The 57,250-nt window shown below is 60.3% G+C and carries 49 protein-coding genes (1 of these 49 running past the window's edge); 26 read left to right on the top strand and 23 right to left on the bottom strand.

Features of this window, described 5'->3' with window-relative positions; genetic code table 11:
* The 4 genes from clsB to GZ093_RS02215 form a co-directional block, all read left to right on the top strand.
* Positions 1-141, top strand: the 3' end of a protein-coding gene (gene clsB / locus GZ093_RS02230; RefSeq protein WP_296481472.1) for a cardiolipin synthase ClsB. 1,095 nt of this gene lie to the left of the window's left edge; only the last 141 of its 1,236 coding nucleotides appear in the window; its start codon lies off the left edge, out of view; its stop codon occupies positions 139-141.
* Positions 142-219: 78 nt separating this feature from the next.
* Positions 220-948 (top strand): GTP cyclohydrolase I, encoded by a 729-nt coding sequence (folE, locus tag GZ093_RS02225; protein ID WP_296481469.1) that lies wholly within the window; start codon positions 220-222, stop codon positions 946-948.
* Positions 949-950: 2 nt separating this feature from the next.
* Positions 951-1,373, top strand: a complete 423-nt coding sequence (locus GZ093_RS02220; protein WP_296481466.1) for a BLUF domain-containing protein — start codon at positions 951-953, stop codon at positions 1,371-1,373.
* A 49-nt stretch (positions 1,374-1,422) separates the two neighbouring features.
* Positions 1,423-2,304, top strand: a complete 882-nt coding sequence (locus tag GZ093_RS02215) for a DUF429 domain-containing protein (protein ID WP_296481463.1) — start codon at positions 1,423-1,425, stop codon at positions 2,302-2,304.
* Here the strand turns inward: GZ093_RS02215 and GZ093_RS02210 are convergent.
* Both GZ093_RS02210 and GZ093_RS02205 read right to left on the bottom strand, forming a co-directional pair.
* Positions 2,288-3,124, bottom strand: coding sequence for a MinD/ParA family protein (locus GZ093_RS02210; RefSeq protein WP_296481460.1), 837 nt, complete (start codon positions 3,122-3,124; stop codon positions 2,288-2,290). The genes GZ093_RS02215 and GZ093_RS02210 overlap by 17 nt on opposite strands.
* A 2-nt stretch (positions 3,125-3,126) precedes the next feature.
* On the bottom strand, positions 3,127-3,897 hold the full coding sequence (locus GZ093_RS02205) for a GGDEF domain-containing protein (protein ID WP_296481584.1): 771 nt from the start codon (positions 3,895-3,897) through the stop codon (positions 3,127-3,129).
* Between the two features lie 180 nt (positions 3,898-4,077).
* Here GZ093_RS02205 and GZ093_RS02200 point away from each other — a divergent pair, with 180 nt between their 5' ends.
* Positions 4,078-4,608: a thermonuclease family protein gene (locus tag GZ093_RS02200; RefSeq protein WP_296481458.1), complete on the top strand. Its 531-nt coding sequence runs from the start codon at positions 4,078-4,080 to the stop codon at positions 4,606-4,608.
* Positions 4,609-4,618: 10 nt separating this feature from the next.
* Here GZ093_RS02200 and moeB read toward each other — a convergent pair whose 3' ends face one another.
* The 3 genes from moeB to gpmA all read right to left on the bottom strand — a co-directional run bounded on the left by moeB (position 4,619) and on the right by gpmA (position 7,726).
* Entirely contained in the window at positions 4,619-5,371 is a 753-nt protein-coding gene (gene moeB, locus GZ093_RS02195; protein ID WP_296481454.1) for a molybdopterin-synthase adenylyltransferase MoeB, read from the bottom strand.
* Between the two features lie 10 nt (positions 5,372-5,381).
* Complete coding sequence (locus tag GZ093_RS02190; RefSeq protein ID WP_296481452.1) at positions 5,382-6,854, bottom strand: S41 family peptidase; 1,473 nt, start codon at positions 6,852-6,854, stop codon at positions 5,382-5,384.
* A 128-nt stretch (positions 6,855-6,982) separates the two neighbouring features.
* Positions 6,983-7,726: a 2,3-diphosphoglycerate-dependent phosphoglycerate mutase gene (gene gpmA / locus GZ093_RS02185; RefSeq protein ID WP_296481449.1), complete on the bottom strand. Its 744-nt coding sequence runs from the start codon at positions 7,724-7,726 to the stop codon at positions 6,983-6,985.
* Between the two features lie 104 nt (positions 7,727-7,830).
* Here gpmA and GZ093_RS02180 point away from each other — a divergent pair, with 104 nt between their 5' ends.
* The 4 genes from GZ093_RS02180 to GZ093_RS02165 all read left to right on the top strand — a co-directional run bounded on the left by GZ093_RS02180 (position 7,831) and on the right by GZ093_RS02165 (position 10,310).
* The gene (locus tag GZ093_RS02180) at positions 7,831-8,238 is read left to right on the top strand and encodes a rhodanese-like domain-containing protein (protein WP_296481447.1); all 408 of its coding nucleotides are present in this window, start codon (positions 7,831-7,833) and stop codon (positions 8,236-8,238) included.
* Positions 8,239-8,278: 40 nt separating this feature from the next.
* Positions 8,279-8,539: a glutaredoxin 3 gene (gene grxC / locus GZ093_RS02175; RefSeq protein ID WP_296481444.1), complete on the top strand. Its 261-nt coding sequence runs from the start codon at positions 8,279-8,281 to the stop codon at positions 8,537-8,539.
* 181 nt (positions 8,540-8,720) lie between these two features.
* Positions 8,721-9,191 (top strand): protein-export chaperone SecB, encoded by a 471-nt coding sequence (gene secB, locus GZ093_RS02170; protein ID WP_296481441.1) that lies wholly within the window; start codon positions 8,721-8,723, stop codon positions 9,189-9,191.
* Positions 9,192-9,242: 51 nt separating this feature from the next.
* The gene (locus tag GZ093_RS02165) at positions 9,243-10,310 is read left to right on the top strand and encodes an NAD(P)H-dependent glycerol-3-phosphate dehydrogenase (protein WP_296481436.1); all 1,068 of its coding nucleotides are present in this window, start codon (positions 9,243-9,245) and stop codon (positions 10,308-10,310) included.
* A 39-nt stretch (positions 10,311-10,349) separates the two neighbouring features.
* Here the strand turns inward: GZ093_RS02165 and cphA (GZ093_RS02160) are convergent, their stop codons facing one another.
* Together cphA (GZ093_RS02160) and cphA (GZ093_RS02155) are read right to left on the bottom strand one after the other, a co-directional pair.
* Positions 10,350-12,926 (bottom strand): cyanophycin synthetase, encoded by a 2,577-nt coding sequence (gene cphA / locus GZ093_RS02160; protein ID WP_296481433.1) that lies wholly within the window; start codon positions 12,924-12,926, stop codon positions 10,350-10,352.
* A gap of 4 nt (positions 12,927-12,930) precedes the next feature.
* Entirely contained in the window at positions 12,931-15,096 is a 2,166-nt protein-coding gene (gene cphA / locus GZ093_RS02155) for a cyanophycin synthetase (RefSeq protein WP_296481430.1), read from the bottom strand.
* 147 nt (positions 15,097-15,243) lie between these two features.
* Between cphA (GZ093_RS02155) and GZ093_RS02150 the strand changes: the two genes are divergently transcribed.
* The 6 genes from GZ093_RS02150 (at position 15,244) to GZ093_RS02125 (ending at position 22,702) form a co-directional block, all read left to right on the top strand.
* Positions 15,244-17,544 (top strand): ABC transporter ATP-binding protein, encoded by a 2,301-nt coding sequence (locus GZ093_RS02150; protein ID WP_296481424.1) that lies wholly within the window; start codon positions 15,244-15,246, stop codon positions 17,542-17,544.
* A complete protein-coding gene (locus tag GZ093_RS02145) occupies positions 17,541-18,029 on the top strand; it encodes a DUF1854 domain-containing protein (protein WP_296481422.1) in 489 nt (162 codons plus the stop codon). The genes GZ093_RS02150 and GZ093_RS02145 overlap by 4 nt, the downstream gene beginning before the upstream one ends.
* A 129-nt stretch (positions 18,030-18,158) precedes the next feature.
* Complete coding sequence (nadC, locus tag GZ093_RS02140) at positions 18,159-19,037, top strand: carboxylating nicotinate-nucleotide diphosphorylase (protein ID WP_296481420.1); 879 nt, start codon at positions 18,159-18,161, stop codon at positions 19,035-19,037.
* 42 nt (positions 19,038-19,079) lie between these two features.
* On the top strand, positions 19,080-20,216 hold the full coding sequence (gene nadA, locus GZ093_RS02135) for a quinolinate synthase NadA (RefSeq protein WP_296481418.1): 1,137 nt from the start codon (positions 19,080-19,082) through the stop codon (positions 20,214-20,216).
* An 826-nt stretch (positions 20,217-21,042) separates the two neighbouring features.
* Positions 21,043-21,681, top strand: coding sequence for a hypothetical protein (locus tag GZ093_RS02130; protein ID WP_296481416.1), 639 nt, complete (start codon positions 21,043-21,045; stop codon positions 21,679-21,681).
* A 100-nt stretch (positions 21,682-21,781) separates the two neighbouring features.
* Entirely contained in the window at positions 21,782-22,702 is a 921-nt protein-coding gene (locus GZ093_RS02125; RefSeq protein WP_296481414.1) for a DUF4238 domain-containing protein, read from the top strand.
* A 234-nt stretch (positions 22,703-22,936) separates the two neighbouring features.
* Here the strand turns inward: GZ093_RS02125 and GZ093_RS02120 are convergent, their stop codons facing one another.
* The 3 genes from GZ093_RS02120 to GZ093_RS02110 are packed head-to-tail and all read right to left on the bottom strand — an operon-like array spanning position 22,937 to position 26,161.
* Entirely contained in the window at positions 22,937-23,944 is a 1,008-nt protein-coding gene (locus GZ093_RS02120; RefSeq protein ID WP_296481411.1) for a tyrosine-type recombinase/integrase, read from the bottom strand.
* A complete protein-coding gene (locus GZ093_RS02115; protein ID WP_296481408.1) occupies positions 23,937-24,911 on the bottom strand; it encodes a tyrosine-type recombinase/integrase in 975 nt (324 codons plus the stop codon). Before GZ093_RS02115 ends, GZ093_RS02120 begins: the two co-directional genes overlap by 8 nt.
* Positions 24,908-26,161 carry a site-specific integrase gene (locus GZ093_RS02110; RefSeq protein WP_296481406.1) on the bottom strand — a complete coding sequence of 418 codons (1,254 nt, stop codon included), beginning with the start codon at positions 26,159-26,161 and terminating at the stop codon, positions 24,908-24,910. Before GZ093_RS02110 ends, GZ093_RS02115 begins: the two co-directional genes overlap by 4 nt.
* Before the next feature lie 277 nt (positions 26,162-26,438).
* On the opposite strand from GZ093_RS02110, the gene GZ093_RS02105 reads away from it, so the two are divergent.
* Together GZ093_RS02105 and GZ093_RS02100 are read left to right on the top strand one after the other, a co-directional pair.
* Positions 26,439-26,777, top strand: a complete 339-nt coding sequence (locus GZ093_RS02105; RefSeq protein ID WP_296481403.1) for a thioredoxin family protein — start codon at positions 26,439-26,441, stop codon at positions 26,775-26,777.
* 610 nt (positions 26,778-27,387) lie between these two features.
* Entirely contained in the window at positions 27,388-29,112 is a 1,725-nt protein-coding gene (locus tag GZ093_RS02100; RefSeq protein ID WP_296481401.1) for an ABC transporter ATP-binding protein/permease, read from the top strand.
* Between the two features lie 99 nt (positions 29,113-29,211).
* Here GZ093_RS02100 and GZ093_RS02095 read toward each other — a convergent pair whose 3' ends face one another.
* The 3 genes from GZ093_RS02095 to GZ093_RS02085 are packed head-to-tail and all read right to left on the bottom strand — an operon-like array spanning position 29,212 to position 31,283.
* A complete protein-coding gene (locus GZ093_RS02095) occupies positions 29,212-29,991 on the bottom strand; it encodes a BPSS1780 family membrane protein (protein ID WP_296481398.1) in 780 nt (259 codons plus the stop codon).
* The gene (locus tag GZ093_RS02090) at positions 29,988-30,983 is read right to left on the bottom strand and encodes a homoserine kinase (protein WP_296481396.1); all 996 of its coding nucleotides are present in this window, start codon (positions 30,981-30,983) and stop codon (positions 29,988-29,990) included. The genes GZ093_RS02095 and GZ093_RS02090 overlap by 4 nt, the downstream gene beginning before the upstream one ends.
* A gap of 3 nt (positions 30,984-30,986) precedes the next feature.
* Positions 30,987-31,283 carry a hypothetical protein gene (locus tag GZ093_RS02085; protein WP_296481392.1) on the bottom strand — a complete coding sequence of 99 codons (297 nt, stop codon included), beginning with the start codon at positions 31,281-31,283 and terminating at the stop codon, positions 30,987-30,989.
* Positions 31,284-31,343: 60 nt separating this feature from the next.
* Between GZ093_RS02085 and polA the strand changes: the two genes are divergently transcribed.
* The gene (polA, locus tag GZ093_RS02080; protein ID WP_296481389.1) at positions 31,344-34,298 is read left to right on the top strand and encodes a DNA polymerase I; all 2,955 of its coding nucleotides are present in this window, start codon (positions 31,344-31,346) and stop codon (positions 34,296-34,298) included.
* Between the two features lie 4 nt (positions 34,299-34,302).
* On the opposite strand, the gene GZ093_RS02075 is transcribed toward polA, so the two are convergent.
* Positions 34,303-34,551 carry a hypothetical protein gene (locus tag GZ093_RS02075; RefSeq protein ID WP_296481384.1) on the bottom strand — a complete coding sequence of 83 codons (249 nt, stop codon included), beginning with the start codon at positions 34,549-34,551 and terminating at the stop codon, positions 34,303-34,305.
* A 50-nt stretch (positions 34,552-34,601) separates the two neighbouring features.
* On the opposite strand from GZ093_RS02075, the gene GZ093_RS02070 reads away from it, so the two are divergent.
* Positions 34,602-36,215, top strand: coding sequence for an alkaline phosphatase D family protein (locus tag GZ093_RS02070; protein ID WP_296481381.1), 1,614 nt, complete (start codon positions 34,602-34,604; stop codon positions 36,213-36,215).
* Positions 36,216-36,835: 620 nt separating this feature from the next.
* Here GZ093_RS02070 and GZ093_RS02060 read toward each other — a convergent pair.
* The 3 genes from GZ093_RS02060 to GZ093_RS02050 form a co-directional block, all read right to left on the bottom strand.
* Positions 36,836-37,438 carry a hypothetical protein gene (locus tag GZ093_RS02060; protein ID WP_296481379.1) on the bottom strand — a complete coding sequence of 201 codons (603 nt, stop codon included), beginning with the start codon at positions 37,436-37,438 and terminating at the stop codon, positions 36,836-36,838.
* The gene (locus GZ093_RS02055; RefSeq protein ID WP_296481377.1) at positions 37,435-38,586 is read right to left on the bottom strand and encodes an AAA family ATPase; all 1,152 of its coding nucleotides are present in this window, start codon (positions 38,584-38,586) and stop codon (positions 37,435-37,437) included. The genes GZ093_RS02060 and GZ093_RS02055 overlap by 4 nt, the downstream gene beginning before the upstream one ends.
* A gap of 986 nt (positions 38,587-39,572) precedes the next feature.
* On the bottom strand, positions 39,573-40,850 hold the full coding sequence (locus GZ093_RS02050; RefSeq protein ID WP_296481375.1) for an aminotransferase class I/II-fold pyridoxal phosphate-dependent enzyme: 1,278 nt from the start codon (positions 40,848-40,850) through the stop codon (positions 39,573-39,575).
* A gap of 214 nt (positions 40,851-41,064) precedes the next feature.
* On the opposite strand from GZ093_RS02050, the gene GZ093_RS02045 reads away from it, so the two are divergent.
* Positions 41,065-42,435, top strand: a complete 1,371-nt coding sequence (locus GZ093_RS02045; RefSeq protein WP_296481373.1) for a TrpB-like pyridoxal phosphate-dependent enzyme — start codon at positions 41,065-41,067, stop codon at positions 42,433-42,435.
* Between the two features lie 16 nt (positions 42,436-42,451).
* Here the strand turns inward: GZ093_RS02045 and serB are convergent, their stop codons facing one another.
* The 5 genes from serB to mfd form a co-directional block, all read right to left on the bottom strand.
* Positions 42,452-43,165 (bottom strand): phosphoserine phosphatase SerB, encoded by a 714-nt coding sequence (gene serB / locus GZ093_RS02040; RefSeq protein WP_296481371.1) that lies wholly within the window; start codon positions 43,163-43,165, stop codon positions 42,452-42,454.
* A gap of 68 nt (positions 43,166-43,233) precedes the next feature.
* Entirely contained in the window at positions 43,234-43,659 is a 426-nt protein-coding gene (locus tag GZ093_RS02035; protein ID WP_296481367.1) for a type II toxin-antitoxin system VapC family toxin, read from the bottom strand.
* Positions 43,656-43,964: a virulence-associated protein VapB gene (locus GZ093_RS02030; protein WP_296481364.1), complete on the bottom strand. Its 309-nt coding sequence runs from the start codon at positions 43,962-43,964 to the stop codon at positions 43,656-43,658. Before GZ093_RS02030 ends, GZ093_RS02035 begins: the two co-directional genes overlap by 4 nt.
* Before the next feature lie 73 nt (positions 43,965-44,037).
* Positions 44,038-44,805: an NRDE family protein gene (locus tag GZ093_RS02025; RefSeq protein ID WP_296481360.1), complete on the bottom strand. Its 768-nt coding sequence runs from the start codon at positions 44,803-44,805 to the stop codon at positions 44,038-44,040.
* A 58-nt stretch (positions 44,806-44,863) separates the two neighbouring features.
* Positions 44,864-48,349, bottom strand: a complete 3,486-nt coding sequence (gene mfd / locus GZ093_RS02020; RefSeq protein ID WP_296481357.1) for a transcription-repair coupling factor — start codon at positions 48,347-48,349, stop codon at positions 44,864-44,866.
* Positions 48,350-48,459: 110 nt separating this feature from the next.
* On the opposite strand from mfd, the gene ispD reads away from it, so the two are divergent.
* Complete coding sequence (gene ispD, locus GZ093_RS02015) at positions 48,460-49,710, top strand: 2-C-methyl-D-erythritol 4-phosphate cytidylyltransferase (RefSeq protein WP_296481354.1); 1,251 nt, start codon at positions 48,460-48,462, stop codon at positions 49,708-49,710.
* 46 nt (positions 49,711-49,756) lie between these two features.
* Here the strand turns inward: ispD and GZ093_RS02010 are convergent, their stop codons facing one another.
* Positions 49,757-50,665 (bottom strand): CoA transferase, encoded by a 909-nt coding sequence (locus GZ093_RS02010; RefSeq protein ID WP_296481350.1) that lies wholly within the window; start codon positions 50,663-50,665, stop codon positions 49,757-49,759.
* A gap of 313 nt (positions 50,666-50,978) precedes the next feature.
* Here GZ093_RS02010 and GZ093_RS02005 point away from each other — a divergent pair, with 313 nt between their 5' ends.
* From GZ093_RS02005 to rpmI, 5 genes are all read left to right on the top strand, one after another.
* Positions 50,979-52,223, top strand: a complete 1,245-nt coding sequence (locus GZ093_RS02005; RefSeq protein WP_296481347.1) for a nitronate monooxygenase — start codon at positions 50,979-50,981, stop codon at positions 52,221-52,223.
* Positions 52,224-52,600: 377 nt separating this feature from the next.
* On the top strand, positions 52,601-53,920 hold the full coding sequence (gene aceA / locus GZ093_RS02000) for an isocitrate lyase (RefSeq protein ID WP_296481343.1): 1,320 nt from the start codon (positions 52,601-52,603) through the stop codon (positions 53,918-53,920).
* A 274-nt stretch (positions 53,921-54,194) separates the two neighbouring features.
* Positions 54,195-56,120, top strand: coding sequence for a threonine--tRNA ligase (thrS, locus tag GZ093_RS01995; RefSeq protein ID WP_296481341.1), 1,926 nt, complete (start codon positions 54,195-54,197; stop codon positions 56,118-56,120).
* Between the two features lie 89 nt (positions 56,121-56,209).
* Positions 56,210-56,791, top strand: a complete 582-nt coding sequence (infC, locus tag GZ093_RS01990) for a translation initiation factor IF-3 (protein ID WP_296481581.1) — start codon at positions 56,210-56,212, stop codon at positions 56,789-56,791.
* 196 nt (positions 56,792-56,987) lie between these two features.
* Positions 56,988-57,191, top strand: coding sequence for a 50S ribosomal protein L35 (rpmI, locus tag GZ093_RS01985; RefSeq protein WP_041791621.1), 204 nt, complete (start codon positions 56,988-56,990; stop codon positions 57,189-57,191).
* Positions 57,192-57,250 lie beyond the last annotated feature (59 nt).

Genomic DNA, 57,250 nt, shown 5'->3' with positions numbered 1-57,250 from the left:
CTTGAGCATGCCATGGTCCAGGATGGCGTACGCGTGGACCCTGGCGCCTATGCCAACCGGCCGTGGCGCCAGCGCTTTCTGGACCGCGTGGCATTGGGCATCATGCGCATCCTGCTGTTCCTGAATGGGAAACGCTATTAAAAAAATAGCATGTTACGCTGAGTGGATGAGGTCTACCGGCCAAAAACTCTCTAAGTAAAACGCTGCTACCATTCTTCCATGTTAATGAAAAGCCAAATCACCATGAATCCAAGCGATGTCGATGAGGGTACGCCCGTCTCCGTCAAAATTCGGGAACGACTGCTGGCGGCGCGCAAGCGCTTCCATGCCAACGACAACATTGCCGATTTCATCGAGCCCGGTGAGATGGAGCAGTTGCTCGACGAGGTAGAAGACAAGATGAAAGGCGTGCTGAGCAGCCTGGTGATTGACACGGAGCATGATCACAACACTGACAAGACGGCGCGTCGGGTCGCCAAGATGTATCTGAAAGAGGTGTTCAATGGACGCTACGTCAGCGCGCCCACCATCACCGAGTTTCCCAACGCCGAGCACCTCAACGAGTTGATGATTGTGGGCCCGATCACGGTGCGCAGTGCCTGCAGTCACCACTTGTGTCCGATCATCGGCCAGATCTGGATTGGCGTACTGCCGAATGAACATACCAATGTGATTGGCTTGTCCAAGTACGCGCGCCTGGCCGAGTGGGTCATGGGCCGACCGCAGATTCAGGAGGAAGCAGTGGTCCAGTTGGCCGACCTGATTCAGCAAAAAACCCAGCCTGACGGTCTGGCTATCGTGATGGAGGCCAGCCACTTCTGCATGGGCTGGCGTGGCGTCAAGGACATGGACAGCAAGATGATCAATTCAGTCATGCGCGGCAGCTTTCTCAAGGATCCCAATCTGCGCCGTGAATTCCTGTCGCTTATTCCCAAGAAAGAAGGCTGATCATGTTGGTTCGTTTGCTTTACGCCAGCCGCGCCGTTGACACCAGTCCGGATGCCATTGAGGCCATTCTGCTGAAATCGCGCCAGCACAACCCGGAGTGCGGCATCACCGGCATCCTTTGCTACGGCGGCGGCATCTTTCTGCAGGCGATTGAAGGTGGGCGCATGGCCGTGAGCGAGCTGTATGGCCACATTCAGAAAGACACCCGACATCACGATGTGGTTCTGCTGCACTACGAAGAAATACCCGAGCGCCGCTTTGGCGGCTGGACCATGGGGCAGGTCAACATGTCCAAGATCAACGCCTCCATTTTGTTGAAGTATGCTGAAAAGCCGGAGTTGAATCCGTATTCAGTGTCGGGCACGGTGTCGCTGGCACTGTTGGAAGAATTAATGGCCACCGCCTGCATCATCGGGCGTGCTTGAGTTTTTTGACGAGTCCTTGGTTGCGCGCAACGCGTAACTTGGCTGTTTTGTGACGGGAACGGTGCTGTTAGGGTGCGACTTTTCAAGCCGTCCCTCTCGTAAAAAACCAATCATTCTGGCCTTTGGGGCCCTGCAATCCGGGCGCGTTCAGCTATTGAAACTAGAGCGACTGGAATCGCTGGATGCGTTCGCCTGCTGGTTGCAGCAACCCCTGAGTTGGGTCGGTGCGTTTGACCTGCCCTTTGGTCTGCCGCGTGAGCTGGTCCAGACCCTAGCCTGGCCGACGCAGTGGGAAGCGTGTATGCGCCACTACGCGACCTTGAGTCGAGGGCAAATCCGCGACACATTTGCTGCGTTCTGCGCTGCCCGCCCCGCAGGTGGCAAATTTGCCCACCGGGCGACCGACCTTCCGGCCGGCTCCAGTCCCTCCATGAAATGGGTCAACCCGCCAGTGGCCTACATGCTGCATGCCGGGGTCCCGCTATTCCTCGCGGCTGGCGTCCAGCTGCCGGGACTGCACGCGGGCGACCCCAACGATGTCGACGCGCATGGCCAAGCGCGCCGGGTGGCGTTGGAAGCCTATCCGGGTTTGCTGGCGCGCGAGGTTGTCGGCCGGCGCAGCTACAAGAGCGACGACAAGGCCCGGCAAACGCCAGAGCGCCTGATTGCCCGCAAAGACCTGATCACGGCGCTGGAGCATGGCCAGACCCGACTCGGATTGCGACTCAAACTGACCCACGCCCAGCGCGACGCGCTGGTGGATGATGCCAGTGGAGATACGCTGGATGCGGTGCTGTGCCTGACGCAGGCGGCTTGGGCGCAGGCGCGACATGCCCAAGGTGACGCCGGCTACGGCTTGCCGGCTGATCTGGACCCGCTGGAGGGGTGGATCGTCACCGTCAGTCGTGACGGTGCTATGCCTGCTGCTTGATGATGGTGTCTTCCAGCTTGGTGGCCAGCTGGGAAATTGCCATGGCAGCGGGGCAGCCAGGCGTCGATTGCATCAGCAATTGGCGACGCATCACCGCTTGGCGCACCGAGGGGTCGGACGGTATGTCGCCGAGATGAATCAGGCGAATCGGACGCCCTGGTTCGGTCACCACAAATCGGTCCAACACCTGCTGCAATTGGGTCGTGATGGCACGCCCGTCACCCAGACGCGCCGTCTGGTTGATGACCATGCGAATGGTCTGGCGTTTTTGTTGCCCAACAAGCACCTTGATGGTGGCATAGGCGTCGGTCAGCGAGGTCGGCTCGGGTGTGGCCACCACCAGCACCTCGGAGGCCAGGGAGACGGCAAACAGCACGACATCAGAGATGCCAGCACCGGTATCGAGCAGCACGATGTCGTAATGCGGTATCAGCCCGCTCATGATGCGCAGGAAGTCGTCGCGCACTTCTGGGGTCAGGCGTGAGTACTCCACCATGCCGGAGCCTGCCAGCAAGACCGAAAAACCGCCCGGCGCCCGCACGATGGCGTCTTCGAGCTTGGCCTTGCCGGTAAACACATCGTGCAGGGTGACTTTGGGGTACAGGTTCAGCACCACATCCAGATTGGCCAGACCCAGGTCAGCGTCGAGTACCAGCACCCGGTGGCCGCGCTTGGCCAGCGCTGCGGCGAGATTGGCCGAAACAAAGGTCTTGCCAACGCCGCCTTTGCCGCTGGTCACCGCCAGCACCTTGCCCAGGGGCTTCAGCGGCACGGTGGGCGCGGCCACATTGTCTTGTGGAGGATTCAGGACGTCGCTCATCATCAGTTCAACCTCTTCATTGCGCTGTCTGCTGCACCAACCGACGCGTCATTCGAAACACTCTGCAGCCAGGCCGGGTTTCCAATGGAAAGGTGGCCAAACAACATATTTTTCTCTTCCGCACTCACGGCGATCTCCGGCTGCTGGTCAATATAAACGCGGTCGCGCCCCTCCGATTTGGCTCGATAGAGCTGGATGTCAGCCCGATCGGTCCACAAGGCGGTGGTGGAGCGAACCCATTCGGGTGCATAGGCGCCCCCGATGCTGATCGTGACCTGCAGACTTATCAGTGGCGCCACCAACACATTGAGGGAACCGACAGTTGCCCGGATTCGTTCCGCCACGATTTTCCCAAACGACGGTGGGCAGTTGGGCAGAATCGCGGCGAACTCCTCGCCGCCGTAACGCGCCACGGTGTCCATCGGTCGCACGCAGGACGCCAGGGCTTTGGCAACGGCCTGCAGCACCCGGTCGCCCGCCAAATGGCCATAGGTGTCGTTGACGTTCTTGAAATGATCAATGTCCATCATCAACAGCAAGGCAGATTCTCCTGAACGGGCCACGGCGTCAATTTCGCGGGCCAGCACATTGCGGAAATGACGTCGGTTCGCCAATCCAGTCAGCGGGTCCTTCAGGGACAGTTCGCACAACTTGTCGATGACCCTCTGCAAATACTGGGTGCGGGATTCATCTGGCTCGGGCAGACTGTCCGACGCATCGTGCGCCAGCAGGGCGCGTGCATCATCCAGACGCAAGTCATGCAGATCGATCATGGCGGATACAGTTTCAGAAGTCACGGAACAATATGAATGTGATAGCAAACCAGTCTAACAGGAACATTTTTCAACCAATGACCAAAAGTTCACAGTCTTTACTGGCCAATAGCGGGGCTTCTTTGGTGGCGGCAGGGCCTGGTCGCGGCCTTTGAACCTGTTGCCTTGACAATCGACCGAATGCATCGAACATTCTTGCGCCAGGGACTGACAAGGCCTTTCCATTTTTTTTTGCTGGTGGCGATTTTTCTTGCAGCCAGTAGCGCCCAGGCGAAATCAGTCTTTGCTGGCAGAGTCTCCCATGTCTCGGACGGTGACACGCTCTGGGTTCGCCCGGGCGCAGGGGGCCCGCCACGCAAGCTGCGCATTGACGGCATCGACGCGCCTGAGATCTGCCAAACCGGTGGACAGGTCGCGCGCGAAGTGCTGGCGCAGCGGGTGCTGCACCGGCACGTCGAGGTAACGATTCGGCGCCATGATGACTACGGGCGAGGCCTGGCGCGCATTCAAATTGATGAGCATGACTTGGGTCGGCAGATGGTGCAGGCCGGCCAGGCCTGGTCCTATCGCTGGCGCCGCGACCTGGGGCCCTACGCCGCTGAAGAGGCCCTTGCAAGGCAATCGCGCTTGGGACTGTTTGCCGCGGACGCCGCCGAATTGCCGCGTGATTTCCGCCGGCGCCACGGTTCTTGTCATGCGGCGTCGCGCTAACCCCAGCGTGTCAGCGCATACCGCCGCAAACGGCGCAGCTGGCCTGGCGTGCCACACGGACTTCCGTGAACTCCATGGAGCGGCCATCGAGCATCAACAGACGCCCGGTGAGGGGGCGCCCGGCACCGCTGAGTAATTTGAGCGCTTCAGCCGCCTGCAAGGAGCCAATGATGCCCACCAGCGGGGCAAAAACGCCCATCGTCGCGCAGCGCGTTTCTTCCAAGCTGTTGTCCGGGGGAAAGACGCAGGCATAGCAGGGGGAATTCACGTCGCGCGGGTCATAGACACAGACCTGGCCGTCAAAGCGGATGGCCGCACCCGATGCCAGCGGTCTGCGGTGTTTCACGCAAGCCGCATTGATGGCGTGGCGCGTGGCAAAGTTGTCTGAACAGTCCAGTACGACATCGGCCTGCGCCACCAGGGTGTCCAGCAGTTCGGCATCGGCGCGTGCCACGACCGGCGTCACCTGCACGTCAGGATTGATGGCTGCGATGGCGGCCTGAATGGACAGCACCTTGGGCTGGCCGACACGCGCCAGGGTATGCGCGATTTGCCGCTGCAAATTGGTCATGTCCACGTTGTCGTGGTCAACCACCGTGATGTGGCCGACGCCCGCTGACCCCAGGTAGAGGGCAACCGGTGAGCCCAGACCACCCGCACCCACGATCAGGGCACGACTGGCCATAATCTGCGCCTGGCCCTCAATCCCGATTTCGTTCAGCAGGATGTGGCGCGAGTAGCGCAGCAGTTGCTCGTCCGTCATGCGCCGATTTTCATTCTTCTTTCTTTTCTTCCGGGCGCTCGACCAAGGTCTTGCTGACCAGCACCGGCTGACCTTTGAGCTGGTTGATGGCCTGCAGCAGTTGGAAATCCTTGTCGGTCCCGTACTCCGGCAACTTGCGCTCGGCCAGCGGTTTCTTGAGCTCCTCTTCCAGTTTTTTAACCGCCTCTTCCCGCTCCTTCTCGCTGAAGGCAGTTTTCTGTTCGTCGCTCTGGCCGTTGCTCAGGTGTTTTTCCAGATCCGCCTCGCGCGTGCGCAGCGCAGCAAACAGATTGCCTTCCTCGGTTTCATCGAGCATGACGTCGGGCACGATCCCCTTGGCTTGAATCGAGCTGCCGCTGGGCGTGTAGTAACGACTGGTGGTGAGCTTCAGGGCAGCCGATGGGCAGTTGTCCATGCGAAATCCGGAGTCCAGGCAGACTGCGGTTTGCACCGAGCCTTTGCCGAACGTTTGATTGCCCATCAGCTTGGCTCGCTTGTGATCTTGAAGCGCCCCGGCGACGATTTCACTGGCTGAGGCCGAGCCTTCATTGACCAGCACCACCAGCGGCACGCTTTTTAGTGCGCCCTTGGTTACGTCAGCCAGTCGCTTGAGCGGATCAGCACCACCACGGCGCTGGTAATACTCGGGCGCCGCCTTGTAGGTGAACTTGCTCTCGGCCAACTGGCCGTTGGCCGATACCACCGTCACATTGGCGGGTAAGAATGCCGCCGAAATGGCCACCGCGGCGTCCAGATAGCCGCCTGGATCATTGCGCAAGTCCAGCACCAAGCCCTTGAGATGGGGTTCCTGCTTGTAAATTTCTTCCACCTTGCGCGCGAAGTCGGCCACGGTGCGCTCCTGGAACTGGCTCAGGCGAATCCAGGCGTAACCCGGCTCAATCACCTTGCTGCGCACCGACTGGGTACGAATTTCCTCGCGCGTGATCGGGACCGTGAACGTTCGATTTTCAGACTTGCGCAAAATCGTCAATAGCACTTTGGTATTGGGCTCGCCGCGCATGCGCTTGACGCCTTCGCTCAGCGAGAGGCCCTTGACCAGGGTGTCGTTGATCTTGATGATCAAGTCGTTGGGTTTGATGCCCGCCCGAAACGCGGGCGAGCCTTCAATTGGCGACACCACCTTGATCACGCCATCTTCTTGCGAGATTTCGATGCCGACGCCGACAAACTTGCCGGTCGTGCCTTCGTTGAAGTCCTTCAGCGCCTTTTTGTCGAGATAGACCGAGTGCGGGTCCAGCCCTGCCACCATACCGGCGATGGCATCGGTGATGAGCTTCTTGTCGTCCACGGGTTCGACGTAATTGCTCTTCACCATGCCAAAAACGGCCGCCAATTGCTGCAGCTCCTCCAGCGGCAAGGGAGTGAGCGCGCCACGCGCCACCGTCTGCAACGACACGGTGGTCAATGCGCCCGCCATGACACCAATTGAAATCCAACCGGTGATTTTCAGTTTTTGACCCATATATTCCTCAATTCAGTTCGGGATAGAGCTTGCTCGCCCCGCGTGACCGCAGTCAGTGCCGCAAAAATTTCAAAATTTCCCAATGTACACGCTTTGACGAATCTCACAGTGTGAGGTTCCCCGTTTACTCAAGCTTTACCCTGCGAGGCCACGGCGGCAGCGGCTTTGGCCGCAGCCTCGGCGTCGCCCAGATAGTAGTGGCGAATCGGTTTGAGGTTCTCGTCGAGTTCATACACCAGCGGAATGCCGTTCGGAATGTTCAGGCCCACGATGTCGTCGTCGGAGATGTTGTCCAGGTACTTCACCAGCGCCCGGATCGAGTTGCCGTGCGCCGCCACCACGACGCGCTTGCCCGCTTTGATGGCGGGCGCCAGCGCCTCGTGCCAGAACGGCAGGACCCGCGCCACGGTGTCTTTCAGGCACTCGGTCAGGGGCACCTGGTCCTGCGGCAGCCGGGCGTAACGCGGGTCTGCGCGCTCGCTGCGCGGGTCGGTCGGTTCCAGTGCAGGTGGCGGGGTGTCGTAGCTGCGCCGCCATGCCAGGACCTGGGCGTCGCCATATTGTTTGGCGGTTTCCGCCTTGTTGAGCCCCTGCAAGGCGCCGTAGTGACGCTCGTTGAGTCGCCAGCTGTTGACCACCGGGATCCAGGTGCGGTCCATCTCGTCGAGCACATGCCACAGGGTGCGGGTAGAGCGTTTGAGGACGCTGGTGTAGGCAATGTCAAACTCATAGCCTTCGGCCTTGAGCAGCCGTCCGGCGTTCTTGGCCTGCTCGATGCCAGTGGTGGTTAAATCAACGTCGGTCCAGCCGGTGAAGCGGTTGTCAAGATTCCAGGTGGATTCGCCGTGGCGGATGAGAACGAGTTTGTACATGGTGTGGTTGGGGCTCAGACAAGGGCAAAACGCAGGGCAAATACCTTGCGCGCCCCGTCATTCTAAAATGCCGCCTTTACCCACGGCTCTCTACAAGGATTAAAGTGAAGTTTATTCTCGATAACTGGATGATTATGTCGGTCGCGCTGGCCTCGGGCGCCATGCTGTTTTGGCCGGTGCTCAAGGGCGCCAGCGGCGGCTCTTTGACTGCGACGGGTGCCGTGCAACTGATCAATCGCGAAAAGGCGGTGGTCATTGATGTCTGCGAGGGCAATGAGTTTGCCGCGGCGCATATCGTTGGCGCCAAGCATATTCCCTTGGGCCAGCTGGAAGAAAAATTGCCCGCTGCGGTGAAGAACAAGGCGCTGCCCTTGATTCTGGTGTGTCAGTCGGGCGCGCGTTCCAAGCGCGCCGTGGCGATCGCCCACAAGCTGGGCTATGCGCAGGCGCAGTCCTTGGCGGGCGGTCTGAGTGGCTGGCGCGCCGCCAATTTGCCACTTGAAAAATCCTGATCAACCAGAACGTGAACCTGATTTAAAGAAGATGAGTCCCATGCAAACCGTCAAGATGTACACCACCGCCGTCTGCCCTTACTGCACGCGTGCCAAGCAGATTCTCAAAGCCAAAGGGGTGGCCCAAATTGAAGAAATCCGCATCGACACCGATCCACAGGCGCGCGCCCAGATGATGGAAAGCACCGGCCGGCGCACCGTGCCGCAGATATTTATCGGTCAGACCCATGTGGGGGGGTGCGATGATCTGATGGCGCTGGACGCGCAGGGTGGCTTGCTGCCCTTGCTCAATGCTGCCTGACGTTTTGTGCAGCCGGTGCCCTGATCTTCACCTGAGATAATGGCTGCCGTTCCCCTTCGTTGGCCCGCTCAATCCGTCAGGCAGCGGGCTTTGTTTTAACTGAAATCTTGCGCAACAGACCGTCACCCGGCGGTCGCCGGGCCAGCGCTGTCCACCACCAACCATCAAGTAAGGAATTCCCATGACCGACCAGCAAGCTCCCGTTTTCCAGATCCAGCGCGTTTACCTCAAGGAAGCGTCGCTGGAACAACCCAATTCGCCCGGCATTCTGCTGGAGCAGGAGTCGCCCACGGTTGACATTCAGCTCGGCGTCAACGCCGGGCCCGTGGCGGACGGCGTGTATGAGGTCACCGTCACGGCCACGGTGCAAACCAAGATCAAGGACAAGACCGTGTTTCTGGTGGAAGCCACACAAGCCGGTATTTTTGAAATTCGCAACTTGCCGCAAGAGCAGATGAGCCAGATCATGGGCATTGCCTGCCCGCAAATCGTTTACCCCTATCTGCGCGGCAACGTGGCCGACCTGATCCAGCGCGGTGGCTTTCCGCCGGTGCACCTGTCTGAAATCAACTTCCAGGCCATGTTCGAGCAGCAACAGCAACAACAGGTGGCCGCCGCCGCTGAGGTTGAGACCCCTACCGTCATCCAGTAAAAATATATAGGTTTTAGGCCTCTAGCCCTCGTATTCATTGCGTAAGCAGCTATGAAAATAGTAGTTCTTGGCGCCGGTGCCTGGGGCACGGCGTTGGCGCTCAATGCCTGCGGCAACGCGGCGGCCCAGCACACCGTCACACTTTGGGCGCGCGACTCGGCGCAAGCCGACGTCATGCGGGCCCGCCGGGAGAATGTGCGCTACTTGCCGGGCATCAGCTTGCCAGCGGCGCTGGGCATCAGCTCAGCGCGTTTGCCTGACGCCTCCCACTTGGCGGCCCTCGATCCCGCGGCCCCGGACTCGTTTGGCGCATTGGTCAACGACGCTGATTTGGTCGTCCTGGCCACGCCAATGGCCGGTTTGCGCACCATGTTGACGCAGCTGCGCCACCGCCGTGTGCCGGTGGCCTGGCTCTGCAAAGGCTTTGAGGCTGCGCAGTCTTCAGGGACTTTTGGGCTGCTAGCCCACGAGATACAAGCGCAAGTAGCTCCTGATTTAGTAGCCGGAGGCTTAAGCGGCCCGAGCTTCGCGCTGGAAGTGGCGCGTGGCCAGCCGACCGCGCTAGTGGCCGCCAGTGCGCATGCCGTGGTGCGCGACACCTTGGTGGCGGCTTTTCACAGCCCGACGCTGCGGGTCTACGCCAATGACGACATCGTGGGCGTCGAAGTGGGCGGGGCGGTGAAGAACGTGCTGGCCATTGCGGTTGGCCTGTGCGATGGCTTGAGTCTGGGCTTGAATGCCCGGGCCGCCCTGATTACCCGTGGCCTGGCCGAGATGACGCGTCTGGGGGTGGCCTTGGGCGCGCAGGTCGAAACCTTCATGGGCCTCACCGGTCTGGGCGATCTGGTGCTGACGGCCACCGGCGATCTGTCACGCAACCGGCAGGTCGGTCTGGCGCTGGCGCAAGGCCAGTCTTTGTCGCAGGCGGTGGCGTCGCTGGGCCATGTGGCCGAAGGCGTCTATTCCGCCCGAACCGTGGTGCAACGCGCGGCCGGTCTGGGCGTGGAGATGCCGATTGCGCAGGCGGTGTTGGCTCTGCTCGACGGGCAGGTCAAGCCGGTGCAGGCTGTGGCCGCCCTCATGGGCCGTGATCCGGCCAGCGAACAAGCCTGGTGTTGATGGACCTGGCGTCAACTCAACGCTGACGCCACCTTCCGGTCAACGCTCGTCTTGGTTGATGCGCGCGGCAATATGCGCCAGCGCCTGCTCGACCTGATCCACCAGAATCAAACACAGATCGCCCTCGCGCAAGGTGTCCATCGCGGCATCGATGGCGCGAAACTCCCCTTGAATCTCCGCGATGTCTTGGGTGCGCGTCGCCTGCGCCAGGCCCGCCCGCAGCAGTGCCAGCACCTCGCCATCGGCGCGCCCGCGCTGACACTGGTCCTGGTACAGCACCACGTTGTCAAATGCACTACCAAGAATTTCTGTTTGCTGGCGGATGTCTTCGTCACGGCGGTCGCCGGCGCCGCTGATCACGACCGTGCGGCGTTTGGCCGGCATGCTTTCGACCGCCTGAACGAGCGCAGCAATGGCGTCCGGATTGTGGCCATAGTCGGCAATGACCGTCGCGCCGCGGTAGCTGAACAGATTGAAGCGGCCCAGGGCGTTGTCGCTGTCGTTGACGAAACTGGCCAAGCCTTGTTTGATCGCGTCCCACGTCACCCCAAGCGCCCATACCGCCGCGACCGCCGCCATGACGTTCTCGACCTGGAACCCGATGCTGCCCCGATGGGTGATGGGAATGTCTGACAGCGCCATCTGGTGCTGAACCTTGCCCTCGGCCGCCACCAGGCGGTCACCGTCCACGTAGATGGCGCGCCGCCCCTGTGCCAGGTGCGTGGCCATGACCGGCTGATGCCGGTCCATGGCAAAGAAGGTCACGGAACCGCGGCAGTACCTAGCCATGGCCACCACGACGGGGTCGGCGGCATTGAGCACCGCCACGCCGTTGGGGGCAATGTTTTGCACGATCACGCGCTTGAGCACGGCCAGATCTTCAACCGTGGTGATGTAGTTCAGGCCCAAGTGGTCACCGCTGCCGACATTGGTGACGACCGCCACATCGCAGCGGTCAAAGGCCAGCCCTTCGCGCAACATGCCGCCGCGGGCCGTCTCCAGCACGGCCGCATCCACGTCAGGGTGCTGCAACACGTTGCGCGCACTTTTGGGGCCGCTGCAGTCACCGGTGTCGATGCGCTGACCGGCGACGTAGACGCCGTCGGTGTTGGTCATCCCGACGCGCAGGCCGTTCTGCGTCAGCAGGTGGGAGATCACTCGCACGGTGGTGGTCTTGCCGTTGGTGCCGGTGACGGCCACCAGGGGAATACGACCGTTCTCCTGCGCGCCAAACATGCAGTCGATGATGGCCTCGCCCACGGGGCGGCCCTTGCCGTAGGACGGCGACAGGTGCATGCGCAGACCGGGCGCGGCATTGACCTCGACCACGCCACCGCCCTGTTCTTCGAGCGGGTGCAGGATGCTGCTGCAGACCACGTCCACGCCGCAGATGTCCAGGCCCACCATCTGCGCCGCAGCGACGGCGCGCGCGGCCACTTCCGGGTGGACGCTGTCGGTGACGTCGGTGGCGGAGCCGCCGGTGGAGAGGTTGGCGTTGTGGCGCAGCGGGACGCGCTGGCCCTTGGGCGGCACCGATTCGGCCCCTAAACCCTGGCCGGCCAGGCACGCCAACGCAATATCGTCAAAGCGGATCTTGGTCAGTGCGGTGGCATGGCCGGTGCCGCGGCGCGGGTCCTGGTTGACCTTTGCCACCAGTTCCTCAATGCTGTGCTGACCATCGCCCACCACGTTGGCGGGGTCGCGATGCGCGGCCGCCACCAGCTTGTTGCCCACCACCAGCAGGCGAAAGTCGTTACCCGGCAGGTAGCGCTCGACCAGGATGTCATCGTCGAACTCGGCGGCCGCTGTGTAGGCTGCCAGCAGCTGTTCGCGCGAGCTGATGTTGACGCTCACCCCTTTGCCCTGGTTGCCGCTCTTGGGCTTGAGGACCACCGGCAGACCGATGTCACAGGCGGCCGCCCAGGCATCCTCCGGTGTATCGACCTCGCGCCCCTGGGGGACCGGCACACCGGCGGCGGCGAGTATTTTTTTGGTCAGTTGTTTGTCCTGGGCGATTGCCTCCGCAATGGCACCGGTGCTGTCCATTTCAGCGGCCTGGATGCGGCGCTGCTTGCTGCCCCAGCCAAAACTGATCATGCTGCCGGTCGTCATGCGCCGGTAGGGGATGTTGCGGGCCAGCGCCGCCTGGACGATGGCGCCCGTGCTGGGCCCCAGGCGGACATCTTCGTCGAGCTCGCGCAGTTGCTGCAGCGCTTGTGGCAGGTCAAACGGGCGGTCGTCCTGCGCGGCCTGGCACAGGGCTTGCGCCAGCTCCAAGGCCAGCCGACCCACGGCTTCTTCTGAATACTCCACCACAATCTGGTAGACGCCGGGCTCGGTGGTGGCCGTGGTGCGGCCGAATGTCACGGGGCAGCCAGCCAGGGCCTGCAGATCCAGCGCGGCCACTTCGAGCGCATGGGCCATCGGCACGGCGACCTTGTGCCCCGTCGGCTGCAAGGTGCTGAGATCTGGAAAGCGTGCCCGCAGGCGCCTCTCAAAACCGTCGCAGTTGCCGATGTCGCACTCGGCCGGCGTGCAGGTCACCACCGCCTCGATGGCGGTGTGGCTGCTCCAGAGATTGGGGCCGCGCAGGGCGCGGATGCGTGAGACGTCCATAAAATCAGTGCTTCTTTTTTGGGTCAGATTCATAGGCGCGCAGGCCTGCTTCGATCAGTTCGGGGGCGACGCCTGCGGCCCAGGCCGCGGCCACCGCCGCCATCAGCATGTCGGGTTTCTCCGTCTTGGTCGGTTTCATGGCGGCCATGGACACGAGCGCCACCTGTTCCATGCCCTGGGCCAGAACAATCTGCCGGTTCTGCACAAAGACCACCCGCTTGCCATCAGCCCGATGTCGGCCGATGGCGTCGAGTTGTGGATCGACTCCGTAAAAAATGACTTCCCCATCACACAGCTCAGCCATCGCCACCACGCGGGCGTCGGCCGCATTCAGGACAGCCGTGCCGTGCGGCAGGATCACGTCGACCTGGGTGCGCACCACGTTGGAGAGCTTGTCCAGGTCATCAATGTAGAACTCGGTCAAAGTCTCAAAGCCATTGACATCGGTCACCACACCGACCGAGCACTTGTCATAGGCCAGGCCCTCGCTCAGGATCATGCGGCTGTCGTTCTCGAAAACGGCCACCTCCACCGCACGGTTGATGAGCAGGCGCTGCGCGTCCTCCCAGTGGGTGCTGTCATGGGCTTCAACCTGGCGCGCACCCAGATAAAAGCCATCCCGGCAGGCCAGTGCCACTTTGTTGCCGTTGATATGGAGCAGCCAGGCGATCAGGCGCGCAATGCGCGTGGTGTTTTGACTGCCAGTCACGCCCACCACGGGAATGCGGCCGTTCTTGTCAACGCCAAACAGGTGTTCGACGATGGCCTTGCCGACCGGGCGTGGCTGCCCGCTGGCAGGTTTCAGGTGGGCCAGCAAACCCGGGCTGGCATTGACCTCGATCACGGCACCACGCTGTTCGGTCATGGGGCGGGAGACGTCTTCAAGGACCAGGTCCACACCCGCCACATCCAACCCCACCACCCGTGCCGCCAGAGTGGCGGTAGCGGCCACGCTCGGATGGACGTCGTCGGTGACATCGAAGGCGACGTTGCCATTGCGCTGAATCAGGACTTTGTCACCCGCGGCAGGCACCGAGTACGCGGTGAAGCCCTGGCGTTCGAGCTCCAGAATGATCTCGGCGCCGTCCTGTGGCGCCAGCGCGTTGAGCGGGTCGTCTTCGCCGGTGCCGCGCCGGGGGTCGGTATTGATCTGGCGGTCGACCAGTTCAATGATGTTGGACCGTCCATCGCCCGTGACCCAGGCGGTTTCGCCACGGGCCGCCGCCACCACGCGCTTGCCAACCACGAGCAGGCGATGCTCGTTGCCCGAAATAAATTGCTCGACGATCACGCTGCCGCCGCCTTTGCGCTGCGCCAGCAGAAAGGCCGCTTCGATGTCTTTCTGGTTGTTCAGGTCCAGCGACACGCCGCGCCCGTGGTTGCCGTCATAGGGTTTGAGGGCGACCGGCAGCCCGATGTCCTGCGCGGCCTCCCACGCCTCTTCGGCGCTGTTGACCACCTGCCCTTGCGGCACCGGCACGCCACATGACTGCAGCAGGGACTTGGTCAAATCCTTGTCACTGGCAATTTCTTCGGCGATGGCACTGGTCTGGTCGGTCTCTGCCGTCCAGATGCGGCGCTGGCCCGCGCCATGACCGAGTTGCACCAGATTGCCGTCCGACAGGCGCAGGTGGGGAATGCCGCGCTCGGTGGCCGCCTCCACGATGTGCGCGGTGCTGGGCCCTAAGCACAGCGAATCAACCAGCTCATGCAGCCTGGCCACGGCCGCCGCCATGTCATAGGGCTGGCCGTCGATGGCGGCCATGACGAGATCGCGGCCCGCCTCGAGCGCCGCACGGCCGACCTGTTCCTGGCGCGTGCGGAAAGCCATCTTGTACACGCCCCGCACCGACGTCTGCCGGGTCTTGCCGAAGCCGGTGCGCATGCCGGCCAGATTCTGGAGCTCGAGTACCACATGCTCCAGAATATGGGCGACCCAGGTGCCCTCGCGCAAGCGCTCCAAAAATCCGCCTGGCGCACCGATGCCGCAGCGATGCACTGCGAGGCCGGGCAGCATGGCGGTCAAACGCTCATAAAATCCGGGGATGGTGTTGGAGGGATAGTCTTCGAGTACGCCGATATCGACCCAGGCTTCGATGACCGGACGGTAAGTCCAGATATTGGGGCCGCGCAGATGAGTTACCCGCAGCAATTGAATGTTCTTCGTCATGAATCTAAATACTTTGGGTAAGCCCGTAGTCGGTATCAACCTTGATGTCCTCGAGTCTATTGCAATTCAATCCTGGCACCGCTTCGCCATGGGGCTGTCAACCGGACCGGCAAGCCGCCCGTTAACCTGCAGAATCCTGTGGCCCCAATGACAAAACAAATCCCCGCCTCTGAAACCTTGCTGAACGACCTCTCGGAGGATTGGCGGGCACAGGTTAAAACGCAACTCCAAGCTGGTGAGAACGTTTCAGCCCTGCTGCAGGTGGACCTGGACCACAAACTTTCTTTTGTTGATGGTCTGGTGCTGGTCACCAACCAGCGCATTCTGAGTCGCGCGCCGGATGGCAGCTGGCAGGTTTGGGTGTACCGGCCTGGGCTGCTGCTCACGCACCATGACCACGCAGGTGTCGGCCATCTGGCCCTGAATGACGCACAGGGCCGCCTGGCTGCCTGGTCTTTCACGCTGGGGCACAACCTGCAGGCGATCCGTTTGCTGGATCAATTTCAGATCAATGCCCAGAGTGCCGTGACCGGGCTGCCGCCAGCGCTGCTTGAGGGGCGTCGTTGCCCCAGCTGCAAGGCGCCGCTGGCGCCCGATCAGGACCAATGCCCGATCTGCACCAAAGTCATCCACACGCCGCCGTCGACCCGCACGCTGTTTCGGCTCTGGCGCTTTGCCAGGCCGTATCGCGGTCAGCTGTTCGCCGGTTTTGTATTGACGCTCTTGGGCACCGCGGCCAGCCTGGTGCCGCCTTACTTGGCCATGCCCTTGATGGACGAGGTGCTGATTCCGTTTCAAAACGGCCAGCACATCGACCCCATGCTGGTGGCGCTCTACCTGTCCGGGCTGTTCGGCTCGGCGCTGCTGGCCTGGGGGCTGTCCTGGGCCAAGTCCTACATCCTGGCGCTGGTGTCCGAGCGCATCGGGGCCGACCTGCGCACCACCACCTATGAGCACCTGCTGCGCATGTCGCTGGAGTATTTCGGCGGCAAGCGCACCGGTGATTTGATGTCGCGCATCGGCAGCGAGAGCGACCGCATTTGCGTCTTTTTGTCGCTGCACCTGCTCGACTTTGCTTCCGACATCCTGATGCTGATCATGACGGCAGTGATCCTGATCTCCATCAACCCCTGGCTGGCACTGGTCACGCTGGTGCCGCTGCCGTTCATCGTCTGGATGATCCGCTCGGTGCGTTTTCGGCTGCAAACCGGCTTCGAGAAGATTGATCGGGTCTGGTCCGAAGTCACCAGTGTGCTGGCTGACACCATTCCCGGCGTGCGCGTGGTGAAAGCCTTTGCCCAGGAAGACCGCGAGGCGGCGCGCTTTCGCGAAGCCAACAAGCACAACCTGGCGGTGAATGACCGCATCAACAAGATATGGTCCCTGTTTTCGCCCAGTGTCTCCTTGCTGACCGAGTGGGGGCTGCTGGTGGTGTGGGCGTTTGGCATCTGGCTGGTGTCCAAGGGTGACATCACGGTCGGTGTGCTGATGGCTTTCATTGCCTACATCAGCCGCTTCTATGGCCGGCTCGATTCGATGAGCCGCATCGTGTCGGTGACCGAAAAATCAGCGTCGGCGGCCAAGCGGATTTTTGATATTCTGGACCACGTTTCCAGCGTGCCCGAGCCGACCCAGCCCGTGAAGCTGGAGCGCGTTGAAGGGCGCATCGAGTTGCGCGACGTGAGTTTTCGCTATGGCAACCGCGAAGTCAACAAGGGCATCAATCTGGTCATTGAGCCGGGCGAGATGATCGGCCTGGTCGGTCACAGCGGCTCCGGTAAGAGCACGCTGGTGAACCTGATCTGCCGCTTTTACGATGTGTCGGAAGGCTCGATCCGGGTCGATGGTGTTGATGTCCGCTCCTTTCCCATCGCCGACTTTCGCCGCAATATCGGACTGGTGCTGCAGGAGCCGTTTCTCTTTTTCGGCACCATTGCCGACAACATTGCCTATGGCAAGCCGCACGCCACGCAGGCCGAGATCATTGCAGCGGCGCGTGCCGCGCACGCGCATGAATTCATATTGCGCCTGCCGCAGGGCTACGATTCGATGGTGGGGGAACGCGGCCAGGGCTTGTCCGGCGGCGAGCGCCAGCGCATCTCGATTGCGCGTGCCCTGTTGATTGACCCGCGCATCCTGATCCTGGACGAAGCGACCTCGTCGGTCGACTCCGAGACCGAGAAAGAAATCCAGAAGGCGCTGGAGAATCTGGTGCAAGGGCGCACCACCATCGCCATTGCCCACCGCCTGTCGACCCTGCACCGCGCCAACCGGCTGGTGGTGCTGGACCGGGGCGAAATCGTGGAAGTGGGCACGCACGACGACCTGATGGCGCGCGAAGGGGCGTATTTCAACCTGTATCAAGCGCAGGCGCGCAACATGGATGTGGACATGGACGATGATAGAAGACGCAATGTCAGGGTCGATAACGTGAAAGACGACAAATGAACGACACCCCAACCGTGACCAGCCTGAGTTTTCAGCTGAGCCGCAATGCGTTCGGACGGCTTGTTCTGACGACCGCCGCGGGTGAGGTGTTTGAAAACGTGGTGCCGGTGCGGGCATTCCCGATCCAGTCGCCCGACGACGGCATTGCCCTGGTGCACACCGATGGCCATGAGGTGGCGTGGATTGAGCGCCTGGCGAAGCTGCCCGAGCCGGCGCAGAGCCTGATCCGCGAAGAGCTGGCAACGCGCGAATTCATGCCGGAAATCTTAAACATTGACAGTGTCACCAGCTTTTCCACGCCATGCACCTGGCAGGTCCAGACCGACCGCGGCGACACGCGCTTTGTGCTGCGTGGCGATGAGGATATACGCCGCGTCGGTCCCACCATTTTGTTGGTGACCGACTCGCACGGCATCCAGTTTTTGATCCGTGACCGCGCCAACCTGACCAAGGACAGTCAGAAGATTTTGGACCGTTTTTTATAAGATATTGGCTTCTAGCCCCCGTGTTATATGGGTGAGTAGCTATTAATTTAATAATATGTTTTTAATGTTGAAGGAGCCCGCCTTGACCCTGAATGATCTCCGTGGATTGATGCTGCTGGGCTTTCTGCTATGACCCCCTATTTTGATTTTTCTGACCCGGCCGTGGCCGAACTGGCCCGCGCCGATGTCGCCCGAGCGTTGCAGGAAGATGTCGGCGCGGGCGATCTGACCGCCGGTCTGATCGACTCCAGCCGGCGCGCCCGGGCGCACATCCTGGCGCGTGAAGCGGCTGTGCTGTGTGGCGCGGCGTGGGCGCAAGCGGCGCTGCAGCAACTTGACCCGACGGTGCGTCTTGATTGGCGCGTGCAGGAGGGGCAAGCCTGCGTGGCCGACCAGGTGGTGCTGGAAATTGAAGGGTCGGCCCGTGCGCTGCTCACGGCCGAGCGTACCGCGCTCAATTTTTTGCAGTTGCTCAGCGCCGTGGCGAGCAAGACCGCAGAGTATGTGGCCGCGGTGCAGAGTGTGCCCGGTAGCCGGGCGCAGATTGTGGACACGCGCAAGACCCTGCCGGGCTTGCGGCTGGCGCAGAAGTATGCGGTGCGCGTCGGTGGCGGCACCAACCATCGGCTGGGTTTGTATGACGCCTTGCTGATCAAGGAGAACCACATTGCCGCCGCCGGCGGTGTCGCCAAGGTGCTGCGCCGCGCTGCCGTCTTGGCGCCCGAGGCCAAGTTTGTCGAGATTGAGGTGGAGACCCTGGCGCAACTCAAAGAGGCGCTCGACGCTGGCGCCGGTATGGTGCTGCTCGACAACATGAGCCTGGCGCAGTTGCAGGACGCGGTGCAGCTCAACGCCGGGCGGGCCGTGCTGGAGGTCTCGGGTGGCGTGACTATGTCGACCGTGCGCGCCATTGCATCCACCGGGGTGGACCGTATTTCCATCGGCGCCTTGACCAAGGACGTCAAGGCCATTGATTTTTCAATGCGTTTTGCTTCTAGCCCTCTCTGAGTCTGCGTAGGGTGCTATTAATTTTGATAAACAGGAGTTGCCATGACGAACGCCACGGACACGGTCAAAGAAGTTGACTACGAGCAGCCGCAGCGGGATGCCGCAGCTGGAGCCGCGGTATGTGCCACCAAACACGCCTGGGCACGGGTGCCGCTTGAACCCGGTCCGGTCGAGCGCGCCGCGCTGAAAAGCAAAATCCGCCGCCTGCTTAAGGAAAGGAACGCCGTGATGGTGTCGCACTATTACGTGCATCCTGATTTGCAGGACCTGGCCGAAGAAACCGGCGGCTTGGTCAGCGACTCGTTGGAGATGGCCCGTTTTGGCCGCGACCACACGGCGCAGACGCTGGTGGTGTCGGGCGTGCGCTTCATGGGTGAGACGGCCAAAATCCTGTCGCCCGAAAAGCGGGTCTTGATGCCCGACCTGGACGCCACCTGCTCGCTTGACCTCGGTTGCCCGGTGGATGAATTCAGCGCCTTTTGCGACGCGCATCCGGACCGCACGGTGGTGGTCTATGCCAACACCAGCGCCGCCGTCAAGGCGCGCTCCGACTGGCTGGTCACGTCGAGCTGCGCGCTGGAGATTGTGAGTGCGCTCAAAGACAAGGGCCACAAAATCCTGTGGGCGCCCGACCGCCATCTGGGGGGCTACATCCAGCGTGAAACCGGCGCCGACATGCTGATGTGGGGCGGCTCGTGCATCGTGCATGACGAGTTCAAGGCCTTTGAGCTCAAGGCACTGATGAAGGAGCACCCGGCTGCCCGCGTGCTGGTGCACCCCGAGTCACCGGCGGATGTGGTGGCGCTGGCCGACGCGGTGGGTTCCACATCGGCCATCCTCAGAGCGGCGCATGAGATGGAGGCCCAGGAATTCATCGTCGCCACCGACAGCGGCATGATGCACAAGCTGCGCACGCTCAATCCAGGCAAGCTGTTTCTGGAAGCGCCCACCGCCGGCAACAGCGCCACCTGCAAGAGCTGCGCCCATTGCCCCTGGATGGCGATGAACAGCCTGTTTGATGTGGCCCGCGTGCTGGAGACCGGCGCCAATGAGGTTCACGTCGACCCCGCATTGGGCCTGCGGGCTCGCATCCCGATTGACCGGATGTTGGCGTTTACGGCGGCGCTCAAAGGCGGGCGAGATGCTGGGAGTCTGGTGCCGCTGATTGGGGCGGCGTAGTCGGCGCTGTCCGCGAGGCCAGAGATTGGGGCATGGGCCCCGGCCTCACGCTGTCAAACGCCCAGAAATCGGCGGAGACACATACCCCAATCTCTGCGGGCGACTTCCTTGGTTAACGAAGCAAGTTTTTGATGCCCGCGAAGGACAGGTCTGCAGCGGGAGCCGACCACCACGAACGGCAGGTTGGTGGAAGTCAAATTCAACGAACTTATTTTGCGTTTTCTCACTTAGAAAGTTGAGTTTTCTGTCTGACGCGTCAAGTGATTCCGGTTCCGCGTTCTGTCTACATTTTGATCAAGATAAACTTGACAACCTACAACTCCAGGGAACCAGATGAATATAAAGTTGTCAGTCATTTGTTTTGGCACTCTTGCCATCACTGCTTGCTCCAATTCTTCGGGCGTGCTGAAGATGGGTCCAGATACGTTTTCGATCTCCACGGAAGCATCGTTTGGCAAGGGGGGCATTCCAGCCACTAAGAAAATTGCGTATCAAGAAGCCGGAGACGAGTGTTCAAAGCGTGGCACGGAGGTTTTTGTACTCAACGAGCGGAGTGCCGGAACTACGTTCTCAGACGGAATGGCAAAAACAGAACTAACATTCCGATGCTTACGGGCTGACGATCCGGAATTCAAAAGACAACGCTACGAAAAGACCCCAGACGTTGTAATAGAGAATCGCCAAAAAAGCTAATCTTACGGCAGTGCCAATTGCTATCAGGACTCAATCAGCTCTCGTGCTTCGCAAAATCATGGCACCAAAAGACGGTTTTATGGCACTCCCAGGCCATATCACCAAGTCGTTCAAAATGATCGGATAGCGCGTCATGCAGCCACCGAAGAGCTGCGTTTGCGTGATCTGTGGAGTCAGGCCCGCAGAGACGGTTGATCACGTTCCGCCCAAGTGTTTCTTCAAAGGTGTGGAAGACGCGCAGTTGCGCACAGTTCCGGCGTGCAGCATCTGCAACAACGGTGCGTCCTCTGATGACGAGGACGTTCGTTTCTACATCAGCGCCCAAATTGGCAAACAGAATCCCGCGTCGGCTGCGCTCTGGGACGGTGGCGCCTATCGCACGATCACCAGAAAGCTCAAGCTGCGCAAGTCCTTTCTTGCCAACACACGCGAAATCCAAGTTTGTGAAGAAGATGGGAGTACGACGAACCGGCTGTCTTTTCATGTCCCGTTTGGCACGTATCAGCGTGTCTTCGAACGAACAACACGCGGCCTGTACTTCTTTCACACTGGGCTCATTCTTCCCGCCGCGATTCCGGTCTCAGCGACTATGCTTGCCGGTACCCCTAATCTGGACACCGACGAAATTCGAATGCTGAACGTCGAAGCTATTGGGAAAGGAGCTTGTGTCTATCGTTACGGGGTAGCGGCCGAGGACGTGAACAGCAGCCTTTGGATCTATGAGTTTCACAAGGCGCACTGGGCTTTGGTAACAACAGGGAGCACGGAGTGACGACACCATATATCAAATACTTCGACGCGGACAAATACGTCCTTCCTCGCGAGGCGCGCACGCGTCTCCTGTGCGCCGGTCAAGTCCAACTTTAGACCTCATGGCCAAGTCCGTTGCGCGCAAGCACCATTACGTTCCGCAGGCCTATCTCGCCGCATTCACTACAACAGGCAGGAAAGACGGTCAATTCTTTGTCCTGGATGTGGAGAGTAGCCGTGCATTTCGTACCTCGCCGGGAAATGTTGCGGCCGAGCGGGACTTCAACCGCGTGGACATTGAAGGTCACTCGCCCGATGCAGTTGAGAACGGACTCGCACCCTTTGAAGGAAATGCGATCGATGCAATTCGTCGGGTCGTTGAAACTCAAAGCTTCCCGAGCGACAGTGACTGGAATCTCATCCTGAACTTGCTGGCCCTACTTGCAGTTCGCAATCCGCGACTTCGCGGGTCGTTCAATCGATCACGGGAGCAAACCTTCCGAATCATCGCCGACTTGCTCGCCTCGGACAAGAAGCTGTGGGACAGGCACATGCAAAAGGCCAAAGACGCGGGCGAGCAGTATCCTAATGTGTCGTTCCAGGAGTTCAAGTCCTTTGTGGAGCGAGGAAACTACAACTTTGTGTTTCACCCCGAAGGCAACTTACGCACGGAATTCAACGCGCTAGACAAGATTTTGCCGATTCTGGGTCAGAGAATTTGGTCGGTGCTTGTTGCGCCGCCAGAGGGTCCGGAGTTCATTTGCGCGGATCACCCGGTTACGTTGGTTTGGAAAGGTGATCGCGAAGGGCACGTCGGCTACGGGCTGCGCGAAACGGAAGTCTTCTTCCCCCTTGGAAGGCGAGTTGGCTTCTACGGTGTATATGAGACCCCGCTAAAGCCAGTTGTGACTTGCCGACCCTTAAACGTGGCAATCATGAACCAGCGCTTGGTGAATAGTGCCGAGCGTCAGGTGTACTCCGCAGTCGAAAGCTTCGCCGTTTGGCATAGGGGCAGCATCCGGGAGGTCCGCTGTGAGGGCTAACCCTGCAATGCACATGGACCTCGCGCGAAAAGCCGCGCGAGGCCGGTGATTTTGGACGTAATGCCCGCTATGGAGCGAGCAGATTGGAAAGCTCTACAGCAGTTTTGTGTCTTTATGTACATCTCTGCATAAGGGCCCTTATGCACAGAGTCCAGTTATGAACAGTTTTGTATTCGTTGGGTTGGCAGTCTCTTCTGTAAAGGGCAAAACACAATGGCTTTGCCCTTTACATAATTACAGGTTCTTCAAGAATTCCAGCAATGATTCGGTCGCCTTGAAACGCCGTGCGGGGATCTCAGGCTCTTGTAGGCGAGCCAACGCCTTCTCCTTCATGGCCAAATCGGCTTCGACGTATTGATGGGTTGTTGTCGGGCTTTCATGTCCCAGCCACAACGCGATGACACTGATTTCCACGCCCGACTGCAGCAAATGCATGGCCGTGGTGTGTCTGATGGTGTGGGGAGAAATCGCACGCTTCGCCAGACTCGGAATCGTTTTGACGGCAGCTTGCACGGCCAATGCCATACGCTGGGTTACGTTGGAGCGTGTCATCGCTTGACCACTGCGATTGGGCAACAAGGCCGAGGTTGGCCCTAAATCAGGATTGAGTTTTAGCCACTGACGAACTGACTTGACCGTCGATCGCCAGAGAGGGACAGAACGATCCTTGCGACCTTTGCCATGCAAGTGCACGCAAGCTGAGGCATCCAGCACGACATCAGACACCTGGACGCCAATCACCTCCGATACTCTGGCACCTGTGTTGTACATCAACGCCATCAGCAAGCAGTCACGTTGGCTGGTCCAACTCAGGCCAGGGCGGCCGATCACGGCAAGCATCTCGTCGCGGGAGAGAAATCCGAGCATCGGCCGCTCAAATCGCTTCATCGGAACCCCCAGCGCCTGCTCAACGACATGCAACCCGGCGACATCCCTGCGCCCAGCGAACTTCAGAAATGAGCGCAGTGCAGCCAATCTTGCATTGCGACTGCGCACTGCGTTGTGGCGGTCAACTTCAAGATGGTCAAGATAGGCCAGAATGAGTGCAGGCGTAATGTCGGCGAGCAAAAACATCGTGGGGGGCTTTTGCAGTCGCTTTTGCGCGAAGTCCAAAAACAAAACAAAGGCATCTCGATAGGCGGCCACGGTACGCGAACTCAAGGCGCGTTGTTTCGTCAGGTGTTCGGTAAAGAACGATTGCACCAGTGACGGGAAACTGGGTGAAACGGTGGTGTCATTCATGATCAAACTCCCCGGCACATGCAAAGCATTCAAACCTTGCACCGGCCAAAGCCATCAACTCAGGCACACCGGTGAGATACCAGTAAGTGTGTGAAATCCTGACATGCCCCATGTAGGTCGACAAAGCCAACATCCGTTGGTTTAGATCCACGTCTTGCTCATGCCACAACGTCAATCGTTTCACCGCAAAACTGTGGCGTAAATCATGGATGCGTGGCTGCCCATGACTGCCACGATCAATCCAGCCAAGCTGTGTACGCAACTGCGTGAAGATGCGATGAACTTGCCTGTCTCCCAGCGGCTTGCCAAGATGGGCCCCCCGCGAGCCCACAAAAAACAGTGACTGCGCCGCATCAGGCACTTGCTTCATACGTGTCGCGCGGTATGTAGCTAGAGGCGCGATCACACTTGGATGCACTGGCACCAATCGGGACTTGCCAAACTTGGCACCGCGCACCGTCAGTACGCCCGCCACCAAGTCCACATCAATATCAGCCAGCCCAAGGGCCTCGCCTATGCGCAACCCTGTCGCGGAAATCAGGCCAAACAGCGTCGCATAAGTGGCTGCACGCAGACCGTCGGAGGGACCGAGTTTGCCCGCTTCTTGCATGAGCGCCAATACCTCATCTGCACGGTAGATGTGCGGTGTCTTTCTTCCCGGAAGGGATCCAAATATTGAGTCGTCTGGCACTTCGGTGGCCGCTTCAAACTGCTGTAACCACCGTAAAAATGGTCGCAAGTTCACCAGCCGTCTGGCCGACGTTTCAGGACTGACGTTGCCTCCATGCGCCTCGCGTGCCCACTGCGAAGTCAATTCAACAGTAACCGCTCCAAGGTGCTTTGAATCCTCAACAAAGCTGGCAAAGTTCAGCAATTCCCGACCGCATGAAATGAGGCGATAGCCCAGATTGCGCTGCTCACGCAGGAATTCCTGCACTCTCGTGCGAAGACCAACGGCGGCGTTCATGCAGCACTCCCAGGCCAGGGCAATGCCACTTCGACCAAACTGTGTTGATCGAGTTTGGCGTAGATCACCGAGGTGTTCAAGGAACGGTGCCGGAGCATGTCGGCTACATCTTTGATGGAGCCCCCGCCATTGACAATCCGGCACGCCAAGGTGTGGCGCAAGGAATGGCTGCGACCGTGCACAATACCGGCGCAACGCAATGCCCTGCCGATAAAAGCGCGTATAGCGTCAACCCCGATGGGCTGATCATGGGGCGCTTTTAGCCGAAAAAAAATGGTCTTGATGGTGGTGGTCGGTCGCTCGTGACGCAGGTACTCGGCCAGAGCCTCCCCCGTGGCCGTTGGCAACGGCAGGATATCTTGGCGCATCGACTTCGTCTGCCTGAGTTTCACGGTGCCATTGCGCCAATCGATGTCACTGAGTTCGAGCTTGGCGATCTCCCCGCTGCGCAACCCGAGATCCAAAGCCAACCGAACCATGCTCAGTAGACGCCACCGTGATGACACGGTCTGTTCACAATGCGTCATCAATCGTTGCACCTCCCCAGCCGTAAGGGCACGGGGCAATGACGCCAGTGTCCATTGGGCTGGTGTTGAAATTGCGCCCAGCAGCCCGCGTACCTCATCGCCGCAAGTGAGCCGATAGCGGAAATAGGCCCGAAAGGACGCCGCCAAAGATTGCGCATGCGATGTCGAGTTGACCCGCTCCAGCTCTTTGGTGATGAAGGCACGCAGGTCTTCCACCAGCATGTCTTTGCCTGTGAAGGCCCTGTCGGCAAACTTCCAGCGCAGAAATTGCCCCACCCGGTACAGCCGGTCTTTGCGCGTCCCCACGGCAAGACCACGTGCATTGCGCATATGTGCGTCGTACCGGCGCAGTTCATCGGCTATTGGTCCGGCGGGAGGCAGCACTTCGGCGATCACACGCTCCTCGCGAAGCACCTCCAGCAGCAGCCCGAGCCCAGCGCGCAACTGATCATGGCTTCTCAACGCCATGGAATGGCAATCACAGCGTGGCAAATGGAAATTGAGAAATTGATTAACGCAATCCTGGTCGAGTTGACTGGCCACCAGGGTGCAGCGGGCCATCCAGTGAGCGAAATGCGCCAGTGCGTCAATGTGACTACGCGATGATTGCCGGGAGTAACTTCCTTGCTCAAGATTTGCCGTGTAGGCCTCAACATGCGCGGCAAGCGGGCCGTCAAGTAGCCAGGTCTTGGCCAAAGGGGGTAACGAGTTGATCGAATCCATGGTGGTCTCCAGTTGTGAAGCCACCACCCATGCGCCTGTCCGGAAATTATGTAAAGCTCATCAACCCGTCAAGCTCGGCTGTTCAGGGAGGAAGACAGCCACTGCTGAACCAAAACTGTTCATAACTGGGAAATGTGCATAAGTGTCTTAAACAGTCGGCCACCCGGAAAACTGCCCAACACCCAGGCCAGTGACTCTTTAAGACACTCTGATGTTGACGGGGTTATAGTGATTGACAATTCAACTCTTTAGACATTCGTAGGCAGCTCGCAGTCTTATGACAATGAACGAAGTGTATGCCGCGATCGAACCGGCGCGCGCGGAAATCGACATGCTCGAAGGGCCCACCATGCTTGAGTTTGGCAGCCCCTCATGCGGATACTGTCGCGCGGCCCAACCGCTGCTGGCCTCCGCTTTTGCCGATCACCCGAACGTGCGTCACATCAAAATCGCTGATGGTAGCGGTCGACCTCTGGGGCGTTCATTCAAAGTGAAGCTTTGGCCTACGTTGGTATTTCTCAGTAATGGCCGGGAAACCGAGCGCCTGGTTCGAACTGGCGACGCGGGCGCGATCCGCAGAGCCCTCGCGCGGATCGAATCATCGCCCCTGGCTTGACCGCACTGCAGGGAGTTCAGTCGACCCCGTCCACTGAAAACCAGATCCAGAATACCGTCAACGGCAGTGGTAGGGCCGACACGACATGGCGGAACAGGGAGTTATGTGCAACGTCGTGAAAACGCGTCTGGTTCAAATCGGCACTCAGTGGATGCGTATTGGGTTGGCTGGCGGTGGCGCTTGCCGGGAGTTGACTTGGGAAATTGAGCGGCTTCAATGGAGCGGGATGTAATTCGGCAGTGCAGCGGGAGCGGGCCTTCCCGCCTGAGAAGCTGCTTAACGGACTCACTTCAATTTCAGAGCTCGCTTGTGGCGCGATGCTTGTCAACGCACTGCCACGGACCCTGTGCTAGAGTAAATTTCAATCACAGGCGTCCACCATAAGCCCCACCCCAACCCAACACCCACACGGCCTCAACATCGCCCTCTGGTCAAGCCCAATGACGAATTGGAAACATCACCGCTCCGCGTTACGAGAACCAGCCTCAGCGCCAGACGAAGCGCTGCTGCGGATTGAGCCCGAAGTGATCGTCGTTGAAGGTCAGCGTGCTGGCGGCTCCAGTACCTGATCAATCCCACCAGGCAGCAAGCACCTGAAGTTCAATTGGCCATGACGAGCGAACAAACACCCGGATTCAACGCCCGCTTGTGGCGACGCTTTGTCACCATCGCGCGTCCGTACTGGCTGTCGGATGAACGCTGGCGTGCCAGGGGCCTGTTGGCCCTGCTGATCCTGCTGCTGCTGGGGCAGACCGCCTTCAGTGTGCTGTTCAACCACGAGTCGGGCGAATTCACCTCGGCCTTGGCCGCGCGCGACACCGATCGCTTCTGGGCCTCGATCTGGCGCTACACGGCCATCCTTGTGGCAGCGGTGCCCATTTATGCCCTGTACTACTATGTACGCGACACCCTCGGTCTGCGCTGGCGCCGCTGGCTGACGGACAGCTTTCTGGCGCGCTATTTTCATCAGCGCGCCTATTACCGGCTCAACACCAGCGGCATCGACAACCCCGACCAGCGCATCGCCGAAGACATCAACAGCTTCACCCAGCAGTCGCTTTACTTCTCGATGATCGTGCTGGGCTCGGTCATCGACCTGGTCGCCTTTTCCACCGTGCTGTGGACCATCTCGCAGGGGCTGGTCTATTTCCTGCTCGGCTATGCGATCTTCAGCACCGTATTCACGGGCGCGGTATTCGGCAAACGGCTCATCGGCTTGAACTTTCGCCAACTGCAGCGTGAAGCCAACTTTCGCTTCAGCCTGGTGCGGGTGCGCGAACACGCGGAGCCGATTGCCTTCCACGACGGCGAGGCGCGCGAGATGTCGGCGCTGCAGCGTGTCTTCGCGGCGGCTTACGCCAACTACCAGCAAGTGCTGCGCTGGCAGTTCAAACTCAACCTGTTCCAGTACGCCCATAGTTTCCTGACCATCGTGCTGCCGACCGTGATCATTGCCAACGATGTCCTCTCCGGGGCGCTGGAGGTCGGACGGGCGATCCAGGCCGCCGGCGCCTTCGCGGCCATCCTGAGCGCGCTGACGGTGATCGTCAATCACTTCGAGGGTCTGAGTCGCTTTTCCGCCGGTGTTGACCGGCTGCACGCCTTCTCCGAGGCGTTGGGTGTCCAGGCGGACGAACCCGCCATCGACCCCGCCGTCGCCCGGCATATTCACACTGTGCACGGCTTTGATCTTGCCCTTGAGCATCTGACAGTGCTCACGCCCAACCGCGAGCATCTGCTGGTTGAAGAACTCACGCTGGCCGTCAACCCGGGCGAAGGACTGCTGGTTGTCGGGCCCAGCGGTACGGGCAAAAGTTCGATACTGCGGGTCATTGCCGGGCTGTGGAACACAGGCTCGGGCGAAGTAACCCGCCCGGCCGGATCGGACATGTTGTTCTTGCCCCAACAGCCCTACTTGCCGCTGGGCGACCTGCGCTGCCAGCTGACCTATCCGCAAACCGAGCGCGACATCTCGGACGAAGAACTGCTGCAGTGGCTTGCGCAGGTGAATTTGCCGACGCTGGCGGAGCGCTTCGGCGGCCTGGGCGCAGAACTGGATTGGTCCAGGGTGCTGTCCGTCGGCGAGCAGCAACGGCTGGTCTTTGCCCGGGCCTTGCTCGCCAAGCCCCGCTACCTGCTGCTCGATGAGGCCACCAGCGCGCTGGATGCTGGCAATGAGGAGCGCCTGTACGGCCAGCTAGCCGTCCTGTCCATCACACCGATCAGTGTCAGTCATCACCAGGCCATTGTGAAGCACCACCGTTGGGTGCTGGAGTTGCCCGGCAACGGCAGTTGGACGCTGCATGAGGCCAGAGGCTACCGTTGGAGCCCGTGAGCAATTGAGGTCATTGGAGTGTCAAGCGGCGCCACGTAGCGGTACAGCGCAACGCAGCCGCGGCAGGCCCGCCCGATGTCAACTCCATGGCGTGCTGTGTCACGGGAGTGGCTCTGGTGGCGCGTCAAAACTGTCGCGGAACGTGAAGTAAAGCGAGGTAAAAAACATCGACGCCATCAGCAGCAGGGCGGGAAACAGCAGGTCGCCGGCCAAACCCGGATTGCCCATCAGAGATGCGATGGTGGTCACTCCCACCACCAGCATGATCAGCACGGCCAGCCACATCAAGCCAAACAGCACGTAGGCCCAGAAGTTGCGCCCGCAGGCCACGATGCTGAAGAACAGGCTTTTGACGGGCGACAGGCCGTGCCAGTGCACCAGCGCCGGCGCATGCCAGAACATCAAGGACAGCGGCAGGTGCAGGCCGATAAAGACCCACATGGCCGCCTGAAAATCGGGCTCCATCATCATCTCGCGCGTGGGGCTGGCGCCGCCCAGGTAGACGCGGGCAAAGGCGCCGTCGTCGACCAGCCAGGACACCCCCATGGCCAGCAAAAAACCCAGCGCATACAGGCCGCCCAGCAGCAGCATGGCGCGGGTTTGCTGAGGGCCAGCGCGAAAGGCGGTCAGCAGCACCTTGGGCATGGGGAAGCGGCCTTCGATGGCTTCCCGCGTTGCCGCCATCATCCCCAGCGTGGCGGCGGGCAGCAGGGTCATGGCCAGGGCGATACCGATGAAAGGCACCTGGCTCACGACGGTCATCACCGCCATGAACATGAAAAACAGACCGGCCAGCGCCAGGGGCTGTTTGAAAAATGTTTGCATACCCAGCTTGACCCAGAGCGTACCGGTGCGGGCTGAAACGATATTGAGCTTCATGGCTGCATCTCCAGCAGGTTGGCGACATCCGGGTGCATGACCCGTTGCTGCAGCACCCGCTCAAAATGGGCCGGGTCGTGGGGTTGGAGCAGGCTGGCCGGGCGCGGCAGGTAGTAGTCCCACAAGCGCGAAATCCAGAAACGCAGGGCTGCGCCGCGCAGCAGGGCGGGCAGCAGCGCCCGCTCGGCGCTCTCCAGTGGGCGCACCGCGCTGTAGGCGCGCAGGAAGCTCTGGAAGCGCTCCACGTCATGCGTGCCGGTATCGAGATCAATGCACCAGTCGTTCAGGCAAACCGCCATGTCAAACAGCCAACTGTCGACGCCGGCAAAATAGAAGTCAAAAACGCCGGTGAGCTCCGGCTGGCCTTGCGCGCCGTCAAACAGCGCGTTGTCGCGAAACAGGTCGGCGTGGATCGGGCCGCGGGGCAGGGCGGCATAGGTCGATGAGGCGGCGATGTGGTTTTGGTAGGCCAGTTCGCTTTGCAGCAGCGCCGCTTGCGTCGGGTTGAGGTGCGGCAGCAGCAGCGGCACCGTCTCATTCCACCAGACCAAGCCGCGCAAATGGGGTTGCACCAGCTCAAAGTCGCGTCCGGCCAAGTGCATTTTGGCCAGCAGGCTACCGACGGCCGCGCAGTGGGCGGGCGTGGGGGAAAGCTCGCTGCTGCCGCGCAGTCTGGTCACAACTGCAGCTGGCTTGCCCTTGAGCTCAAAAACCAGATCACCGCGCGCGTTGGCGCTCGGCTCGGGCACCGGGATGCCGCGCTCGGCCAAGTGCTTCATCAAACGCAGATAGAACGGCAAGGCCTCGAACGTGAGTCGCTCGAACAAGGTCAGCACGTAATCGAAAACTTCACCGTCGCGCTCGGTGCTGACAAAGTAATTGGTGTTTTCAATGCCCCGGGCGCAGCCTTGCAGGGTGGTGAGTTCACCCAGTTTCAGTTGTCGCAGCAGGGCGCGCGCCTCTCGGGTAGAGACTTCTGTGTAAACCGCCATGAATCAGAAACCTAGAATTTTCCAGCTGCGTTCGCCGCTGGCGGGTTCAACCTGGTAGGCGGGCAGGCGCCCCTTGGGCTGAACCGTGATGGTCTTGGTTTCGCCGCCGATGCGCAGCTCATCAATGCGGGCGCCCGAGTCTTCGATTTGAATGCGCTCGGTGCGCTTTTCAATCACGCCGGGTGCAGCGGACGCCGCAGCGCGTGGCTGCGCGGCCGTGGCTTGGGCGGGTGCAGCAGATTGTGCGAGCGCGAGGCCGCAGCATGACATGGACAGGGCAAGAAACAGGGCGATTTTCATCGAACCATTGTAGAGTGGGCAGAGCGCAGCAGCACTCGCAGGCAAAATGCGCGCATGAATATGAATGACTCTCTGACTGACGGTGTGACTGACACCCCAAGCAAGCCAAAAATCCTGCTGCTGGTGGACGGCTCCAGCTACCTGTACCGCGCCTTTCACGCCATGCCGGACCTGCGCGCCGTGCCCGGCGACCCCAGCAGCGCGCCCACCGGGGCCATCCGCGGCATGATCAACATGCTGCAAAGCCTGCGCAAAGAGGTGCCGGCAGATTACGCCGCCTGTATTTTTGACGACAAAGGCCCCACCTTTCGGGACGCGTTGTACCCCGAGTACAAGGGGCACCGCTCGCCCATGCCCGATGATTTGCGGACCCAGATCGAGCCGATTCATGAAGTGGTGCGCCTGATGGGTTGGAGGGTGCTGGCCGTCCCCGGCGTCGAAGCCGATGACGTGATCGGCACACTCGCCGTGACGGCGGCGCGCCAGGGCATTGAGGTGATTGTGAGCAGCGGCGACAAGGACCTGGCGCAGCTGGTCAATTCGCACATCACCATCATCGACACCATGAATGGCCGGCGCCGCGATGTGGCGGGTGTCGAGGCTGAATTTGGCGTGCCGCCGCAGTTGATGGTGGATTTTCAGACGCTGGTGGGCGACGCCATTGACAACGTGCCGGGCGTGCCCAAGGTCGGGCCCAAGACGGCTGCCAAGTGGCTGCAGGAATACGGTTCGCTCGATGCCGTGGTCGCCAACGCCGACAAGATCAAAGGCGTGGTGGGCGAGAACCTCAAAAAATCACTGGACTGGCTGCCGCTGGGCCGCCAACTGCTGACCATCAAGACGGACTGCGATCTGGACGGCTGGATGCCGGACTTGCCCGCTCTTGATTCGATAGCTACTGGCACAATGAATACGGTGGCTCTGGCCCTATTTTATGAAAAATACGGGTTCAAGGGCTTGGCGCGCACCTTGGGTGGCGGGTCTTCCAGCGTGGCAAGCAAGGCGAGCTCAGGATTTGGGGTCGGATCCAAGGAGCGAAGCGACGCCGGCTCAGACCCCAATTCCGGGTCAACAGCTGAACCCGGTTTGTTCGACGACATTGATCCCCCCGCCCCGTCCCGTATGACCGACCTGCACTACGACACCATCCTGACCTGGGACGCCTTCGACCACTGGCTGGCCAAAGTGCAAGCCGCAGACCTGGTGGCGCTGGACACCGAAACCACTTCGCTCGACGAGATGCGCGCCAAAATAGTCGGCATCAGTTTCAGCGTGACGCCGGACGAGGCGGCGTATATCCCGTTGGCGCACGCCTACCCCGACGCACCAAAGCAATTGCCACTCAACGACGTGCTGGCCAAACTCAAACCCTGGCTGGAAAACCCGGCGAGGCCCAAGCTGGGCCAGCACGTCAAGTACGACCGCCATGTGTTTGCCAACCACGGCATCGAGGTGCAAGGCTACGTGCACGACACCATGCTGCAAAGCTATGTGCTCGAAGTCAACAAACCCCATGGGCTGGCCAGTCTGGCCGAGCGGCACCTCGGGCGCACCGGCATCAGCTTTGAGGACTTGTGCGGCAAAGGGGTCAATCAAATCTGTTTTGACCAGGTCGACATTGCCAAAGCAAGCCAATATTCTTGTGAAGACTCGGACATGACGCTGGCGGTGCACCGTGTGCTGTGGCCGCTGTTGCAGGCCAGCGCTGGCGCCGCACTGCAGAGCGCCAGCGCCGATGTGCAGGGGGAATCGGGCCATGCGCCGGGTTTGTCCGAGCCTTACCACCTGCCCAGCCTGCTTGGGATCTACGAGCTGGAAATCGCCAGCAGCGAGGCCTTGTATCGCATCGAGCGCAACGGCGTGCTGATTGACGCGCCCACCTTGGCCACCCAAAGCCACGAACTGGGATCGCGCATTTTGCAGCTTGAAAAGGAAGCGCATGAGCTGGCCGGGCAACCGTTCAACCTGAGCAGCCCGAAGCAGATTGCCGAGATTTTCTTCACCAAGCTCGGTCTGCCAGTTGTAAAGAAAACCCCCACGGGCTCGCCCAGCACTGACGACGAAGTGCTGCAAAAACTCGCCGAGGACTACCCGCTGCCCGCCAAGATTCTGGAGCACCGTGGCCTGTCCAAACTCAAGGGCACCTACACCGACAAGCTGGCGCAACTGGCGCATCCGCGCACCGGTCGCGTCCACACCCATTACGCGCAAGCCGTGGCCGTCACCGGGCGGCTCAGCAGCAACGACCCGAATTTGCAAAACATTCCCGTGCGAACGCCCGAAGGGCGGCGCGTGCGCGAGGCCTTTGTCGCGCCGGCGGGTTGTGTCATTGCCAGCGCCGACTACAGCCAGATCGAGCTGCGTATCATGGCGCACATCAGCGGCGACGCCGCCCTGCTGCTGGCGTTTCGCGACGGCATGGATGTGCACCGCGCAACCGCCGCCGAGATATTTGGGGTTGATACCGGCCAGGTCACCAGCGAGCAGCGCCGTTACGCCAAAGTCATCAACTTCGGCCTGATTTACGGCATGAGTGCCTACGGCCTAGCCAAAGCCTTGAGCATCGACAACACGGCGGCCAAGAACTACATCGAGCGTTACTTTGACCGTTACCCCGGCGTCAAAAATTACATGGACCACACCCGCGCGCTCGCCAAGCGCCAGGGCTATGTCGAAACCGTGTTTGGCCGGCGCTTGTATCTGCCCGAGATCAACTCCCCCAACGGCCCGCGCCGCAGTGGTGCCGAGCGCGCCGCGATCAACGCACCGATGCAGGGCACGGCCGCTGATCTGATTAAGCTCAGCATGGTGAAAGTCCAGCAAGAGATTGATGAGCAAAAACTCGCCACCAAGATGATCATGCAGGTGCATGACGAACTGGTGTTTGAGGTGCCCGAGTCAGAAATCGATTGGGTGCGCCATGAGGTGCCCAGGCTGATGGCAGGAGTGGCGCACCTGAAGGTGCCGCTGCTGGCCGAGGTGGGCATCGGGCCGAACTGGGATCAGGCGCACTGAGTAATCAGGGCTGCCGGTAGATATACAGGCCCAGGCACAAGGCTGCACCCACGGCATACAGCAGCCAGGTGCTCGAGATGGCATAGGGGTAAAGCATGAGTGCGACGCCGATCCATTTGGGCACGGGCAACGAGGCTTTCTTGCCGTAGCGGTAAGCCGCAATACCCGCGATGCCAAACACCAGGGCGCCCAAAATGTAGAGCGGGCTGGGCAGGCTGAAACCGAGGGATTCGAGGGCCTTTAATTCATTCATGGACAAGGCCGGGGCGGGAGGGACTGGCCATAATGCGTTCAAACCAGTCCATGAAATCCTTTGATGTGAACCATCGCCGCCGTCTGCTCCAGCTGCTCTTCGCCAGTGCCGTGAACTTGAGTTTGCCGCGCAGTGCCTGGAGCCAGTCGCGGTGGACTCGCAATCCGTTCACGCTGGGCGTTGCCAGTGGCTCGCCGACGCCCGATGGCGTGGTGTTGTGGACGCGCTTGCATAACGACAAGTCGTCGTTATGGGGCGGTGGCGAGTTGGGCCAGACTGTGGTCCCGGTGCGCTGGGAGCTGGCGCACGACGAGCAGTTCAGCCGTATCGTGCAAAGTGGGCAGTCGATGGCTGGGCCCGAATTGGCGCATTCGGTTCACGTCGAGGTGGCGGGTCTGGAGGCGGATCGCTGGTATTTCTACCGTTTCATGGCCGGCGATTTTGTCAGTCCGGTGGGGCGTACGCGCACGCTGCCCAAGCCCGATCCGGTCGTGGCCCGGCTGCGGCTGGCCTATGCCTCGTGCCAGAAATGGGAGGACGGTTATTTCAGCGCCTGGCGCCACATGTGCGAAGAAAACCTGGACTTGGTGCTGTTTCTGGGCGACTACATCTATGAATACCCAGCGCTCACCAGCAAAGTGCGCGTGCCCACCGGTGGCTGGGTCTTGAGTCTGGACGACTATCGCCAACGCTACGCGCTGTACAAGGGCGAGGCCGATTTGCAGGCGATGCATGCGGCTTGCCCCTGGTTGCTGACCTGGGACGACCACGAGCTGCAAAACGATTACGCGGGCGCGCAAGCCGGCTACAGCAGCGCGCTGGATCCCTCAAATCCAGAGCACTTTTTGGCGCGGCGCGCGGCGGCCTACCAAGCCTGGTACGAACACATGCCGGTGCGCGCGTCTGCCTTGACGCGGGGCTTGGCCGGTCTGGCGAGCGGCGCCGAGCTGCGCATTTACAGCCGCTTGCCCTATGGCCAGCTCGCTTCGCTCTACCTGCTCGATGGTCGCCAGTACAAGGACCCGCAGGCTTGCACCAGCGGCGGGGGCCGGGGATCAGGCAAAGTGAAGCCGGAGACTTGCCCGCAGTGGCATGATCCGGCCCGTTCGCTCTTGGGCCAGACACAGGAGCGCTGGCTGTACGGCGAATTTGCCAAGGCCACCGCGCAGGAGTCCGGTTGGAACGTGCTGGGCCAGCCCACGCTGTTTGGGCAGCGTGATTTGAAAGTGGGCCCCGGTCAGACCCTTTGGAACGACGGCTGGGACGGCTACCCCGCAGCGCGCACGCGCTTGACCGATGCCTTGCGCCAGCACGCCGTGGCCAACCCGGTGATTCTGGGCGGCGATGTGCATGAAAACTGGGTCGGCCACGTCAAGGCCGACTACGCCGACCCGGGCAGTGCCAGCGTCGGGGTGGAATTTTGTGGCACCAGCATCAGCTCGCACGCCGGCGGCAACGCCAAAACCGCACAACTCCTGGTCGAGAACCCGCACTTTGTCTTTGCCGACGCGCAGCGCCAAGGCTACGGCGTGGCGGAGTTCACGCCCCAGCAACTTACCACCAGCTTGCGCGTGGTCGACGACGTGACGCGGCAAGATACCAAAATTGAGACCCTGGCCCGCTTTGTCGTGCAGGTCGGGCGGCCGGTGCTGGAGCGGGCTTGAGCTGGCACGGCAGCGTCACGCACCGCCAGCAACAAAGGTTGCCGTGAAACAGCTTCCTGCTGTTCATTAATTTGATAGCTTGTCACGCAATACCCACGCGGGCTGCAGCCTGATTTGTTATAAATATGGCGCCGCCTTTAACTTGCAACAGCAACCAAAGCCACTCGTGCCGAAGGCGCCTGAGAGTGGTCGGAAAATTTGATGGACTGATTTTCACAATCGGTGATGGACGCCATTGGCGTCGAATGCCAACAGTCTGTCGTACTTCCCGAACAAATTTGACCAACAGACTCAGTGACTGCTTCAGAGACGGATTTACTTCGGCTGTGCAGCGATACATGACGACCATGAATGGCAAGTTCCTGGAAGTCCAGTGCTTGCCCGCCACCTCCGCAAATACCCCATCGACCACGCAGACTTGGAAGTGAATACGCCCGTTCAGGCTGGAGTCGAATCGGTTGATGAAAGCCACCGCGCCAATGTGCAGGGCTGCGTTGCCCACATTCGCCGCACCGGCGCAGTGGGCAGATAATGGCGCAGATTACCCAGCGCCGGCACACATGCGCTAGTGACAATGCGGGATTGCTCGGCGAGTGGCGGAAAGCACACCATTACCCAGATTAAGGCAAAGCGAACGCTCCGACAACCTCGTTCAACCGCAATCGTGTCCGCGCCAGGCTTGGGGAGCGTTCTGATGCGCGTTGCGGGCTCCATTCGGAGTTGACCCATGCGGTCAGGCGGGCGTTGTATCCCAAGCCTTGCGCCAAACTGCCGTCGATTGTTTTCAACAAGTCCTCTCTGATTTGTTTGGGAGCGCTCTTCGCGAGTTTTAACAACGACTGCTTGGGGTCTGCCAATTCATCAGGCGCGGCAGGCAAAACACCCTTTGCCCCAATCAGCGCCCGCATTGCAACGTGGTCAGCTAGCACCCAAGACTCCACTTCACGCACGGCAATCCGAAAAAGCAGATTGGCAGGGGGCGCACCAGCCAACCATTGGTCGCGAAACTCAACCAAGCAATTTGCACGATCCAAGTCCGTCAGCACCAGCATCACCTGCTGTTGCGCCATTTGGTACCAGCTACCCATCCTGGAGCGCAGATAGCCATTCCCCGTCTTGCCCAACTTATGTTGAATGAAATGTGGCGTTGGAACTTCAGAAATCAGGCGCAGTGCAATCGCCTCACTGAGTTGGTCTTCCGTGGCAATGGCAATCGGCGTCATTGCCACAAGCCCAGCTGCGATACCTTCTCGGGGCGGGTCTTGGGCAATACCACTTCCGCAACACTGAGCCCGGCACCAAGCGCTTGCCGCTCGCTGGCATCCAAAGAACGCCCCGTGGTGCCTTGCTTGCCGGTTTCCAAAATCACAACACCCCGTTCATCAATGCCGGGGTTACTCAAAAGCGCATCGCTGTGTGTGGTCAAAACCACTTGACGCTTTGTTTTTCGATCGCGTTGCAGGCGATCCACTATCAGCGGGATTTCCTTCACGATGGCATCGTTGAGCGAAATTTCAGGCTCCTCCAACAACAACATGGAGCTGCCCTCCAGCAACGCCCAGAGCAGGCCAAACAAGCGCAACGTCCCGTCTGAAAAATGCTCCTCAGACTGCCACCCCGCATGGGGGCGATGGTGGGCATAACGCGCCTCCAAATGTGGGTGGCCCATGTCGTCTTTCCTAAACCGCAAATCCTCAAACTGCGGCACCGCCAGCGAAAGTGCTTTTGAAATCTTGGCCAGGCGCGAGTTTCTGGTCTTGTCTGGTGTCTTGGACAAGCGTTCCAAAAAACCTTGGCCAAAAGGATCGTCCGTAAGCCGATGCCCGCCAATTTTTTCGCCAAAGCGCAGCAGTTGCGGCACCAGATGCAGGTAAGTGATATCGCTCAAAAAATCCGCGACGACTCGGAACTCGATATTGGTCTGAATTTGCTCCAGATGCGTTTGGGTGCGCAGCAGCACGTCTACATCGTCCTTGGAGTCTGGTCGATTCAAGATCAGTTCGCCTTCTTTCCAAACCTGCTCACGCGACACCAGCAGACGCTGCGCCCCCTTGCCCTCTGGTTTGAAGGCCAAAACGTATCGCCACACCGGTGGCTGATCCAGTTCCTGGCTGAGTTCAACATCGATCTCCACCTCGGGGTCTCGTCGGGCGTGTAGACAACGCACCTTGGAGATGCCGCCCCGCTCCGCAATAGCCGCCTGTAGCCCGCCGCCCTTGGTCTTGCTGACATCGCGCAAAAATCGCAACGCGTCCAACAGATTGGACTTACCAGAAGCGTTAGGGCCCAGGACATAGGAAACGTCCCGCAGGGGTAAATCCAGCGATTGGAAGTTGCGCCAGTTTTTCAGTCGGATGTTGCTAATGAGCATGGTGTTGCCTTCGGCCGGTAAAGAGGACTAAGCGACATTTTCCACCATCACCTCGGCCAGATGGGCACGGATAGGCATTTCAACACCAAGAGAATTAGTATCGCACCTTGAAACAGCCAGCGATCCGGGTGAAACCGCTCGATTTGCCGCCCACCTGCTCCGTCCACCACTAAGAAATATGTACGAAAGAGTGATTTGCGGTGTGCGGCGTATACCGGGCGCAGAGCTACTCATGCTGCGCATGTGAAACGCCGCTTCGCTACGTCACCAACTGATGGGCTGATCTACCTCGTAGTCCGGTGCGGTTTATGCCACCAGATGCCAGTGCGGCTCGATTTGCGCCCCATCATCCATCTGCGCATCACCACAGTTCTCCCACAGCGGTGGCCTGCGTGCCGGGGATATGTCTGTTTCAATGCCCGGTTTGGGGGAAGCAGATCGCCGACGACTACTACCGCTGTGTGTCTTATGCAGTAGTAGAAACACTGGCTTTGGTGCACAGTTTCAGTCTCAGCAGCATGACTTTTTTGTGAGCGTTTCTGGGGTGCGACATTCACTGCGGGTGCTCAGCCGCCATCATCGCAAGTTATAGAGCCTGGCCTTGAAAGTGGCGCCAGAAATCGAAGGCACCGCACCCACTGCGCTTGGGTTGGTATTCATCACGCCAAAACGATCCAGTGAGCTGTTTGACAAGGCTGCATGCGCGATTGGCGTCACCAGGCCATGAAAGTCAACCAGAAACAGCCTCTTGTCGTTCACTAATTTGATAGCTGGTCACGCACAGTCTACGGGGGCTGCAGCCTGATTATCTATAAATCAGGCGCCGCCTTCAATTTGCAACAACAACAAAAGCCATTCGCGCCGAAGGCGCCACGCCAACATAGTCAGTCTCAGCGTCTGACGCGGTCACCAGTCGATGGCGATTTTGTTGGCGCTGCGTTGCTGCGAACGGCTGTTGGGGCTTGCGGCTCAGCCGGTTTGAAGAGTCACACCGCCGCGAGCGCTTGCTCCAGGTCTTCCAGCAGGTCGTCAATGTGCTCAATGCCGATTGACAGACGCACCATGTCGGGCTTGACACCGGCTTTGGCCAGTTCCTCGGCGTTGAGCTGGCGGTGCGTGGTGCTGGCCGGGTGGCAGGCCAGCGACTTGGCGTCGCCAATGTTGACCAGCCGCGTGAACAGCTTGAGCGCGTCCTGAAAGCGGGCGCCGGCTTCCAGGCTGTCGCTGGCCTTGAGACCAAAGGTGATGATGCCCGAGGCGCGGCCGCCCAGGTACTTCTGCACCAACGCGTGGTCCGCATGGCCGGGCAGCCCCGCGTAATTGACCCAGCCTACTTTGGCGTGCGCTTGCAGGTGCTGGGCGATGCGCAGGGTGTTGTCGCAAATGCGGTCCATGCGCAGGGCCAGCGTTTCAATGCCCTGCAGAATCTGGAAGGCGGCCAGCGCGCTCAGGGCCGCGCCCATGTTGCGCAGCGGCACCACGCGGGCGCGGCCAATGTAGGCAGCAGCGCCCAGTGCCTCGGTATAGACCACGCCGTGGTAGCTCACATCGGGTTCGTTCAGGCGCTTGAAGCGCTCTTTGTGCTCGGCCCACGGGAAATTGCCTGAATCCACAATGATGCCGCCAATGGTGGTGCCGTGACCGCCCAAGTACTTGGTGAGCGAGTGCACCACGATGTCGGCGCCGTGCTCGAACGGGCGGCACAGGTACGGGCTGGCCACCGTGTTGTCCACAATCAAGGGCACTCCGTGCGCATGGGCCACTTGAGCGAGCGCGGCCAGGTCGGTGATGTTGCCCAGCGGGTTCCCAATGGTTTCGCAAAACACCGCCTTGGTGCGCGCGTCGATCAGCTTGGCAAAGGAGGCCGGGTCGCGGTAATCGGCAAAGCGCACCTCGATGCCCATTTGCGGGAAGGTGTGGGCAAACAGGTTGTAGGTGCCGCCGTACAAGGTGGAGGCCGACACGATGTTGTCGCCCGTCTCGGTGATGGTCTGAATCGCGTAGGCTATCGCCGCCATGCCGGAGGCCACCGCCAGTGCACCAATGCCGCCCTCCATGGCCGCCACGCGCGCCTCCAACACGCCGCAAGTCGGGTTCATGATGCGGCTGTAGATGTTGCCCGCTACTTTCAGGTCAAAGAGATCAGCGCCGTGCTGGGTGTCGTCAAACGCAAAGGCCACCGTTTGGTAAATCGGCACCGCCACCGCTTTGGTGGTGGGCTCGGGCGTGTAGCCGCCGTGGACGGCCAGGGTTTCGATTTTCATGAGGGGCTTTCGATTGCAAAAAAATGAAGACACATCTTAAGGCCCGCATCGGGCTGCGCACAGACCGAGTTCTCATATCGATATGCCTGGTTTTGCTATATCGGCTGCGGGTAAACCCGAGCTGCTCGGCGCCGCGATTTCAATCCAAACCCGGGGATACTCCGGGTGACCCGACCATCTTCATTGTCGATTTCAAACTGATCCAGGAGCATTGATGAGCAAGCAGACCAAGTTTCTTTTGAACGAAGACCAGATGCCAAAATTTTGGTACAACCTGCAGGCCGACTTGCCCAAGCCGATGCCCGCCGTGCTGCACCCCGGCACCATGCAGCCGGTCGGGCCCGATGACCTGGCACCCTTGTTCCCGATGGCGCTGATCATGCAAGAGGTCAGCCTGGAGCGCGAGATCGAGATTCCAGAACCCGTGCGCGATGTGTTTCGACTGTGGCGGCCAGCGCCGCTGTTTCGTGCCCACCGCCTTGAAAAAGCGCTCGGCACGCCGGCCAAGATTTATTACAAATACGAGGGCGGTAGCCCGGCGGGCAGCCACAAGCCCAACACCGCTGTGCCGCAGGCGTTTTACAACAAAGAGGCCGGCGTCAAGCGGCTGGTGACCGAAACCGGGGCCGGCCAGTGGGGCTCCTCGCTGGCGTTTGCCGGCTCGCTCTACGGCCTGGAAGTTGAAGTGTTCCAGGTGCGTGTGTCCTTTGACCAAAAGCCGTATCGGCGCGCCTTGATGGAAACCTATGGTGCGCGTTGTGTCGCCTCACCCTCCAATGAGACGGTGTATGGCCGCTCCGTGCTGGCCCAGAACCCGAACCACCCCGGTAGCCTGGGCATTGCGATCTCGGAAGCGGTGGAGCTCGCCGTGCAGCGCGACGACACCAAATACGCGCTCGGTTCGGTCCTCAACCATGTGCTCTTGCACCAGACCATCATCGGGCAAGAGGCCATGATGCAGATGCAAATGGCCAATGACTGGCCCGATGTGGTGGTGGGCTGTGCCGGTGGCGGCTCCAATCTGGCGGGCATTGCTTTTCCCTTCATCGGGCAGGGCTTGCGCGGTGGCCAGAAACCGCGCATCGTGGCGGTTGAACCGGCGGCCTGCCCCACACTGACGCGCGGCAAATACGCCTACGACTTTGGCGACACCGGGCACATGACACCTTTGACCAAGATGTACACGCTGGGCAGTCAGTTCACGCCACCGGGCTTTCATGCGGGCGGCCTGCGCTACCACGGCATGGCGCCGTTGGTGTCGCACTGCAAGGCGCTGGGGCTGTTAGAGGCGGTGGCCTATGACCAGGTGGCGTGTTTTGAAGCCGGTGTGCTGTTTGCGCGCAACGAGGGCATCGTGCCTGCGCCCGAGTCCAACCACGCGATCAAGGGCGCGATTGAAGAGGCGCTGCGCTGCAAGCGCGAGGGCAAGGCAGAGACCATTCTGTTTTGTCTGAGTGGGCACGGTCATTTCGACATGACGTCTTACCAGAAGTACTTTGCCGGTGAGTTGACCGACGAGCATTACGACGAGACCGAGTTGGCGCTGGCGCTGGCCAATTTGCCGAATGTGCCGGAAACGGTGTAAAAGTAACAGCGCCCGGTCAGGGCTGGAACAGCTCAAGCAACCGGTCCAGCCCGCCTGACTCGATCGACACATGGGCGATCTCGCGCACGGCGGATTTGGCGTGAAACGCCACTGACAAACCCGCCTCACGCATCATCGGCAGGTCGTTGGCCCCATCGCCCACGGCAATCGATTGCTGTGGCGCAATGCCCAGCAGGGCGCAGGTTTCGAGCAACATGGTGCGCTTTTCATCGCCATCACAAATGTCGCCCCAGGGCTGATCGACCATGCGGCCGGTGAGGACGCCGTTCTCAATCTGCAGCACGTTGGAGCGGGTGTAGTCAATGCCCAGGCGCTGCGCCACGCGGTCGGTAAAGTGGGTGAATCCGCCTGAGACCAGCAGCACCTTGAGCCCGGCTGCCTTGCAGGCCGCGACCAGTTCAAAGGCACCGGGGTTGAACTGCATCCGTTCCTGATAAATCTGGTTCATCTGCGCCTCAGAAACCCCCTGGAGCAGCGCCACGCGCTGGCGCAGGCTCTCTTTGTAGTCGGCGATCTCACCCTGCATCGCCGCTTCGGTGATGGCGGCGACTTCTCGCTTGCGCCCGACCGCGTCAGCGATCTCGTCCACACACTCGATGTTGATGAGCGTGGAGTCCATGTCGAAGGCGATCAGCTTGAAGTCGCTCAGACGCAGCGGTGGGGTAAAGCCTTGAATGATCAGCCCGGGGGCGATTGCAATAGGGTGCATGAGAGAAAAATTCACTATTGTTTTAATAGCTGCTTATGCAAGCAGGACGGGGGATAGATGCCTATTTATTAGGTTGCAAATGTCAGCCAGTTCTCCACTCGCAAACCCGGCACGCGGGCAAACTCTGCATCGCCTGAGACGAGCGTGGCATCCAGTGCCAGCGCGTGGGCGGCGATGAGTGTGTCATTGGGGCCGATAGGGGTACCTTGGCGTTCCAGGTGGGCGCGGATCGTGGCATAGTGCGCGGGCACCGTGTCATCCAGCGGGAGCACGGACATGCTGGCCATCTGGATGTCATAGGCGGCTTGCAGGCGCGGCGAAGGCTTTTTTGTCAGACCAAAAAGCAATTCACATTGCACGACAACGCTGGTGATCATCTGGCAGGGCTGATCCGCGAGCAATCTGGCTGCATAGCGTTGGGCAACGACTCCTTCGGGCTTGGCCATCAAGTGGCTGATGACGTTGGTGTCAAGCAGGTAAGTCTCAGCGCTCATAAGTTGATGTCGTCCAGTGGCAAGAGCCCTTCATCGACATCGGGAAACTCGTCCTCACAGGGGCCGAGCTGCTGCATTTTTTTCAGTGCATCAAGCAGCGCTGCCTTGCTGCCCTTGGCGAATTTGGGTGTGACAGGTTCAATCACCAGCGTGTTGCCCACCTGGCGCATAGTGGCTTCTTGCCCCGGCAACTCAAACTCTTTGGGGATGCGCACGGCCTGATTGGCTCCATTGCGAAACAAGCGCACGTGGCGCGCAGGCGGCTCAACCAAATAGTCAGCGGCTTTTTCTGAGACGGTGGGCATGATGTTTCTCCTGGCGAGTTCGAACAGTCAGTTTAGCCTATGCCGTGGCATATGTCATGACCATTTTGGCCGCTCACTCGCCACGCGGCGCCATGCGGCAAGTGAGTTGGCGGGTACCTGTGGCGCCATGGGCATCGAAGCTCTGCTCCAGAAACGTGATGTGATCGGCCTCAAATCGCACGATGCTGCAGGCACGGGTGCCGTAATCCGGCAGGGCGATGAATGCGGCCGAGAGTGCGCGCTCGAATTCCAGCGGTATGCCGGTGTCTGGCAAGTCGGCATCGGCGGCAACGCTTGGGTTTTGCAGCAGCGCCAGCAACTGTGCATCGCTGGGCGGCTCTTGCCCCTGCAGGGTTTGCAGACCACCTTTTATGGTGGCCAGCTTGGGCCAGGGTGTCAAAAAGTCCGCGTTGGACACGGCGCCCAGCCCCGGGTGCATGGCAGTCACCTTGGCGTGGCGGCTCTCCAGACCCAGCAGGCTGGTGCCGTCAAAAACCAGCAGGTTAAACGGGTTGTAGTCACTGGCTTGCCCGGCCAGTTCCGTCAGGTAGTCCATCGCGCTGGTATCGGCCTGTAAGTAAGCGCTGACAAGTTCGCCGCGTGAGGGTGCATCCGCGCGCAGGGCCGCTGGATTGCGGTGGTTGGTCAACGCGGCCAATCGTCCCGAGCGGCTGATGCCCAGCCAGGTGCCACCCGCCTGCAAATCGCGCCCGGCCAGAATGTCATCGTCATCCCAGCAGTGCAGGGCCGCAGTGGGGCGAGCGTAGAACTCGTCGCGGTTGGCGATGAGCAACAGTGGGGTGTGGCTGGCGGGTTGCCAGTTCCAGGCGATCAGGCACATGGGTATTGAGGCTCCTGTGAGTTTGCGGCTGATTGGCTGTCAGGTGGCGCTTGTTCTTCTAGGCGGCTGTCGCAGCCGCCGCCACCGGCTGCCCCAAATTGCGCAGCACATCGCGCACCATCTGCGCCCGGTCTTGTGGCAAGGGCAGTTCCCGCTCGATGCGCAGCTTCTCATTACCCGCCAGTTTGATGTGCTTGTTTTTCTGGATCATCGCAATGATCTTCATCGGGTCAATCGGCGGGTTCTTCTTGAAGGTGATGGTGATCACGCCGGGGGCGGCATCGACCTTGACCACGCCAAAGGGTTTGGCCAAAACGCGCAAACGGTGCACATCGATCAGCGTTTGCGCCTGGGCCGGCAGTTTGCCGAAGCGGTCCACCAGCTCCTCCAGCAGCGCATCAATCTGGTTGGCGTTTTGTGCGGTGGCCAGCTTTTTGTAAAACGAGAGGCGCAGGTGCACGTCGCCACAAAAATCGTCGGGCAAGAGCGCCGGGGCGTGCAGGTTGATGTCGGTGCTGACGTTGAGCGGGCTGAGCAAATCGGGCTCAATACCGGCCTTGAGGCAGCGCACCGCTTCACTCAGCATCTCGTTGTAGAGCTGAAAGCCGACTTCCAGCATGTTGCCGCTCTGGTTTTCACCCAGCACCTCACCGGCACCACGAATCTCCAGATCGTGCATGGCCAGGTAGAAGCCGCTGCCCAGTTCTTCCATTTGCTGGATGGCGTCCAGCCGTTGCTGCGCCTGCTTGGTCAGGCCCTCCAGGTCGGGCACCATCAGGTAGGCGTAGGCCTGGTGGTGGCTGCGGCCGACGCGGCCGCGCAACTGGTGCAGTTGGGCCAGGCCAAATTTGTCGGCGCGCGCCATCACGATGGTGTTGGCCGTCGGCACGTCAATACCGGTCTCGATGATGGTGGAGCACAGCAGCAGGTTGAAGCGCTGGGCCACAAAGTCGCGCATCACGGCCTCCAGCTGGCGCTCGGGCATCTGGCCATGGGCCACGGCAATGCGGGCTTCGGGCAGCAGTTCTTCTAATTTTGCGCGGCGATTTTCGATCGTTTCGACCTCGTTGTGCAAGAAGTAAACCTGGCCACCGCGCTTGAGTTCGCGCAGCACGGCCTCACGGATCACGCCGGCACCTTCCGTGCGCACAAAAGTTTTGATGGCCAGGCGGCGTTGCGGCGCGGTGGCAATCACGCTCAGGTCGCGCAGACCTTCCAGCGCCATGCCCAGCGTACGCGGGATCGGGGTGGCGGTGAGCGTGAGCACATCGACCTCGGCGCGCAGCGCTTTCATCTGCTCTTTGTGGCGCACGCCAAAACGGTGCTCCTCGTCGATGATGAGCAGGCCCAGGTCTTTGAAATGGGTGTCTTTGCTCAGCAGCTTGTGGGTGCCGACCACGATGTCGATGGTGCCGTCGGCAATGCCTTTCATGGCGGCGGTGATTTCCTTGGCGGAGCGGAAGCGGCTCATCTCGGCCACTTTGACCGGCCATTTGCTGAAGCGGTCGACCAGCGTCTGGTAGTGCTGTTCGGCCAGCAGCGTGGTCGGTGCCAGAAAAGCCACCTGCTTGCCGCCGGTGATGGCAATGAAGGCGGCGCGCAGGGCGACCTCGGTCTTGCCAAAGCCGACGTCGCCGCAGATCAGCCGGTCCATCGGGCGCGGGCTGATCATGTCCTGAATCACGGCGTGAATGGCGGCGCTCTGGTCGGCGGTTTCTTCAAAGCCGAAGTCGTTGGCAAAAATCTCGTAGTCGCCGGCCGAGTACCTGAAGGCATGGCCTTCGCGCAGGGCGCGCCGGGCATAGATGTTGAGCAGCTCGGCGGCCGAGTCGCGCACCTGCTCGGCCGCTTTGCGCTTGGCCTTGTCCCACTGGCCGGAGCCCAGTTTGTGCAGCGGCGCTTCGTCCGCGGCCACGCCGGTGTAGCGGCTGATGAGTTGCAACTGGCTCACCGGCACATAGAGCGTGGCCTTGTCGGCATATTCCAGATGCAAGAACTCCTGCACCTCGGGTTCGCCGTTGGGCAATTTGTTGCCCAGATCCAGGTTGATCAGGCCGTGGTAGCGGCCAATGCCGTGGGCCGAGTGCACCACCGGGTCGCCGATGTTGAGCTCGCTCAGGTCTTTGATCAGCGCCTCGACGTCACTGACTTGTTCCTGTTTTTTGCGCCGTCGCGTGGTCGGCCCTGCGGCAAAGAGTTCGGTCTCGGTCACAAAATCGATGCCCGCTTCCAGCCAGCCAAAACCCGCGCTCAGGCTGGAGGTGGCGATGCCGATCGGCTCATCGCTGCGCTCGAATTCCGCCAAGGAGTCAAACGCGGGCGGGTCGAACTGACTGCTGTGCAAGAAGTCCAACAGGCTGGTGCGGCGGCCCTCGCTTTCGGCCAGCACCAGGGTGCGTCGCTGGGTGCTTTGGATATGGGCTTTCAGGCGGGCGAGCGGATCTTCGGCGCCACGCACCACGGTCAAGGGCGGCAGCGCTTCAAACTCGGCGTAAGCGCTGGCAGTGTCCAGGGCCGGCCGCAAGGCCAGTTGCGCATGCTGATTGACCCGCTCGTAAAACTGCTCGGTGCTTAAAAACAGGGACCCCGGCGGCAACACCGGGCGTTCCGGGTCGCCTTGCACCAGCCGGTAGCGTTCGCGCGTGTCTTGCCAGAAGTGTGCAAAGGCGGGCTCCAGGTCGCCGTGCAGCACCACCGTGGCCGCCTCACCCAGATAGTCAAACACGGTGGCGGTGTCGTCAAAAAACAGCGGCAGGTAGTACTCGATGCCGGCGGTGGCCATGCCGGCACCGATGTCCTTGTAAATACGGCTGCGCGTGGGGTCGCCGTCCAGCAGCTCGCGCCAGCGGTTGCGAAAGCGCGCACGCGCCTCGTCGTCCATCGGGAACTCGCGCCCGGGCAGCAGCCGCACCTCGGGCACCGGGTACAGGCTGCGCTGGCTGTCGGGGTCAAAGGTGCGGATGCTGTCGATCTCGTCGTCAAACAGATCCACGCGGTAGGGCACGGCGCTGCCCATCGGAAACAGGTCGATCAGGCCGCCGCGCACGGCGTATTCGCCCGGACTCACCACTTGCGTGACGTGGCTGTAGCCGGCCAGCGTCAACTGCGCCTTGAGCTTGGCTTCATCCAGCTTTTGCTTGACCTTGAAATGAAAGGTGTAGCCGGCCAGAAAGGCACGCGGCGCGAGCCGGTACAGCGCGGTGGTGGCGGGCACCAGCACCACATCGGCGCCGGTTTCCTTGTCGCGCTGGCTGATGCGCCACAAGGTCGCCAGGCGTTCGCTGATCAGGTCCTGGTGCGGTGAAAAGGTGTCATAGGGCAAGGTTTCCCAGTCGGGGAACAGAACGCAGCGCAGTTCCGGCGCAAAGAACGCCATCTCGTCGATGAGGCGCTGCGCGTCCAGGGCGTCGGCCGTGATGATGGCGGTGACCTTGTGCTGGCTCTTTTCGCGCAAGCCCAGTTGGGCCAGCAAGAGCGCATCGGCCGAGCCGACCGGGCGCGGCAGCGTGAAGCGCTTGCCGGGGATGAGTTTGGGTAATTCCATGAATGCGAGGCCGGTGGTGGCTAAAGCGCCAATGCGTGACAAAAACGCCAACACCCTGCGCAATGTGAGCCAGGGTGGATGGGTATCGATTCTAGAATGCGGGCCACACCATGCTAGATTCCCCCGCACTTATTCCCCCATCCGACCCGGCGCCACGCTGTTGGGCCTTGATTCCCTGCGCCGGCACGGGCTCACGCGCCGCGGCGGCTGGTCCCAAGCAGTACCAGGTGCTGGCCGGCCAGCCGATGGTGCTGCACACGCTGGCGGCATTTGCCGCGGTGCCACGCATCGCCCGCACGCTGGTGGTGGTGGCGCCAGAGGATACTTTTTTTGCCACCCAGGCCGTGGACGTTGCTCATGTTTTAGTAGCTTCTTGCGGAGGTTCCACGAGGGCTGCAAGTGTACTGAATGGTCTAAATGTCTTGCTGGAGCTCGGCGCGGCCCGCCGCGACTGGGTGCTGGTGCACGATGCGGCGCGCTGTCTGATTCGCCCCGACCAGATCGATCAGTTGATCGATGCTTGCTGGCAAGACGAGGTGGGCGGCTTGTTGGCACTGCCCTTGCCTGACACCCTCAAACGTGAATCCCTTGGCCGGGTGGCCGCCACCCTGGAGCGTGCCGACAAGTGGCTGGCGCAAACCCCCCAGATGTTTCGCATGGGCAGTCTGTTGGACGCGTTGCAAGTGGCAAGCATCACCGTCACCGACGAGTCCAGCGCCATGGAGGCCATGGGCCTGAGCCCGAAGCTGGTGCCCGGCAGCGCCCAGAATTTCAAGGTGACTTACCCGCAAGACTTCTCCCTGGCAGAAGCGGTATTGATGACGCGCTCATCAGGCGACTCCGCGCTGCAACAGTCGGCAAGCGAATTTAAAAGGGCCAGAGACATGAATTTCAGAATCGGTGAAGGCTGGGACATTCACGCCCTGGTCGAGGGTCGCAAGTTGATTCTGGGCGGCGTCGGGGTTCCCTTTCACCTGGGTCTGCTCGGCCACTCGGACGCGGACGTGCTGTTGCACGCCATCACCGATGCGCTCTTGGGCGCCGCCGCGCTGGGAGACATTGGCACGCACTTCCCGGACACCGATGCGCGCTTCAAGGGCGCTGATTCGCTGGCTTTGTTGACAGAAGCGGCGCGGCGCGTACGCGCGCAGGGTTTTGAGATCGGCAATGTCGACAGCACCGTGATCGCGCAGGCGCCCAAGTTGATGCCCTACATGGCCGCCATGCGCACGCAGATTGCGCGGGCGCTGGCGGTTGAGGTCGACCAAGTCAACGTCAAAGCCAAGACGGCAGAAAAGATGGGCCCGGTGGGGCTGGGGCAGGCGATGGAGGCGCGCGCCATAGTGCTGCTGCTGAAATAAACATGAAAACGGGCTCTAGCCCACGTTCTGCTTGCCTAGTATGCTATTAATTAGTTAGCGTATGCAGAGGGATATCTTTTTCTCTGGCCAGTGCATCCAGGCCCTGGCGGCTCATGCCGAGCAGGTAGCTGGCAATGGCCGCATGCGTGTCTGGCGACAACATCGTGAGGATATGGGCGTAGGGTACGCCGGCGGCCGCGCACAGGGCCTTGGCAAAGTGCGGCTCCAGCGCGGCCACCGCCACCCGGCCGTCCTGGCAGGGATAGACGCGGTAACCGGCGTGACCTCCGCCAACAGCCGCGCCGGGCTGGGTCAGGCCCCACTGCCGCGGCAAGGCCAGATAACCCGCCGCGTCTGAGAGCGCGACTTCAATTAACAATCCTTTGCCTTTTTTCTGCTGCATCAGCACCGCCGTGAGCACCGCTTCCGAGGCTGTCAAAGAGCCGCCCATGTCGGCATACAGGGTGGGCGGCAACTCCAGAGCGCTGATGAGGTCGTTTTCTGCCAGGTAAGTGAGATCGTGTCCGGGTACTTCGGCACGCGCGCCGGGGGCGCCGACAATGGCCACCTGTGACAGCGCCGGGTAACGCTTGTGCAGCATTTTCCAGCCCAGCCCCAATTTGCTCAGGGCCGACGGCCGAAAAGAGGTCAGCAACACATCGGCTTTGGCCAACTCCCGGTGCAAGGCGTTTTGCCCCTGCTCCGTCTTGAGGTCAGCGACCTTGATGCGCACACCCTGGTGCAGCGCCGTGTAGGCCGGCCGGTTGTACAAACCCATCGGATCGCCAGACGCGCCGGGCGGCGCGCCAACAGGCGCTGGCGGTTCGAGCTTGACGCAGCTTGCGCCCATTTGCTGGCAGCGCATCAAGGCCGCCGGGCCGGGCAGGTTGAGTGCGAGACTGAGAATGCGCACGCCCTTGAGCGGGCGCAGGGGCTTGCTGGATGAAGTGGCCATGAGGGTCAATGCCTTGCTGAGAGTTGCAGTTTGATAGGGGGATCTTGGCGTCCATCTTACGTGAGCGTCTGCGGGTCGGCGAGTCGCGCGCCGCGTGGGTGCGCGACCGGTCGCCCGTCAAGGCGGACGGCCGCAGCCAAGCACTTGGGCTGAAAAGGGGATTTGTCAATCCGGCCGATTTGAGAGGGCAGGCGGGTAGAATTCCGCGCTTACAGGACTATGTTGTCTTGCGACTTTCAGCTTCTCCATGCCCCCTTGGGGTCTGCCTCCCAAACGGGTACCCGAGATGTTGGAGTCCCCCCCGAGGATTCTCATGAAACGTGTTGATGATTTCCGCCTGAAATTCGGAAAAAAAGAGTATGTCCCGATCATGGTCGGCGGCATGGGGGTTGATATCTCAACCGCCGAACTGGCCCTGGAAACAGCCCGGCTGGGCGGCATCGGCCACATCTCCGACGCGATGGTGCCGGACGTGTCGGACCGGCGTTTTGACACCAGTTTCGTCAAGGACAAAACCCGTTTCTACAAGGCCAACATCGACAACGCGGACAAGTCCATCATTAAGTTTGATCTGGGCGTGCTGGCCGAGGCCACCCGGCGCCACGTTGAAGCGACCATGCAGGCCAAGGGGAGCGAGGGCCTGATCTTTGTCAACTGCATGGAAAAGTTGACCATGAACGGGCCGCGCGAGACCTTGCAGGTGCGAATGGCATCCGCGTTGGATGCGGGCATCGATGGCATCACCCTGAGCGCCGGTTTGCACCTGGGTTCGTTCGGGCTCATTGCCGACCACCCGCGCTTTCGCGATGCCAAACTGGGCATCATCGTGTCGTCGGTGCGCGCCCTGCAACTGTTTCTGCGCAAAAACGCCCGGTTGGATCGCAAGCCCGACTATGTGATCGTCGAAGGCCCGCTGGCCGGCGGCCATCTGGGCTTTGGCCTGGACTGGGCGCAATACGACCTGGCCACGATCGTGGCCGAAGTGGTGCAGTTCATGAAAACCGAACAGCTCGATATTCCGGTGATTGCCGCCGGCGGCATCTTCACCGGCAGCGACGCGGTGTCGTTCCTGGAGCAGGGTGTGGCTGCGGTGCAGGTGGCGACCCGCTTTACCGTGGCCAATGAGTGTGGTTTGCCCGCCGAGGTCAAGCAGGATTATTTCAGGGCCAGCGAGGCTGACATTGTGGTCAACACGATCTCGCCGACCGGCTACCCGATGCGCATGCTCAAAAGCTCGCCGGCCATTGGCTCGGGCATCCGGCCCGGCTGTGAGTCCTATGGCTATCTGCTGGACGGCAACGGCAACTGCGCCTACATCACGGCCTACAACCGCGAGCTGGCTTTGCACCCCGACGGCAAAAATATCGTGGTGATGGACAAAACCTGTCTGTGCACCCACATGCGCAACTTCAAGCTCTGGACCTGCGGCCACTACACCTACCGGCTCAAGGACACGACCCGCCGTTTGCCCGACGGCAGTTATCAGACCTTGAGTGCCGAGCACATCTTCAAGGACTATCAGTTCAGCGTCGATCAGAAAGTGGCTTTGCCGGTTTGACCTTTGGCAGGTTCCCTGGTTTGATCTGAATTCGATTGAGCGCTGACGCGCCGCAAACCGCATCATTTGCGTCGTCGCAATTGGCAGCCTGGCCGGGATTCTGGGCGGTGCTACTCATTTTTTCACGTAACGGAGAAGTCTTTCCATTATGTGAAAAGTCGCGCGATTGCACCGCAGCATTTTTTCTCATAGCAAAAAAATTATTTCCACAAGGTGAAATGCTGGATGTAACTTATTGATTTTGCTTGGATTAAATAATGTCTTCTATAAGATATAAGATCAATTCCTAGTCTTATACAAGACATAAAATTAATCTTGAAGGATCGGCCCTGCAATGCGCCGATGCCAACAGTTTTTTCAACTTAAGGAGTGATCTCATGCCACAGACCATCAACGAGCAATTGAGCCGCGAACAACAAATCGCCGCACTGGAAAAGGACTGGGCCACCAACCCGCGCTGGAAGGGTATCAAGCGCGGTTACAGCGCTGCAGACGTCGTGCGCCTGCGCGGTTCGTTCCAGATCGAGTACACCCTGGCGCGCCGCGGTGCCGAAAAGCTCTGGAACTTGCTGCACACCGAAGACTATGTCAATTGCCTCGGTGCTTTGACCGGTGGTCAAGCCATGCAGCAGGTCAAGGCCGGCGTGAAGGCGATTTACCTGTCCGGCTGGCAAGTCGCCGCTGACGGCAATACGTCTATGTCGATGTACCCGGATCAATCCTTGTACGCGGTCGACTCGGTGCCCACGATGGTCGAACGCATCAACAATGCGTTCCGCCGCGCCGACGAAATTCAGCACTCGCGCGGCATTGACGCCGGTGACACCGGTTATATCGACAACTTTGCGCCCATCGTGGCCGACGCCGAGGCCGGTTTTGGCGGCGTGCTCAACGGTTTTGAGTTGATGAAGAACATGATCCGTTCCGGCGCTGCGGGCGTGCATTGGGAAGATCAACTGGCGTCGGCCAAGAAATGTGGCCACATGGGCGGCAAGGTGCTCGTGCCCACCAATGAAGCGATTCAAAAGCTGATTGCAGCCCGCATGGCCGCTGACGTCTGCGGCGTGCCCACGCTGGTGATTGCCCGCACCGATGCGGAAGCCGCTGACCTGTTGACCAGCGATTACGACGAAAACGACAAGCCCTTCCTGACCGGTGAGCGCACCGCCGAAGGTTTCTACAAATCCCGTAAGGGCCTGGACCAAGCCATCAGCCGCGCCGTGGCTTACGCAGACTACGCCGACCTGGTCTGGTGCGAAACCGGCACGCCTGACCTTGAATTTGCTCGCAAATTTGCAGAGGCCGTGCGCGCCAAGCATCCGGGTAAATTGCTGGCTTACAACTGCTCGCCGTCGTTCAACTGGAAGAAGAACCTCGACGACGCCACCATTGCCAAGTTCCAGAAGGAACTCGGCGCCATGGGCTACAAGTACCAGTTCATCACTTTGGCCGGTATTCACTCGATGTGGTTCAACATGTTCGACCTGGCGCAAGACTATGTCAAACGCGGCATGACGGCGTACGTTGAGAAGGTGCAAGAGCCCGAATTCGCCGCACGCACGCGCGGTTACACCTTTGTGTCGCACCAGCAAGAAGTGGGCACCGGCTACTTCGACGAAGTCACCACCGTGATTCAGGGCGGCAAGTCGAATGTGACGGCGCTGACCGGTTCCACTGAAGAAGAGCAGTTCCATTAAGCGGCGCGGCTAACGCCCTGCAGGGCCTGTGTTCTCCGGCAAGGGGAGCACAGGCCCTTTTTGGTTAAACTAGCTGTGTTGACAGCGCCATGCGAATCAGACCGGTTGGCGGCTCATGGCGGTGTTCAGGATCATCGCGCGATTTATGGGTGGTTTAGGCCTCTAGCCCCCGTCTATTGTGCTTAAGTAGCTACTGTATTCATAGTAATAATTTACATGAAGCGCGGCCAGTTCCGCGCTTTTTGCTTCGGTTTATTCTTTTTTCATATTGATCATGATTCAAATCACACTGCCTGACGGCTCTCTTCGTGACTACCCGGCTCCGGTCACGGTGGCCGAGGTGGCGGCCTCCATTGGGTCCGGGTTGGCCAAGGCAGCGCTGGCGGGCAAGGTGGACGGCAAGGTGGTGGATACCAGCTATCTGATCGAGGCGAACAGTCCGGTGTCCATCATCACGGCCAAGGATGCCGAGGGGCTGGAGGTCATTCGCCACTCCACCGCGCACTTGCTGGCCTACGCCGTCAAAGAACTGTTCCCGGATGCGCAAGTCACGATTGGTCCGGTGATCGAAAACGGCTTTTTCTACGATTTTTCCTACAAGCGTCCGTTCACGCTGGAAGACTTGGGCGCGATTGAGCAGAAGATGACAGCGCTCGCGGCCAAAGACGAGCCCATTACCCGCCGCGTGTTGCCGCGTGACGAGGCGGTGGCTTACTTCAAAGGCTTGGGTGAGCACTACAAGGCGGAAATCATCGGCAGCATTCCGGCGGGCGAAGACGTGTCGCTGTACCGTGAAGGTCAGTTTGAGGACTTGTGCCGTGGCCCGCATGTGCCCAGCACCGGCAAGCTGAAGTTCTTCAAACTGATGAAGTTGGCCGGCGCCTACTGGCGCGGTGACCATCGCAATGAAATGCTGCAGCGCATCTACGGCACGGCCTGGGCCACCAAGGATGAATTGCAGCAGCATTTGACAATGCTCGAAGAAGCCGAGAAGCGTGATCACCGCAAGCTCGGGCGCGAACTTGATCTGTTCCACATTGATGACCATGCGCCGGGTCTGGTGTTCTGGCACCCCAAGGGCTGGACCTTGTGGCAGGGCGTGGAGCAGTACATGCGCCAGGTGTATCGCGACAACGGCTACCAGGAGGTCAAAGGGCCGCAGATTCTCGACAAATCCTTGTGGGAGAAGACCGGTCACTGGGACAAATACCGCGAGAACATGTTCACGACGGAGTCGGAGAAGCGCGAATACGCGCTCAAACCGATGAATTGCCCGGGTCACATCCTGATTTTCAAACAGGGCATCAAGAGTTACCGTGATCTGCCGCTGCGCTACGGTGAATTCGGTCAGTGCCACCGCAATGAACCTTCAGGCGGTTTGCACGGCATCATGCGCGTGCGAGGTTTTACCCAGGACGATGGTCACATTTTTTGCACCGAAGACCAAATTCTGCAGGAGTGCGTCGACTACACGGCGTTGCTGCAAAAAGTCTATGCCGACTTTGGCTTTAAAAACATCATCTACAAGATCGCCACGCGCCCCGAAAAGCGCATTGGCTCCGACGAAATCTGGGACAAGGCCGAGGCGGCGTTGGTGCAGAGTTTGCAGGCCTCCGGTTGCGACTATGAAATCACCCCGGGTGAGGGGGCGTTTTACGGCCCGAAAATCGAGTACACGCTCAAAGATGCCATCGGTCGCCAGTGGCAGTGCGGCACCATTCAGGTCGATTTCTCGATGCCCGAGCGCCTCGACGCCGAGTATGTGGGCGAAGACGGTGCCCGTCACCGGCCGGTCATGTTGCACCGCGCCATCGTCGGCAGCCTGGAACGCTTCATCGGCATCTTGATCGAAGAAAGTGCCGGCGCCTTGCCGGTCTGGCTGGCCCCGGTGCAGGTCACGGTGCTGAATATCACCGATGCGCAGGCTGATTATTGTCGTGAAATTGTTGAAAAATTGAAGAATGCTTTGCCAGATCAAAGGCTTAGGGCGGTTGCGGATCTGCGCAACGAAAAAATTACGTTTAAAATACGCGAGCATTCAATGCAAAAGCTGCCCTACATCTTGGTCGTTGGTGACAAAGAGAAGGCAGCAGGTACCGTTGCAGTGCGCGCCCGGGGTGGTTTAGACCTCGGTGTGATGTCCCTCGAAGCATTCGTGCAAAAAATATCCAGTGACATCACTCACAAGTCTGTTGGTTGAACTCGATTCAAGCAAAATAACAGTTTGCCCGCGTGCATCATACGGTTGTAGCTACGATTAGCGTAGCAAATATTGTGAAGGATTAAGCCATCGCTACTGAATTTCGTGACCGCCGTCACCGCGAAGAACGCAAACATCGCCTGAACCGGGAAATCATGGCCCCGGAAGTCCGACTCTCAGGGCTAGAAAACGAGCCGCTCGGTGTGGTTAGCCTGATGGAGGCACTGCGGATGGCGGGTGATCTCGATGTTGATCTGGTCGAAATTTCTGCCACGGCGGTTCCGCCGGTCTGTCGTTTGATGGATTACGGCAAGTTCAAGTACCAGGAACAGAAGAAGGCGGCTGAGGCAAAAGCCAAGCAGACGGTCATCGAAATCAAAGAAATCAAGTTCCGTCCGGGCACTGATGATGGCGACTACAACATCAAGATGCGCAACATCAAACGCTTTCTGGCTGAAGGCGACAAGTGCAAGATCACGTTGCGTTTCCGGGGCCGCGAGATCACGCACCAGGACTTGGGCATGGCCTTGTTGAACCGTATTCGTACTGAGTTGGGCGATTTGATTTTGATTGAGCAGTTTCCCAAGCTCGAAGGGCGCCAGATGATCATGATGATCGCGCCAGGCAAGAAGAAAATTGCCACGAAGCCGGTGGTCGAGGCGGCATCGTAAGAAATAATTGCGCACGGGTGACTGAACTGGTGCTTTGAGAAACGGGGTGGGGTAATTCCCACCGCGACAGCGACGCTTGAAATGGCGTCGCTGAAAAGTGGTGAAGTAACACGCACCACTCAAAAGTGGCTCGGGGCCAACAAGTCTGCGAATCGTTTGCAGACGCCTCACGAGCACAATGAAAAGGAGCATGAACATGCCCAAAATGAAGACCAAGAGCGCGGCGAAGAAACGCTTCCGCGTCCGTCCAGGTGGCACCGTCAAGCGCGGCCAAGCTTTCAAACGTCACATCCTGACCAAGAAGACCACCAAAAATAAACGCCAATTGCGCGGATCCACAGCTGTTCATGAGACCGATATGGGTCGCATGTCACAGATGTTGCCCGGCCGTGGCATTTAATTAACGACGAACAAGGAGTACTCACATGCCTCGCGTCAAACGTGGTGTAACGGCTCGCG

The organism is Rhodoferax sp. (assembly GCF_010365055.1).
In the GTDB taxonomy this organism is placed as follows: Bacteria; Pseudomonadota; Gammaproteobacteria; order Burkholderiales; family Burkholderiaceae_C; genus Rhodoferax.
This window is presented reverse-complemented; position numbering and strand designations above follow the sequence as displayed.

What these genes read in the sequence shown, in the direction of transcription:
- GZ093_RS02070 (WP_296481381.1), top strand. Translation starts at nt 34,602, where the DNA reads ATGAAATCCTTTGATGTGAACCATCGCCGCCGTCTGCTCCAGCTGCTC.
- GZ093_RS02210 (WP_296481460.1), bottom strand. Translation starts at nt 3,124, where the DNA reads ATGAGCGACGTCCTGAATCCTCCACAAGACAATGTGGCCGCGCCCACC.
- GZ093_RS02130 (WP_296481416.1), top strand. Translation starts at nt 21,043, where the DNA reads ATGCAGCCACCGAAGAGCTGCGTTTGCGTGATCTGTGGAGTCAGGCCC.
- GZ093_RS02060 (WP_296481379.1), bottom strand. Translation starts at nt 37,438, where the DNA reads ATGACGCCGATTGCCATTGCCACGGAAGACCAACTCAGTGAGGCGATT.
- secB (WP_296481441.1), top strand. Translation starts at nt 8,721, where the DNA reads ATGACCGACCAGCAAGCTCCCGTTTTCCAGATCCAGCGCGTTTACCTC.
- thrS (WP_296481341.1), top strand. Translation starts at nt 54,195, where the DNA reads ATGATTCAAATCACACTGCCTGACGGCTCTCTTCGTGACTACCCGGCT.
- GZ093_RS02125 (WP_296481414.1), top strand. Translation starts at nt 21,782, where the DNA reads ATGGCCAAGTCCGTTGCGCGCAAGCACCATTACGTTCCGCAGGCCTAT.
- nadA (WP_296481418.1), top strand. Translation starts at nt 19,080, where the DNA reads ATGACGAACGCCACGGACACGGTCAAAGAAGTTGACTACGAGCAGCCG.
- gpmA (WP_296481449.1), bottom strand. Translation starts at nt 7,726, where the DNA reads ATGTACAAACTCGTTCTCATCCGCCACGGCGAATCCACCTGGAATCTT.
- GZ093_RS02165 (WP_296481436.1), top strand. Translation starts at nt 9,243, where the DNA reads ATGAAAATAGTAGTTCTTGGCGCCGGTGCCTGGGGCACGGCGTTGGCG.
- GZ093_RS02150 (WP_296481424.1), top strand. Translation starts at nt 15,244, where the DNA reads ATGACAAAACAAATCCCCGCCTCTGAAACCTTGCTGAACGACCTCTCG.
- folE (WP_296481469.1), top strand. Translation starts at nt 220, where the DNA reads ATGTTAATGAAAAGCCAAATCACCATGAATCCAAGCGATGTCGATGAG.
- ispD (WP_296481354.1), top strand. Translation starts at nt 48,460, where the DNA reads ATGCTAGATTCCCCCGCACTTATTCCCCCATCCGACCCGGCGCCACGC.
- GZ093_RS02115 (WP_296481408.1), bottom strand. Translation starts at nt 24,911, where the DNA reads ATGAACGCCGCCGTTGGTCTTCGCACGAGAGTGCAGGAATTCCTGCGT.
- grxC (WP_296481444.1), top strand. Translation starts at nt 8,279, where the DNA reads ATGCAAACCGTCAAGATGTACACCACCGCCGTCTGCCCTTACTGCACG.
- serB (WP_296481371.1), bottom strand. Translation starts at nt 43,165, where the DNA reads ATGCACCCTATTGCAATCGCCCCCGGGCTGATCATTCAAGGCTTTACC.
- GZ093_RS02035 (WP_296481367.1), bottom strand. Translation starts at nt 43,659, where the DNA reads ATGAGCGCTGAGACTTACCTGCTTGACACCAACGTCATCAGCCACTTG.
- GZ093_RS02120 (WP_296481411.1), bottom strand. Translation starts at nt 23,944, where the DNA reads ATGAATGACACCACCGTTTCACCCAGTTTCCCGTCACTGGTGCAATCG.
- GZ093_RS02205 (WP_296481584.1), bottom strand. Translation starts at nt 3,897, where the DNA reads ATGATCGATCTGCATGACTTGCGTCTGGATGATGCACGCGCCCTGCTG.
- GZ093_RS02100 (WP_296481401.1), top strand. Translation starts at nt 27,388, where the DNA reads ATGACGAGCGAACAAACACCCGGATTCAACGCCCGCTTGTGGCGACGC.
- cphA (WP_296481430.1), bottom strand. Translation starts at nt 15,096, where the DNA reads ATGACGAAGAACATTCAATTGCTGCGGGTAACTCATCTGCGCGGCCCC.
- GZ093_RS02145 (WP_296481422.1), top strand. Translation starts at nt 17,541, where the DNA reads ATGAACGACACCCCAACCGTGACCAGCCTGAGTTTTCAGCTGAGCCGC.
- GZ093_RS02105 (WP_296481403.1), top strand. Translation starts at nt 26,439, where the DNA reads ATGACAATGAACGAAGTGTATGCCGCGATCGAACCGGCGCGCGCGGAA.
- GZ093_RS02090 (WP_296481396.1), bottom strand. Translation starts at nt 30,983, where the DNA reads ATGGCGGTTTACACAGAAGTCTCTACCCGAGAGGCGCGCGCCCTGCTG.
- aceA (WP_296481343.1), top strand. Translation starts at nt 52,601, where the DNA reads ATGCCACAGACCATCAACGAGCAATTGAGCCGCGAACAACAAATCGCC.
- GZ093_RS02095 (WP_296481398.1), bottom strand. Translation starts at nt 29,991, where the DNA reads ATGAAGCTCAATATCGTTTCAGCCCGCACCGGTACGCTCTGGGTCAAG.
- GZ093_RS02050 (WP_296481375.1), bottom strand. Translation starts at nt 40,850, where the DNA reads ATGAAAATCGAAACCCTGGCCGTCCACGGCGGCTACACGCCCGAGCCC.
- GZ093_RS02075 (WP_296481384.1), bottom strand. Translation starts at nt 34,551, where the DNA reads ATGAATGAATTAAAGGCCCTCGAATCCCTCGGTTTCAGCCTGCCCAGC.
- GZ093_RS02055 (WP_296481377.1), bottom strand. Translation starts at nt 38,586, where the DNA reads ATGCTCATTAGCAACATCCGACTGAAAAACTGGCGCAACTTCCAATCG.
- moeB (WP_296481454.1), bottom strand. Translation starts at nt 5,371, where the DNA reads ATGACGGACGAGCAACTGCTGCGCTACTCGCGCCACATCCTGCTGAAC.
- polA (WP_296481389.1), top strand. Translation starts at nt 31,344, where the DNA reads ATGAATGACTCTCTGACTGACGGTGTGACTGACACCCCAAGCAAGCCA.
- GZ093_RS02030 (WP_296481364.1), bottom strand. Translation starts at nt 43,964, where the DNA reads ATGCCCACCGTCTCAGAAAAAGCCGCTGACTATTTGGTTGAGCCGCCT.
- GZ093_RS02045 (WP_296481373.1), top strand. Translation starts at nt 41,065, where the DNA reads ATGAGCAAGCAGACCAAGTTTCTTTTGAACGAAGACCAGATGCCAAAA.
- GZ093_RS02010 (WP_296481350.1), bottom strand. Translation starts at nt 50,665, where the DNA reads ATGGCCACTTCATCCAGCAAGCCCCTGCGCCCGCTCAAGGGCGTGCGC.
- GZ093_RS02220 (WP_296481466.1), top strand. Translation starts at nt 951, where the DNA reads ATGTTGGTTCGTTTGCTTTACGCCAGCCGCGCCGTTGACACCAGTCCG.
- GZ093_RS02005 (WP_296481347.1), top strand. Translation starts at nt 50,979, where the DNA reads ATGAAACGTGTTGATGATTTCCGCCTGAAATTCGGAAAAAAAGAGTAT.
- rpmI (WP_041791621.1), top strand. Translation starts at nt 56,988, where the DNA reads ATGCCCAAAATGAAGACCAAGAGCGCGGCGAAGAAACGCTTCCGCGTC.
- GZ093_RS02200 (WP_296481458.1), top strand. Translation starts at nt 4,078, where the DNA reads ATGCATCGAACATTCTTGCGCCAGGGACTGACAAGGCCTTTCCATTTT.
- cphA (WP_296481433.1), bottom strand. Translation starts at nt 12,926, where the DNA reads ATGGACGTCTCACGCATCCGCGCCCTGCGCGGCCCCAATCTCTGGAGC.
- GZ093_RS02085 (WP_296481392.1), bottom strand. Translation starts at nt 31,283, where the DNA reads ATGAAAATCGCCCTGTTTCTTGCCCTGTCCATGTCATGCTGCGGCCTC.
- GZ093_RS02110 (WP_296481406.1), bottom strand. Translation starts at nt 26,161, where the DNA reads ATGGATTCGATCAACTCGTTACCCCCTTTGGCCAAGACCTGGCTACTT.
- nadC (WP_296481420.1), top strand. Translation starts at nt 18,159, where the DNA reads ATGACCCCCTATTTTGATTTTTCTGACCCGGCCGTGGCCGAACTGGCC.
- GZ093_RS02025 (WP_296481360.1), bottom strand. Translation starts at nt 44,805, where the DNA reads ATGTGCCTGATCGCCTGGAACTGGCAACCCGCCAGCCACACCCCACTG.
- GZ093_RS02190 (WP_296481452.1), bottom strand. Translation starts at nt 6,854, where the DNA reads ATGGGTCAAAAACTGAAAATCACCGGTTGGATTTCAATTGGTGTCATG.
- mfd (WP_296481357.1), bottom strand. Translation starts at nt 48,349, where the DNA reads ATGGAATTACCCAAACTCATCCCCGGCAAGCGCTTCACGCTGCCGCGC.